Below are 46761 nucleotides of genomic sequence, written 5' to 3'. Positions count from 1 at the left end.
CCCCCTGAGACTGCAAGCGCGTAGACGACGCGCAGACCCGAGTATGCCTTGAACAGCTCCCAAATCGGCAGCAAGCGCGCATCGAGCTGTCGCGCCCGGGCCGCATCGCCGCTCCTCACAGCGCGGACGATATCCAGGCAAATCCGCGGGCAGATGCCTGCGAGGACGCTGTACCAGGTGTCCCCACCTGCCAACAGCGCCTCGGTGCAATTCCAGTCGGCGCTGTAGCCCAACGCGACGCCCCCCGGAACGACGGCCCGCAATTCCCGGAGATGGCCTGACAGGTTCGCAGCGTCCAGCGCCGGGCTCTTCACCGCGACGATTCCCTCGACACGGCCGAGACGGCCGATCAGAGCCGGCGTGAACCTGAAATGGGTGGTTCCGGGATTATCGTAGATGCAGATCGGCAACCTGCTCTCGCGGGCCACGGTCTGAAAATGCTCGAAGACCTCATCATCAGTCAGGGGCGTATAGGAAACCGCCGCCAAAAGGCCCGCCGCCGCACCGGCATCACGCGCATCTTGCGCCAAACGCACCGCCTCGTCGGTGCGCAGCGCGCCGATGCCGACCAGGATCGGCATCCTGCCCTCGGCCAAAGTGGTCGCCGCCTGCACCGCCCGCCGCCGCTCTTCGCGGCTGAAATACGGATATGAACCGGTGCTTCCGAGCAGCCCGATCGAATCCACCTTCGCCGCAATCAAAGGTTCGAGCAATGCGCGCAGAGCGCCCGTATCGACCTGCCCATCCCGGTTCGAGGGCGTTATCGGGAAGGCAGAGAGTCCCTTCAGACTGATCATCACATTGTCCCTCGTCAGCAACCTGCAGCGCAACCTGTCACGCAATCAATCGACGCGCCGCATTGCACGCAAGGTCCACTTTCACTCAAGCTGGGCACCAAACTGGTCCAGTGTGCTTGCAGCCCCGTCGATCGATAGCGGCTATTGGAGCATCGTGGTCAGCTGCGCGCCTTCGTCGGCCACGAACACTGCGATCAGTTCCGCGGGCTCCGTGGTGCTTGCATTGGCCGAGACCATGTGGGTCGAGCCCGGCGGCTCGAAGAACGACTGGCCGACCTTGAAGGTCTCGACCGGCCCGCCGCCGAGCTGGGAGCGGATCTCGCCCTTCGTGATGTAGGCGGTCACCGAACCCGAATGGCGGTGCGGCGGCGTGAAGCCGCCCGGACCGTAGAACACGCGCACCACCGTGACGCGCTTGCCCGCCACGTTGGGCAGCGCATGCGAGCTGATGACCTCGACCTCGTCGAGCGGCGACGCCGCATTCGCGCTGGCGCAGAGCGGCGCGATCACCGCGGAGATCGCATCCATCGGGGTCGGCAACGCCTTGCCGATCACGAAGGCGCAGGCCAGTCCCGCGACCACGGCCAGCGACACCGGACGCGGCGGCCGTGCGAATGAGAGAGATGGTGTCATCGCCATCGAGCTCATCGGTTGGTCTCCCCTGTCTATTGTCGTTCTGATCCGTCGCGACGCTTACGAAGCCGAGGCGTCCGCGCGCTGCCGGCGCAGCGGCGGCGTCCAGCGATAGGCTGCGCCGAACCGATTCCAGACATTGATCGACGCGATCGCCGAGGTCAGATAGGTCAGTTCCTGTTCGGAGAATTCGGCGGTGGCCTGCGTATAGACCTCGTCGCTGACGCCGTTCGGCATGGTCGTCAGTGCCTCGGCCCAGGCCAGCGCGGCGCGCTCGCGGGCCGAGAACTGCGGCGCCTCGCGCCACACCACGACGAGGTCCAGCTTGTCGACGGGCACGCCGAGGCTCTCGCTCTGCAGGATGTGATACTGCACGCAGAAGGCGCAGCCATTGATCTGCGAGGCGCGGATCTTGACCAGCTCCAGCAGCTGCTTGTCGAGGCCGGCCTTCGCCGCGAACTGGCCGAGCGCACGCACCGCGGCGAACACATCAGGGGCGAGCCTCTCAAAGTCGGTGTATTCCTTGCGGGCATGTGACATCGGCGCGGCCTCATGTTATCAGTGTACTGACATATTATCAGAGCTCTGATATTGAGCAAGACGCCGACATTCGCGAAGGCAACATGGCGGGAATGCAGAAACGAGGGAAATCCGGCGCCACCGGGCGACGTCCAGCCAGGACAACCGCAGGCGACGTCGTCGCCGCCCCGCTCGTCCCGCCACCCGGCGAAGGCAAGCGCGGCGAACAGGGCTACCTCGCCTATCTGCTGCGCCAGGCGCATGCGGCTTCGCGGCTGTCGATGGAACGCGAACTGGGACGCCTCGGCGTCACCTCACCGCAATTCGTCGTGCTCACCATGCTGAAGGCCTATCCCGGACTATCCGGCGCCGATCTGGCGCGCGTGGCGCTGCTGACGCCGCAGACGGTCAGTGTGATCATCCGCAACCTCGAGCGCGACGGCGCGATCCGCAAGACGCCGCACCCGGTTCACGGCCGGGTGCTGCAATGGACGCTGACCGGCCATGGAACCACGGTGCTGGAGAAATGCCGCCATATCGCCCTGGCCCAGGAGCGACGGCTCTCCGCCGGCCTCGACCCGAAGTCGGAACAGGTGGTTCGGCAATGGCTGTCAAAAATCGCCACAGATTTGCAGGATACATAGAGCATGACCCGGAAAAGTGGGAACCGGTTTCCCTCGCGACAAACGCGTAGCGTTTGCGCGGAGGTCATGCTCAAACAACGATCCCTGCGGCGGCGTGGCTTTTGGCTCACCCGATCGGCGCCGCTACACTGGCCGCATGAAACAGCCTGATTCTCCGAAATCCCCCGCCCGCCGCGCCGTCCTCAAGGCGGGGCTCGCCGCAGGCGTGACGCTCGCCAGTCCGCTCGGCGCGCTGGCAGCCGCTCCGCCCGGCTTCGAGCAATGGCGCGATAATTTTCGCGCCCGCGCGCTGGCAAAGGGTATTTCGGAGGCGACCTGGAATCGCTGCATGGGGCGGGTCGAGCCCGACATGAGCGTGTTCAAGCAGATGCGCAACCAGCCTGAATTCCACGAGCAGATCTGGCAGTACATCAATCGCCGCGTCTCCGACTGGCGGGTCATCCACGGCCGCGAGGCGTTGAAGAAGAACGAAGCGCTGTTCGGCCGGATCGAGCGCGACTTCGGCGTCGAGCGCGGCACACTGCTCGCGCTGTGGGGCGTTGAATCGGCCTATGGCGATCCGCTGGTGCAGCAGAACCACATGACGCCGGTGTTCCCCTCCCTCGCCGCGCTCGCCTGGAACGAGCCGCGCCGCAAGGCCTATTGGGAGACCGAGCTGATCAACGCGATGAAGATCGTGCAGCGCGGCTGGAGCACACCCGAAGAGATGAACGGCTCCTGGGCCGGCGCGATGGGCCATTCGCAGTGGATGCCGGAAGTCTGGCTCAATGTCGGCTTCGACTATGACGGCGACGGCAAGGTCTCGCCGTTCGGCCGGCCCGACGATGCACTGGGCTCGACCGCGAAGTACCTCGTCAATCGCGGCAAATGGCACCGCGGCGAGCATTGGGGTTACGAAGTCCGCGCGCCCGGTGGCGGCGCCAGCGGCAGCCGCAGCTACGCAGCCTGGACCAGCGCCGGCGTCGGCAGAGCCGACGGCCAGCCCTTCCCGCAACCGAACGCGTCGGCGCAACTCTGGATCCCCGTCGCGGGCGGCCCCGCCTTCCTGCTCGGCCCGAACTTCAATTCGGTGAAGAGCTACAATCCCTCGATGAACTACGCGCTGGCGATCTGCCATCTCGGCGATCGCTGTCTCGGCGGGCCGCCGTTCATCCAGCCCTTCCCGGGCTCGGAGCGGGCGCTGACGCTTGCCGAGGTCCAGGAGATGCAGACGCGGCTGACCAAGGCCGGCTTCGACACCGGCGGCACTGACGGCCGCGTCGGCAACGACACCATGAAGGCGATCAAGGATTACCAGATCAGGATGGGGCTGCTGCCCGCCGACGGTTACGGCGGCCTCAAGGTATTGGCGCGCCTGCGGCAAGGCGGCTGACGAGCCCGCGTTTTCCTCAAGCCCGTGCAACAGGATACGCCCCGCGGCTGATCGAGTTTTCCACAATCAACCTATAGGCGTGTTGATAACCTCGCACATCCATTGCCAAGACTGCCGTTCTTTGCCTGAATGCAGTCTATTTTAAGTTGTATTTGGGGGCTTACTTTGTTGAGAGCAATCGTTCTGGCGTGCGCCCTGTTTTTGGGCGCCTGCAAATCCGTCGATACGCTGGTATCGACGCCGACACCAACCGAGGTGTCGCAATATGCGGGTGAGATCGGCACCGTGACCGTCGCCGATTCAAATGGTGTCCGACGGATGTATTCATCCGAGTACCTGCTCGCGAGCGTCAACTACACCAACCAGCGCTGCGACGAGTTCTTCGATCTGCTGGCTCGCTTCAATCAGGACTCGTCCTTCATCGACAAGCTCCTCGCAGCATCCATTACGGCAGCAACGCCGTTGATGGCGAGCTATGGCGTGGCCGCGAACGCCGTCGCGGTCACCGGAGCCACCATCGCCTATGGGCAGAACGTCAACAAATTCGCCTCGGAGATCTACGCCTTCTCCCCCTATGCCGGTCAACTCAAGCGCCATGTGAAGCAGCAGATGGCCGACTATCTCAAGGGCATGGGCGCCGACTGGAAAAGGGGGCGTCTGCAGGAAGCCGCCTGTGACTCGACTGGCGGCTGCTACAACGAACTGGAGCGTTTGGTCGTCGTTCGCGGCCGCGCGCAGCAATATGCCAACATCTGCTCGATTTCCAATATGCGGGCAATCATCGACTCGTCGCTCGCGAACACGGACTCGAAGTGCAAAACCCCGACCAGTAGCGACACCACGGAGGCGGCGGCCGAGCTTACCACCTGCAAGGCGCAAGCAGCCAAACCCAATACATAAGCCGCCGCAGCGGAGCGATATCGAGAGGACGCAATCCACGCCCGTCAGCGAGCTTGGATTGCTCCACTCGATCTCGCGATGGGCCTACTGCTGGCGCACCACGCCGCCGGCGTTCATACCGCCGTCGATCACAAGCTCGCTGCCCGTGACATAGCGCGACGCATCCGAGGCGAGATAGAGCACGCCCTGTGCGATCTCGATCGCCTGGCCGGCGCGGCCGAGCGGCGTTGCGAACCTCGCACGCTCCTCCGGATCGATCGGCGCGTTCTGGCCGGCGCCGGTTGCGCCGGTCGGGATCTTGCCCCAGATCGGCGTATCGATGATGCCGGGATGCACGGAATTGACGCGGATGCCGTCGCCGACCTGGGCGCATTCCATCGCGATCGACTTGGCAAACAACCGGACCGCGCCCTTGGTGGCGCTGTAGCCGGAAAGCGTCGCCGCGCCGCGCAGGCCGGCCAGCGACGACATCATGATGATGGAGCCGCCGCCGTGCTTGCGCATCAGCGGCAGAGAATGCTTCACCGACAGGAACACGCCATCGATATTGATGGCGGTCTGCCGGCGCCAATCCGCGAGCGACATCTCGACAATCGACAGCGCTCCGATGCCGATGCCGGCGTTCGAGACCATGATATCGAGGCGGCCATGCCGCTTGCCGATCTCACCGACGATTTCGATCCAGCGCTCCTCGCTTGTGACATCTTGCGGCAGGAAGCTCACCTTGCGCCCGGCTTTCGTGAGCCGCGCCGCGAGCTCCGGTCCCCTCAATTCGTCGATGTCGGTCGCGACAACCGTCGCGCCTTCCTGCGCAAGCAACTCCACGATCGCAGCGCCGATACCCGATGCGCCGCCGGTCACCAGCGCGACCTTGCCTTCAACCTGTCCTGACATGTCCTCTCCAACGTTTCTTATCGGATCACCGTCGGGCCCTGATCCGGCGCCGCGACGTCGAGGACACGGAATTGCACACGTTCGGTGCCTTGCCAACGGTCGACTGCAAGAGAGCCCGCCACGTGCAGTTGCTGGCCGCGATTTTGCGTCAAGGCGCTGCCGAGCTTCTGTCCGACGGAGCGGAATGCGATACCGTTGACGATGGAACCGTCGCCGGACTTGAAGCGCAGCCGCAGATGCGCCTGCCCGACCTCATCGGCATAGACCAGCTGATGCGACGGCAGCGCAATCACCGGCTCCGGATTGGCGCTGCCGAACGGGCCCGCGCGATTGAGCGTCGCGGCGAATTCCGGCGTCACCGCGCGCGCGGTGACCGCACCGTCGATGAACAGCTCGTTCTCGTGGCGAGAGTTGGCGACGTCGGCCGCCAGCGCGCTTTCCATGTAGGCACGGAATTCGGCGAGCTTCTCCTTGCGCAACGTCACGCCGGCCGCCATCGCGTGCCCGCCGCCCTTCATCAGCAGCCCATCGTGCACCGCCTGGCGCACCGCCTTGCCGAGATCGACGCCGCCGATCGAACGGCCTGATCCGGTGCCGATGCCGCCCGGCTCGAGCGCGATCGCAAACGCAGGACGCGCGAACTTCTCCTTCAGCCGCGCGGCGACGAGCCCGACCACGCCGGGATGCCAGCCTTCCGCCGCGGTGACGATGACAGCGCCCTTGTCCTCCAGCCCAAGCGAGGCCAGCGCCTCGGCTTCGGCCTGCGCCTCGGCCGCCTGCTCGATCACGCGCCGCTCGCTGTTGAGGCGGTCGAGTTCGGCCGCGATCCGCGCGGCCTCCGAGACATCGCCTTCGAGCAGCAGCCGCACGCCGAGATCGGCGCGCCCGATGCGGCCGCCGGCATTGATGCGCGGCCCCAGCATGAAGCCGAGATGCCAGGCCTCCGGCGGACCGTTCAGCCGCGCCACATCCATCAGCGCGGTATGGCCGACATGATCGCGCCGGCGCATCGCGATCAGGCCCTTGGCGACGAAGGCCCGGTTGAGCCCGATCAGCGGCGCGACGTCGGCGACGGTGCCGAGCGCGACATGATGCAGCATGCCGAGCAGGTCCGGCTCCGGCATCACGCCGGTCCAGAAGCCGCGCTGGCGCAGCTCGCGGTTGACCGCGACCAATGTCACGAACACGAGGCCAACGGCGGCAAGATGGCCGAGGCCGGAGAGATCGTCGGGCCGGTTCGGATTCACCAGCGCGTCGACCTCGGGCAACTCATCGCCGGTCTGATGATGATCAATCACCACGACCGACATCCCGAGCTTCCTGGCTTCCGCCAGCGGCTCGATGCTGGTGGTGCCGCAATCGACGGTGACGAGCAGCGTCGCACCTTTTGCCGCGAGCGCACGGACGGCGTCGACGTTCGGCCCGTAGCCTTCGAAAATACGGTCGGGAATGTGGATCAGTGGATCCAGCCCGCAATGGCGCAGATGCCATGTCAGCAGTGCCGCCGAGGTCGCACCGTCGACGTCATAGTCTCCGAAGATCGCGACCTTCTCCCCGCGTAGCGCGGCATCCGCGATGCGCTTGGCCGCATGCTCCATCTCGGTGACCGTATGGGGATCCGGCATCAGCTTGCGGATGGTCGGGTCGAGGAAGTCGGCGACATCGTCGATCGCGACATCGCGCCCAGCCAGCACGCGCGCCAGCATTTCCGGCAATTGATAGCGCTGCACGATCGCGAGCGCCCGCGCCGCCCCGCGCGCATCGAGCCGGTCGCGCCAGAGCTTTCCGGTCAGCGACCGCGACACACCAAGAAACGCCAGCGGCGCTTCGATGGGCAATGCGGATGCGTGGAGCGTCATGATTCCTTTCCAATCAGGCAGGAATCGTAGCGCCTCAGTGAATCCCAAGCCAGTTCTAGCAGCCCATCCGGCTGGCGATTTCCCCGAAATCCTTGGCCACGATGTCCCAGTTGCCGGTGGCCTCGAAATCGACCTTCTGCAGCGGGCCGTATTCGGTCGGCCGCGCCACGAACGCGGTCTTCAGGCCGTGCTTCTGGGCATGCTTCAGATCGTAATTGTGCGCGGCGACCATCATCACCTGCTCCGGCGGCAGGCAGAGCAGCTTCGCGGCGCCGAGATAGGTTTCCGGGTCCGGCTTGTAGTGCTCGAACAGTTCGGCCGACATCACGAGGTCCCAGGGCAGGCCTGCGAACTTCGCCATGTTGGTGAGCAGAGCGACGTTGCCGTTGGAGAGCGGCGAGATGACGTATTTGTTCTTCAGCCGGGTCAGGCCGGCAACGCTGTCGGGCCAGGCGTGCAGGCGATGCCAGCCCAGCGTCAGATGGTGCAGGTCGGCTTCGGTAAGGCCCTTCACGTCGAACTGCGCGACCAGCTTCTCCAGCGAGCGGCGATGCAGCACATCGAGGATGACGTAGCCGTTCTGCGGGTTCTTGCGCACCTCGTCCATCGAGGCCACATAGACCGCGCGCCAGCCGTCGACCAGCGCCGTCCAGTCGGCCTTGATCCCGCGCGTCTCTCCCCATGTCGCGAAATCGTTGATCAGGCTGGTGCGCCAATCGACCACTGTGCCGAACACATCGAACACCAGCGCCTTGACCCCGGACAGATCGGACATGCGCGTCTCCCCTTGTTGTTGTTCTTGTTGCTTGGACACGTCGTTCCGGGGCGATGCGGAGCATCGAACCCGGAACCTCGAGATTCCCCGATGCGCAATCTGCGCATCTGTGGTTCGTCCTTCGGACGCCCCGGAATGACAACATTAATCCAGGTGGAACTTCTCCAGCTGGCGGTGCTCGGCCTTGATGTAGCGCACGGTGCCGGTCACCGAGCGCATCACGACCGTCTCGGTCTCGATCACGTCCTTCTTGAACTTCACGCCCGTCAGCAGCGAGCCGGTGGTGACGCCGGTGGCGGCGAACAGGCAGTCGCCCTTGGCCATGTCCTCGATGCCGTAGATCATCTTCGGATCGATGACGCCCATCTTGTGGGCGCGCTCGCGCTTCTCTTCGGTGTCGAGGATCAGGCGGCACTGCATCTGGCCGCCGATGCAACGCAGCGCGACCGCCGCCAGCACGCCCTCGGGCGCGCCGCCGGTGCCGATATACATGTCGACGCCAGTCTCATCGGGCTTGGCGCAGTGAATGACGCCGGCGACGTCGCCATCGGTGATCAGCTGCACGGCAGCGCCCGTCGAGCGCACGCTATTGATGATGTCGGCATGGCGCGGACGGTCGAGCACCAGCACGTTGATGGCGGTGGGGTCGACGCCCTTGGCCTTGGCGAGCCGGCGCACGTTGTCGGCCGGCGGCGCGTCGAGCTCGATCACATTCTTGGCGTAGCCCGGGCCGATCGCGATCTTCTGCATGTAGACGTCCGGCGCGTGCAGCAGCGTGCCGCCATCGGCCATCGCCATGGTGGCGATCGAGCCGGGCATGTTCTTGGCGCACAGCGTGGTGCCTTCGAGCGGGTCGACCGCGATGTCGACCTTGGGACCGGCGTTGAGGCCGACCTTCTCGCCGATGAACAGCATCGGCGCCTCGTCGCGCTCGCCCTCGCCGATCACGACGGTGCCTTCGATCGGCAGCTTGTTGAGCTCTCGCCGCATTGCGTCGACCGCGGCCTTGTCGGCGGCCTTCTCCTGGCCATGGCCGCGCAGCCGCGCGGCCGACACCGCCGCGCGCTCCGTCACGCGCACGATTTCGAGCGTCAGGATGCGCTCGAGCAGCATCTGCGGCGGAACGGAAATATGGGTCGACATCGGCGTACTCCTTAAGCCTCTGGGACAGGCCAGCCTGCCCGCATCAATCGTCTCACGCCCGACCCGTTCAGGCCATGCGCTAGTTCTTCTCGATCCGGATCACCTGCGGCCGGCCGCTGATGACCTTATCGCGCTGCACTGCGGCCAGCGCGCGATGCACGGCATCCTCGCTGGTCGCATAGGTAATCAGAATGACGGGGACCGGTGAAGGTTTTTTGGCCGCGCCATTCACATCGACGCCATCCGGGTGCCGTTGCACGATGGATTCCAGGGATATCTTCTGTTCCGCGAGCCGGGTGGCGATTGTCGCGGCAGTGCCTGCAAGATCGCGCGCCATCAGGCGGATATAGTAACCACCCTCGTGGCGTTCCATCGGCGCCTTGGAGGTGTCGCGCAACCGCTCGACCGGACGGCCGAACGGCTTGGCGCGAATGCCGCGGGCCACGTCGGCGATGTCGGCCACCACGGCCGAGGCCGTCGCGCCGCCGCCGGCGCCGGGCCCGACCAGCGTGATCGGCGGAATTCCCTCGCCGTCGATTGCGACAGCATTGGTGACGCCCATTACCTGCGCGATCGACGATGATTTCGGCACCATGGTCGGGTGCACGCGCTGCTCAATGCCCTTTGCCGTGCGCACGGCGACGCCGAGCAGCTTGACGCGGTAGCCGAGTTCCGCGGCGGCCTTGAGGTCTTCCGGCGTGATCGAGGAGATGCCTTCGACATAAACAGCGCTTTCGGCGACCTTGGTTCCGAAGGCGAGGCTCGCCAGGATCGCAAGCTTCTGCGCGGTGTCGTGACCATCGACGTCGAATGACGGGTCGGCTTCGGCGTAGCCGAGACGCTGGGCGTCTTTCAGGCATTCTTCAAACGACAGACCCTCCTGCTCCATCCGGGTCAGGATGTAATTGCAGGTGCCGTTGAGGATGCCGTAGACGCGGTTGACGCTGGTGCCGGCGAGGCCCTCGCGCAGGGTCTTGATGACCGGGATCGCCGCACCGACCGCCGCCTCGAAGTTCAGCGCGCCACCGTGCTTCTCGGCAGCCGCCGCGAGCCGCAGGCCATGCTTGGCGATCAGCGCCTTGTTGGCTGTCACGACCGACTTGCCGGCCTTCAGCGCGGTCTCGATCGCGGAGAGCGCCGGATCGCCGGCGCCGCCCATCAGCTCGACGAAGCAGTCGATGTTGGGATCTTCGGCCAGCGCCTCGGGGCTCTTCGCCCAGGCGATGCCGCGCAGGTCGAGGCCACGCTTCTTGGCTTTCGAGCGCGCCGTGACGGCGACGACGCGAACGACGCGGCCGCTGCGCTCGGCGAGCGCCCGGCCTTGCGTTTCGATGAGGCGGACGACATCGGCACCGACGGTGCCGAGCCCCGCTATGCCCACGTTCAGGGGTGCGACCATGGATTTAAAGGACCTGGAGATTAAGCAACCTGGAAGGATTAGCGTCGGTTGGCGAGAGGAACGACGTTGTGCAACGTTTCGATGCCGCTTTCAAGGAAGCGGCGCACGCCGCGCGCGGCCTGCCGGATGCGCTGCTCGTTCTCCACCATCGCGATGCGGACATAGCCTTCGCCATGTTCACCGAACGCAACGCCGGGCGACACTACGACGCCGGATTTCTCCACCATCAGGGTCGCGAACTGCATGCTGCCGACCGCCTCGAATTCCTTGGGCAGCGGCGCCCAGGCAAACATCGAGGCCTGCGGCGGCGGAATGTCCCAGCCGGCGCGGCCAAATGACTCAACCAGCGCATCGCGGCGCTTGCGGTAGGTGTCGCGCATCTCGCGGATGCAGTCGTCGGGACCGTTCAGCGCCGCGGTCGCCGCCACCTGGACCGGCGTGAAGGCGCCGTAATCGAGATAGGATTTGACCCGCGCCAGGGCGGCGATGATGCGCTCATTGCCGACCGCAAAGCCCATGCGCCAGCCGGCCATCGAGAAGGTCTTCGACATCGAGGTGAACTCGACGGTGACGTCGATCGCGCCGGGCACCTGCAGCACCGACGGCGGCGGCTTGTCCTCGTCGAAATAGACCTCGGCATAGGCCAGATCGGACAGGATGAAGATGTCGTGCTTCTTCGCAAACGCGACCAGATCCCTGTAGAAGTCGAGGTCCGCGACATAGGCGGTCGGGTTCGACGGATAGCAGACGATCAGCGCGATCGGCTTCGGGATCGAATGGATGATCGCCCGCTCGACCGCCTCGAAGAACTGCGGCGTCGGCTCCGACGGCACCGAGCGGATCACGCCGCCCGCCATCAGGAAGCCGAACGCATGGATCGGGTAGCTCGGGTTCGGGCACAGCACGACGTCGCCGGGCGCGGTGATCGCCTGCGCGACGTTGGCAAACCCCTCCTTCGAGCCGAGCGTCGCAACCACCTGCGTATCGGGGTTCAGCTTGACGCCGAAGCGGCGCGCATAATAGGCGGCCTGGGCCTTGCGCAGGCCGTTGATGCCGCGCGAGGCCGAGTAGCGGTCGGTCCGCGGCTTGCCCAGGGTCTCCTTGAGCTTCTCGATCACATGCGACGGGGTCGGCAGGTCCGGGTTGCCCATGCCCATGTCGATGATGTCGGCCCCGGCATTGCGCGCGGCCGCCTTGGCCTGGTTGACCTTTTCAAAGACGTAAGGCGGCAGACGGCGAATGCGGTAAAAATCTTCCATGGGACCCTTGCTCCGACAACCGCGACGCCAGAATCGCCCCCTTGGTAAGCTTGCGGAAGCCGTCACGGCCTCTTACAGAAATCGCGCTGAATCAATGATTTAGAGCGAATTCAGGCGCACGATCTGGGGGCTGCGGCCGGATCTGCGGTTGAACTGGGTTTCTTTTAGCACGGACGCCGGGCGGCGCCAGCGCTGATCGGCCACTGGCGCGGCTCACTTGCCGGCCTGGGCTGACGCCTGGGTCTGGCGCTCGCGTGCGGCAACCAGCTCCTGCTCGATCTTGGCCTGATCCGCCGGCTTGATCGTCGGATCGGCGCGGTCAGGCGGAAGGTCGTGGACCGGGAGGTAGCCGCCGGCATCCTTTTGCCGCGCCGGCGCGTCGGCCGGCATGCCCATATCGGCAATCGTGCTCGAGCAACCGCTCAGCGCCAGCAACGACGCGAGCAGCACTGCGGCCGCGGGCCCTCTGTTCATTCTATCGATCGGCATGCGCCGAATTGTCCCCAACAAGCTAGCGCGTAGGTCGCACGTTGCCGACACGGGTCGCACTGGTACGAGCCTTGCAGCGTCCCCGCTGCGTTAATCCTGGCTTTAATCGTTTCAAACGATTGTCGCTCGAAACGCTTAAGCCGTGAACAGCAAAAGCGACCCCTGAGGCTTCAATATGACGGAACAAAGATTTTTTGTCGCACCGCAACACAGCGAAACATCGGATTTTCACTGATTTTCGTTGCCGCACCGCGCGATGACGCCCCCCCAACGACGCGATATTGTCCTTCAAATGAGCAACGTCAGTACCGACACCCAAGCCGCCCCGAAATTCAACGCCGAAGCCTTCGCCATGAACATCGCGCGGGCGATGGAGAGCAGTGGCCAGGCGCTGGCCGCCTATCTCAAGCCGCGCCAGACCGGCGAAGTCCGCGACAAGCCGCCGAACGAGCTCGGAGAGGTCATCAAGACCTTCAGCGTGATCGCCGAATACTGGCTGTCCGACAAGGAGCGCGCCTCGTCGCTGCAGATGCAGCTCGGCAAGGATTACCTCGATCTCTGGGGCGCGGCGGTGCGCCGCATGGCCGGCGAAGCCGATGCCAAACCCGCGATCGCGCCGGCTCCGCGTGACAAGCGCTTCCAGGATCCGGAGTGGAAATCGAATCAGTTCTTCGACTTCATCCTCCAGCTCTATCTGTTGACCGCGAAATGGGCGCAGCAGCTGGTCCACGACGCCGACGGGATCGATCCGCATACCCGCAAGAAGGCCGAATTCTACGTCCAGCAGATCGCCAACGCGCTGGCGCCGTCGAACTTCGTGCTGACCAACCCGGAAGTGCTGCGCGCCACCGTCGAGACCAACGGCGACAACCTGGTGCGCGGCATGAAGATGCTGGCCGAGGATATCGAGGCCGGCCACGGCACGCTGCGGATCCGCCAGTCCGATTCGAGCAACCTCGAGGTCGGCGTCAACATGGCGACGACGCCGGGCAAGGTGATCTACCAGAACGAGCTGATGCAGCTGATCCAGTATTCGCCGGCGACGGAGAACGTGCTGCGCACGCCACTGCTGATCGTGCCGCCATGGATCAACAAGTTCTACATCCTCGATCTGCGCCCTGAGAAATCCTACGTCAAATGGTGCGTCGACCAGGGCATCACGGTGTTTGTGATCTCCTGGGTCAATCCGGACAAGGAGCTCGGCAAGAAGACCTGGGCCGACTACATGGCCGAAGGCCCGCTCACGGCGATGGACGTGATCGAGAAGGTCACCGGCGAGATGAAGGTGCACACCGCCGGCTATTGCGTCGGCGGCACCATGCTCGCCTCGACGCTCGCCTATCTCGCCGAGAAGCGCCGCCAGCGCGTGAAGTCGGCGACGTTCTTTGCCGCGCAGGTCGACTTCACCCACGCCGGCGACCTTCTGGTGTTCGTCGACGAGGACCAGATCTCGGCGCTGGAACGCGATATGCAGGAATCCGGCGTCCTCGAAGGCAGCAAGATGGCGATGGCCTTCAACATGCTGCGCTCGAACGACCTGATCTGGTCGTATGTCGTGAACAATTACCTGAAGGGCCAGTCGCCCTCCTCATTCGACCTCCTGCACTGGAATTCGGACGCGACGAGGATGCCCTCGTCGAACCACTCCTACTATCTGCGCAACTGCTATCTGGAGAACCGGCTGTCGACCGGCACGATGGTGCTCGACAACACGCTGCTCGATCTGTCGAAGGTGAAGGTGCCGGTCTACAATCTCGCCGCACGCGAGGATCACATCGCGCCGGCGGAATCGGTGCTCTACGGTTCGCAGTTCTTCGGCGGCCCCGTGAGATATGTGCTGTCCGGCTCCGGCCATATCGCCGGTGTGGTCAATCCGCCGGCCTCGAAGAAGTACCAGTACTGGACCAACGACAACATCAAGGACATCAAGCTCGCCGACTGGCTGAAGGGCGCCGAGGAGCACAAGGGTTCGTGGTGGCCCGACTGGCGCGGCTGGCTGGAAAGCCATGATCCGGAGACCGTCCCGGCGCGCGTGGTCGGCGCGAACGGAACGCCGGTGCTCGAGGACGCGCCGGGCAGCTATGTCCGGGTCCGCGCGTAGCGCCAAGCCTTCTCGTAGCACCAAGGCTTCACGTAACGCCAAGTCTATGCGTAGCGCCAAGGCTTCGCGTAGCGCTAAGTCTTCCGCTCAGCTATAAGCAGACGATCCCGAGGTCGGGAATCGAATTCACGTGAGGGGGAGACGATGACGCGCGAACTGTTCTGGCTGTCACTGACGGTGATCCTGACCGGCCTGCTGTGGGTTCCCTACATCATCAACCGCTGCCAGGTGCGCGGCCTCTCCGGCGCCATGGGCAACCCCTCGCGCAACGACAAGCCGCACGCGGAATGGGCCAACCGGCTGATGTTCGCCCACGACAATGCGGTCGAGAATCTCGTGATCTTCGCGCCGCTGGTGCTGATCCTCAACGCCGCCGACTACTCCACCAAATGGACCGTGCTCGCCTGCGCCGTCTATTTCTGGGCCCGCGTCGCGCATCTCGTCGTCTACACGCTCGGCCTGCCGGTGTTCCGTACACTGGCCTTCACGGTCGGCTTCCTCGCGCAGGCGGTGCTGGCGCTGGCGATCTTCAAGGCGCTCTGAGCGGCAAATTCCCGCCGGTCGCGGCGCAGCCGCGCCGGCGCTATCCCTCGTTCCTTCGCACCACGATATGCAGCATCGTCGCGGGCGCCTCGTCGAAACTCTTGATCTCGCTGGTGTCGGATGAGACTTGCAGCCACGCCCCTGACCCGGCGTAGGTCGCGGCCAGCCATTCAGCTGCGGGATAATTGTAGTAGCGGCCGATGCTGTCGCGGCCGTCGTCATGGCCGATCTTGTAGCTCGCGTAGAAGATGCCGCCAGGCTTCAGCGCCCGATGGATGCGGCTGAGGATGCCGGCCAATTCGTCGCGCGGAACATGCAGCAGGCACGCGCTGGCCCAGACGCCGTCATAGGCTTCGAGGTCGTCGAGCTCATCGAACAGCATCGCCTCGACCGGATGATTGATGCGGCGCGCCGCGACTTCAGCCATTTCAGGTGAACCGTCGGTCGCGCGCAGCACAAAACCTTCGGCGAGCATGACGGCGGCATGATTGCCGGCGCCACAGCCGAGCTCGAGGATCGCGCCGCCCGGCGGCAACAGCTTGAGAAAGCCGATCAGCCGGGCGGACGGAGCCTTCGCCCACCCGGCATAAGCCTCGGCATTGCGCCGATAGAATTGCAGTGTGGCGTCGTCCACGACGCGCCTCGTCGTCAGCTATCGGCCAGCCCGAGCATCAGCCGCATGTTCTGGACCGCCGCACCCGAGGCGCCCTTGCCCAGATTGTCGAGCCGCGCGACCAGCACGGCCTGGCGGTGCTTGTCGCTGGCAAAGACATAGAGTTCGAGCTGGTTGGTCTCGTTGAGTGCTTCCGGCTCGATCTTGCCGCCCGTGCTGGCCTCGTTCTGGAGCGGCATCGCCGAGACGTATTTGCTGCCGGCGTACCACTTCGCCAGCACAGCCTGCAGATCGGCTCCATCAGGCTTGCCCGGCAGCGCGTCGAGTTGCAGCGGCACCGAGACCAGCATGCCCTGCCGGTAGTTGCCGACCGACGGGATGAAGAGCGGCCGCCGCGTCAGATGCGAGTAGAGCTGCATCTCCGGCACGTGCTTGTGCTCGAAGCCGAGCCCGTAGAGATGGAACGCCGGCGCCGAGCCGTCTTCGAAGCTTGCGATCATCGACTTGCCGCCGCCCGAATAGCCGCTCACCGCATTGATGGTGACGGGATAGTCGGCCGGCAGCAGGCCACCGTCGACGAGCGGCCGCAGCAGCGCGATTGCGCCGGTCGGATAGCAGCCCGGATTGGAGACCTTTTTCGCGTTGCGGATCTTGTCGGCCTGGTCGGGCGCGAGCTCCGCGAAACCATAGGCCCAGTCGGGCGCGACCCGATAGGCCGTCGACGCGTCCAGCACCTTTGGCGCTGAGTTGCCCATCGTGTCGATCAGCGCGACGGTTTCCTTGGCGGCATCATCGGGCAGGCAGAGGATCACGAGATCCACCTCCTCCATCAGCGCGCGCTTGGCACCGGCGTCCTTCCGCTTGTCCTCTGCGATATGCTTCACCGCGACGTCGCCGATCGCGTGCAGCCGTTCCTGGATGCCGAGCCCGGTGGTGCCTGAGCCGCCATCGACGAACACGGTGGCCTTGGTCGCACCGCTCTTGGTCTTTGGATTGGTATCGGTGAGGGTCATGGCACGTTCCTTTCGAGCTCATTCGTTTCGTTTGCTAGCACATTGGCCGCGCCTGCGCCGCCAATCCGGTGATGGGCAGTTATCCTTGGATCGAACGCATCCTCGTCCACGTTAACAAGCCCCGCTCACGGAAACAGCGCGATCTGCTCCAGTCCGGTGGTTTCGGGCAAGCCGAACATCAGGTTCATGTTCTGGATCGCCTGTCCGGCCGAACCCTTCACAAGATTATCGAGCGTCGAGAGCACGATGGCGCGGTTCTCGATCCGGTCGGCGACGACGCCGATCTGAACGTAATTCGAGCCACGCACGTTCTGCGTCTGTGGCAACACGCCCTTCTTCGTCACATATACGAACGGCTCGTCGGCGTAGGCCTTTTCCAGCTCGGCGCGCAAATCGTCCGGCGTAGCCCCGTTCAGCTTGACATAAGATGTGCAGAACTCACCCCGCGCCATCGGAATGAGATGCGGGGTGAAGTTCACTGTCACGGTCGAGCCAGCGGCTGCGCCGATCTCCTGCTCGATCTCCGCCGAGTGTCGATGGCTTCCGATCGAATAGGGCGACAACCCTTCGCCGGCCTCGCTGAACAGCGTGTTCTGCTTCAGTCCCCGTCCGGCGCCGGTGACACCCGACTTGGCGTCGATGACGATGTCGTCGACGTCAATCAGCTTTGCCTTGGCCAGCGGAACAAGCGCCAGCAGCACCGCCGTCGGATAGCAGCCGGGACAGGCCACCAGCCGCGCGGCCGTAACCTTCTCCCGGTAGAGCTCGGTCAGCCCATAGACGGCCTCGTCCTGCAATTCGAGCGCCCTGTGCTCATGGCCATACCATTGCGCGTAGCTGTCTTTGTTGCGCAGCCGGAAGTCCGCGGACATATCGAGGATCTTGATTCCGGGATTGGCTTTCAGCACCGCAGCGATGATCTCTTGCGTCGTCCCGTGCGGGAGTCCGCAGAACACGGCATCGAGCCGCGTCCAGTCGACCTTTTCCCATTCCACGAGTTTTGGCAGGTCAAGCATGAAGAAGTGAGGAAACACCTCGCTCATCGCTTTGCCGGCATGGGTGTTGGCGGTAAGCGCGGTGATTTCGGCATTCGGGTGCCGCGCCAACAGGCGCACCGCGTCGGCGCCGGTGTAGCCGGACGCGCCCAGAATTCCGATTTTCTTCTTCGTCATTGCTCGCTCCTCGGAAGCGTAGTCATCTCGGTCTGTATCATCGCGAAAGCCTGCGGGCGCACCTCGCGCATTAAAGCCGCGATGTCCCGGGCACCGAAATCGGCCTGCAAAGCGAGCGCGTTGCCGACCGCCGCGAAATCGGCTTCGGATTTGTGCTGGTTCAGCTTGAAGCTGCCCTCCACCTCTTCCACCGTCATCTCAAAGCCCACGATCGCCTTCTTCATGGCATCGAGCCGCGGGGCTGTCATCTTGCCTGACGTCCACGGGGGTTTCGGCAGCAGCCGGTCCTCGAACTTGGCGCTCAGCGTGTCGATCTGAACCGCGAGTTCCTCATCCGACAGGGTCCGCACCGACCCGGTCAGATGCACGGCCTGATAGAGCCAGGTCGGCACCTGGTCGGGCGACACGTACCAGTCCGCCGACACATAGGCATCCGCGCCGTTGACGGCCAACAACCAGGGAGCCCCGCCCGCCAGCTTTACCAGCGGATTGTGACGGGCAACATGAAACAGCGCCCGCGGCGTGCCGTCGGCGGCGTAGGTCAAATAGAACGGCAGCACCGAGGCGATCGGCTTGCCACCGTCCCACGCGCAGGCCATGCCGAAACCGCGCGCTTCCGCGAAGGCAAGGCTCGCGGCTCGGTCAGGCTTGAATACCGGTGGCGTGTACATGGTCGAAACTCCTGCGTGACGAAGGAGCCGCCAGATCGAACCGCGTGTCTTTTTGAGGAGAGCGCCGCGGGATCAGGTCCGGCGGCAGAGGCGATGGTCTTAAACGCGAGCGACCGCCCATACCGCGATAATGCGGCGGCGGCGGGCAATGATGATGGTCGCGGCGTTGATCATGGGCGCGGCTATAGGGCCGCACCCCTTTGACGTCAAGGTTTGCTTTCGTCATTCCGGGGCGATGCAAAGCATCGAACCCGGAATCTCGCGCCATAACCTCTGGATTCCCTTATGCGCGATCGCGCATCTGAGGTTCGCGCTCCGCCCACCCTCAGGTGCGCAATTGCGCACCGGGGAATGACCGGCTAGATCGCCGGATTCCACGGCGCCGGTACGACGCGGTAGCCGCTGCCGTCCTTGACCACATTGCCGAGCCCCGGGAACGGGTAATGATAGCCCTGCACCTGGAGCCGCTCCGCGACGATGATGTCGTAGATGCGGCGGCGGGTCTTCTCCGCCATGTCGCCGTCCTGGTCGAAGAACGCATGCCAGCCGGGATTGGTCGCGAACAGATACGGATTGTTGGTGACGTCAGACTGGATGAAGACCTTGTCCGGGCCTGAGGCCAGCACGTAGGAGGTGTGGCCCGGTGTATGGCCGACGGTCTCGACCGAGGTCAGGCCCGGCGCGATCTCCTTGCCCCATTCGTAGGGCGTGACCTTCTTCTTCAGGCCGGCATCGAAGATGTTTCGGTTGTTCTTGAACAGGCCCGCCATGCGGCCGGCCGGCGCCCGGCTCATCTCGCCGTCGTCCATCCAGAACTTCCACTCGGTCGCCGGCACCAGCACCTCGGCGTTCGGGAACGCCGGCGTACCCTCGGCCGTCAGCAGGCCGTTCACATGGTCGCTATGGAAATGCGAGATCACGACCATGTCGACATTCTTGGGGTCGAAGCCGGCCGCGACGAAATTGTCGGCGAACTGGCCACTGACGCCCTTGCTGCTGACCTTCGCCAGCGCGCCATTGCCGGTATCGATCACGATCAGCTTGCCGCCGGTGTTGAGCACGAGTGGCGCATACCAGATCGACACCGTGTCGCGCGGCATGAACGCCTTCTCCAGCGCCGCGTTGATATCGTCCCGCTTCGCATTCGGGATGAAGGAGTCTTCCAGCTTGAACACGCCCTTGCCGTCGGACACCGCGGTGACGAGGATATCGCCGACCTTGTAGCGATAGAAGCTCGGCGCCTGCTTGTCGGCGACCGGCGCCGCGGCGGCCACGGGAGCGGCAGGCAACAACGGTGCGGCGGCGATGCCGGCAGCGCCAGCGAGAGCGTGACGTCGTGTCAATTCCATGTGTGTCCTCCCAGTGAAACGATGATGCGCCCGATGGAAGCTGCGCCTTCTGACGTGAGATTCTATCCGCGTTCTAGACGGTCGAGCGATGACGACAATGCGAGCCGTTTGCCCTCCCGCCTAACCCCCGCAGGTTGGCCTTATTCCGGGACTCGCTACACCACCCGCCACATCCACTCGATACCTTGGGCAATGACGTCGCCGAACAGCAGCAGCGCCGCGGACCAGACCAGCGCGGAGACGAAATTGGCGACCTGGAACTGCCAATACGACATCTCGAAAATGCCGGCCGCCAGCGGCACCGAGGCGCGCAGCGGACCGAAGAAGCGGCCGATGAAGATGCTCGGCACGCCCCATGTCTTCACGAACGCCTCGCCGCGCGGCAGGATTTCGGGATAGCGCGACAGCGGCCACATCTGCGCGACCTGTTCCTTGTAGCGATAGCCGAACCAGTAGGAGACCCAGTCGCCGAGCGCGGCGCCAATGCCGCCCGCAATCCAGATCGGCCAGAAGCTGATCCCGCTGACGCCGATCAGCGCGCCGATCGCAACCAGCGCGCCCCAGGCCGGCACCAGCAGCGAGATGAAGGCGAGCGATTCAGCGAACGCCAGCAACAGGACGATCGGGGCGGCCCAGGCCTGGTGATGGCGCACGAATTCGGCCAGGGCCCGCGCAAGGTCTTCCATTTCGTCGTGTGCCTTCCGCTCCGTTGAACCTCGAATGAACCTTTCTACCGGCACGCAGCCTAAGAACAGGTAAGCCAGCCCATTGCGTGACATCAAGTCACAAAGGCGGGGATCAAACGTGATTTCCGACAGGCTCCGCGGTCCGGGCCGGCCGACATCTCCCTCATAAGAAAAAGGATTCACTGGATGATCGGGTCACTGATGATGTGCGTGGGCGTTGTCGTTTTGCTGTTCGGAATGCTCGCGGGCATCGCCATGGGTATCCAGCACGACTTCACGTTGGGGCCGGCGCATGCGCATCTCAATCTCGTCGGCGGCGTGCTGCTGTTCCTGTTCGGCCTCTACTACCGGCTGATGCCGGCGGCAGGCACGATGCTGCTCGCCAGGATCCAGGGCTGGCTGCATATCGTCGGCGGCATCCTGTTTCCGGCCGGCGTCGCCGCCGTGCTGCTGAAGGGGCCATCCTTCGAGGCGGCCCCGATCGTCGGCTCGCTGATGGTGGTCGTCGCCATGGCCCTGTTCACGGTCGTTGTATTCCGCACCTCGCGGGCGTAATCGCGGGCGCCTATCTACACAGGCGGCCGGCCCTTCAGGGGGCGGCCGCCCCCATTTGGCAGCCCATCCGTGGCATAGTCAGAGCAACCGATTCGCTGCGCCAAGACCGGCGCGTCACTTGAAGAACCATGGCCAAACCATTGAAGTCGAACGCCAAAAGTAAATCTGCCGACGATCTGTTCGGGGCTCCGGAGCCGAAGGGACGTGCACCGGCCAAGGCCGCCTCGCGGGCTGCAGCCGGCGCCGAAGCCGGCTATACGGCGGCCGATATCGAGGTGCTGGAAGGGCTGGAACCGGTCCGCCGGCGCCCCGGCATGTATATCGGCGGCACCGACGAGAAGGCGCTGCACCACCTGTTCGCCGAGGTGATCGACAACTGCATGGACGAGGCGCTGGCGGGTCACGCCACCTTCATCGACGTGGAGTTGACCACCGACGGCTTCCTGACCGTGACCGACAATGGCCGCGGCATTCCGGTCGACCCGCATCCGAAATTCCCGAAGAAGTCGGCGCTCGAAGTCATCATGTGCACGCTGCACTCGGGCGGCAAGTTCGACTCCAAGGTGTACGAGACTTCGGGCGGTCTGCACGGCGTCGGCGTCTCCGTGGTCAACGCCCTCTCCTCGCGGCTCGAGGTCGAGGTTGCACGCAGCGGGCAGTTGCATCGCATGACCTTCGAGCGCGGCCATCCCAAGGGCAAGCTCGAAGACCTCGGCAAGGTCAACAACCGCCGCGGCACGCGGATCCGCTTCAAGCCGGACACCGACATTTTCGGCGCCAAGGCGGCCTTCAAGCCGCAGCGTCTGTTCAAGATGACGCGCTCGAAGGCCTATCTGTTCGGCGGCGTCGAGATTCGCTGGCACTGCGATCAGGAACTGCTGAAGGGCGTCGAGGACGTTCCGGCAGAAGCCAAGTTTCACTTCCCCGGCGGCCTGAAGGACTATCTCGCCGCGGCGATCCATGCCGACACGCTGGTGCATCAGGATATCTTCTCCGGCAAGTCCGGCCGCAGCGGCGCGCATGGCGCCTGCGAATGGGCTGTCGCCTGGACTGCCGATGCCGACGGCTTCCTGTCGTCCTACACCAACACGGTGCCGACGCCCGACGGCGGCACGCATGAATCGGGCCTGCGCAGCGCGCTGCTGCGCGGCCTGAAGGACCATGCCGAGCGCGCCGGTCAGGGCAAGCGCGCGGCCTCCATCACTTCGGAAGACGTGATGGTGGGCGCGGCCGTGATGCTTTCGGTGTTCGTGCGCGAGCCTGAATTCCAGGGCCAAACGAAGGACCGCCTCGCCACCGCCGAAGCGCAGCGCATCGTCGAACAGGCGATGAAGGACCCGTTCGACCATTGGCTGTCAGGCAATCCGAACCAGGCCAACCGGCTGCTCGATTTCGTGATCGATCGCGCCGAGGACCGGCTGCGCCGCCGCCAGGAAAAGGAAACCGCGCGCAAGACCGCCGGCAAGAAGCTGCGCCTTCCCGGCAAGCTCGCCGATTGCTCCGACGCAGGCACCGAAGGCTCCGAACTCTTCATCGTCGAAGGTGACTCGGCCGGCGGCAGCGCCAAGCAGGCGCGCGATCGCAAGACGCAGGCGGTGCTGCCGCTGCGCGGCAAGATCCTCAACGTCGCCTCTGCCGGCAAGGACAAGCTGACCGCCAACGCGCAGCTCTCCGACCTCGTGCAGGCGATCGGCTGCGGCACGCTCGCGCACTACCGCGAAGAGGATCTGCGCTATCAGCGCATCATCATCATGACCGACGCCGATGTCGACGGCGCGCACATCGCATCGCTCCTGATCACCTTCTTCTACCGGCAGATGCCGCGGCTGATCGACGAGGGCCATCTCTATCTGGCGGTGCCGCCGCTCTACAAACTGAAGCACGGCACCAAGTCGATCTACGCGCGCGACGACGCGCACAAGGAAGAGCTGCTGAAGAGCGAGTTCAACGCCAACGCCAAGGTCGAGGTCAATCGCTTCAAAGGCCTCGGCGAGATGATGCCGGCCCAGCTCAAGGAGACCACGATGGATCCCGCCAAGCGCACGCTGCTGCGCGTGGTGCTGCTGGCCGATGATCGCGAGGGCACAGCCGACTCGGTCGAGCGGTTGATGGGAACCAAGGCGGAAGCCCGCTTTGCCTTCATCTCCGACAAGGCCGAATTCGCCAGCGACGACCTGCTCGACGTCTAGGATCAACCGACTGATCTGAAACGATTTTCCGGCCGCCCTCCTGATCGGGGGCGGCCGTTTTCATTGGCCTTTTCGGAGCGCCCAAGCGCTTCGTTTTCGGGTGGTTGTGTCTCACCCGCAACAGCATTTCCGACGGAACCACGTATAGTCCTGACATGAGTTTCGGGAATCGGTGCCAGCGCACCCCCGTCAGCGACCCGATCGAACGCTAGTCGAGGATTTGGAAATGAAGAAGATTTTGCTCGCTCTGACCGCGGTTGCTGCGATGACGGCTTCGGCGTCGGCTGCCGATCTGGCCGCCCGCCCCTACACCAAGGCACCTGCCCCGATCGCGGTGGCGCCGAGCTGGACCGGCTTCTACATCTTCGGCGGTGGCGGCGGCGGCATCTGGGATGCTGACACCGGCGTTCAGTCGACCACCACGGGCGCACCGATCCTCGGCTTCAACCAGCGCCAGGGCGGCGATGGCTGGTACGGCACCGTCGGTGCCGGTTACGACTGGCAGACCGCCAACAGCTGGGTCATCGGCGTGTTCGCTGACGGCCAGTTCGGCAGCCTGAAGGGCACCATCCAGGATCAGGGTCTGGGCATCGCCGGCAACATCAAGAACGACTACAGCTGGGCCGCCGGTGCGCGCCTGGGCTATCTGGTCGCTCCGAACGTTCTGTCCTACGTCAACGCCGGTTACTCCAACTCGCATTGGAAGGGCACCACGCTGTTCAACACCGCGACCGCTCTTCCGGTCGGCGGACACACCAACGGCTTCGATCGCAGCGGCTGGTTCGTCGGCGGCGGCGTCGAGAACAACCTGAACATCTTCGGCATCACCGCGCCGGGCTGGTTCATGAAGACCGAGTATCGCGCCGCTTACTACGACAGCAAGAACATCTCGGAGCTGGCGGACGTCACCAACATCTCGAACGGCCGCGACATCACCTTCAAGCCGTTCGTCCAGACCATCAGCACCTCGCTGGTCTACCGCTTCAACTGGACCGGCCCGGTTGTTGCGAAGTACTGATCTCTTCTGAGATAGAAGACCAAAAGCCCCGGCATCGTCCGGGGCTTTTTTGTTGCCCTGATGGCTTCGGAACTATCCCGCCCACTGCAGAGCCGGCCGGCTGCGCCTGATCTGGTCAGCACGGGTACGATCGGGCACTCTCGCGGCCAGATTCAAACCACAGCGGACAACAACAATGAAAAACGGACAGTTTGATCTCTCGGGCCGGGTCGCGATCGTCACCGGCGGCAATGGCGGCATCGGCCTCGGCATGGCGCGCGGTCTGGCGGATGCCGGTGCGGCGGTGGCTGTGGTCGGCCGCAACGAGGCGAAATCGAAAGCCGCCGTCGAGGATCTCGGCAAGCGCGGCGTCAAGGCGATCGCGGTTGCAACCGACGTGACCGATAAGGCCGCGGTCGCGGCGATGGTCGAGCGGGTCGCCGGCGAGTTCGGCCGGATCGACATCCTCGTCAACAACGCCGGCATGAGCATCCGCAAGCCCCCGCACGAGCTCGAGCTCGACGAGTGGAGCAAGGTGATCGACACCAATCTCACCAGCGCGTTCCTGTGCTCCAAGGCGGCCTATCCGGCGCTCAAGGCATCGGGCCACGGCAAGATCATCAATATCGGCTCGATGATGTCGATCTTCGGCGCGAGCTTCGCGGCGGCCTATGCCGCGAGCAAGGGCGGCATCGTCCAGTACACACGCGCCTGCGCCAACGCCTGGGCACCGGACAACATCCAGGTCAACGCCATCCTTCCCGGCTGGATCGACACCGATCTGACCAAAGGCGCTCGCCAGCAGGTTTCCGGGCTGCATGAGCGCGTGCTCGCGCGCACACCGGCCGCACGCTGGGGTGCCATCGACGACTTCGCAGGCATCGCCGTATTCCTGGCGTCGCCGGCGTCGGACTTCGTCACCGGCACCGCGATTCCCGTCGACGGCGGCTATTCGGTCATGGCCTGAGCTTCAGGAGCCCAGAAACACAAGAGCCCCGGCGCACGCGCCGGGGCTCCTGCATCCTGTTCGCCTCAGTGTAAACTCAGTAGCGCGCGATCGCCGGCGCGTCGAACTTGTAGTTCATGCGCACCACCGCCCATTGAATGTCGCGCGGCTTGGCGTCGAACGTGTAGGTCCCCGCCGAAGTGCCGGCGAGCTGATAGGTCTGACGCTCGAAGGCCGCGTAATTGTATTCGACGCCGATGGTCCAGTTGCGGGTGATGCCGTATTCCCAGCCGGCACCGACCGTCCAGCCGCTGGCCCAGTGGGTCTGGCTGCCGGAGCCGGTTGCCGGCGGAACGTTGTCGACAACGGACAGACGGTTGTTCACGCCGGCATAACCGCCCTTGAAGTAAAGCAGGTTATTCTGAATCGCGTAGCCGGCACGACCAACGATCGTCGCCATCGCATTCGCGCGCCAGCTGAACTGATCATCGCGGCTAAGGCCGAATACCGTGTTGGTGACGCGACCGGAATTGTCGAGCCCGGAAATCGTGCCCTCGATGCCGAATACGAAATCGTTGGCCTGCCAGTTGTAGCCGATCTGGCCACCGCCCATGAAACCCGAGCCGCGCTGACGAAAGCCCTGGCCGGGAGCGAGATCACCGAACGCCGTCGTGTTTGCGCTGTTGACCCACTGCTCGTTGGCCCAGGCGCCACCGAGATGGCCGCCGACGTAGAAGCCTGCCCAGTTGTAGATCGCCTCCACATAGGCCGGCGCCTTGGTGTACGGACGTGCCGCGAGATCGGCGGCCGACGCAGCGCTGACGCCAAGCGCCGTGGTCACGGTCAGCGCGGCAATGAATCTGGCATGAAACACGATGGCACCCCCAGGTTGTCTGATGGGGATGAGCTTTCCCAGAGAGCCCCTTACCAAAAGAAAACCTCGGGAACCGGCAACGCAGAATCCGTGTCCGCCGGTTTCGAATCATGTCTCTCTGTTGCAATCGCGCAACTTCTAACGACCAATTTAAGCGACTGTTATCCCTAATAAATTCCGTTGCGAGCGTTCGACGCGCATCAACTCGCAGCCGGCGAATGCACGTGCTCCGGCCGCACCCCGACGGCGACAAGACGTGCCGTGAGGCCCTGCAGCCAGGGCATTGCCGTGATCAACCGCACCGCGAACGGCATCGGCTGATCGCCAGCCTTCAGCGCGGCGCTGATGATGTTGTTCTGCGCGATCACCTGCATGCGCTGGGTCAGGCGCACCGGAAATTCGCGGCGGCGCCTCACCGCGTCGAGTTCGTCCTCCGACGGGCAGCCTTGTGCGAGCTTCGCCGCCAGGATGTTTGCGGTCGCGACCGCGTCCTGCACCGCGAGGTTGACGCCGACGCCGCCGATCGGCGACATCGCATGCGCGGCATCGCCGATGCAGAGCAGGCCGGGACGGGTCCAGCGCGTCAGGCGATTGATCGCGACCGTGAGCAGCTTGACGTCGTCGAAGCTCTTCACGTCGCCGATGCCGGGCTTGAGGATCGGCGCGAGGCGCAGCACGTCGTCGAGCAATGCCGGCAATCCCCTCGCCTTCACCGCCTCGTATTGTCCCTTGGCGATCACATAGGCGCATTGCCAATAGTCGCCGCGATCGAACGTCACCATCATCTTGCCGTTGTCGACGCGGGCGAACAAATTCTCGGTCTCGTCCGGACGCCGCCCGACGCGAAACCACAACACATCCATCGGCGCGCCGATCTCCTCGACCGCGAGGCCGGCACGCTCGCGCACAATGGAATGGCGGCCGTCGCAGCCGATCGTCAGATCCGCCTCGATGTCGATGGGGCCGTCAGGCGTGTTCGCGCGCACGCCCGCAACAGCGTCGCCACGCCGGATCAGGTCGGTCGCCTCCGCGCTCATCAGCACCTTCAGCGCGGTGAAACGCTTGCCGCTCTCGCGCAGGAAATTGAGGAAGTCCCACTGCGGCATCATCGCGATGAAGGGATATTTGACGCTGAGGCGGCTCAGGTCGGCGATCCGCACCGAGGTGCCGCCGAACATGCCGTCGAGCTTCTGGATGTCCTGGTGCGGCAGCTTCAGGAAACCGTGGATCAGACCGAGCTCGTCCATCACCTGCAGGGTCGAGGGATGCACGGTGTCGCCGCGGAAGTCGCGGAAGAAGTCGGCATGCTTCTCCAGCACGACGACATCGACCCCCGCGCGTCCGAGCAGGTAGCCGAGCATCATGCCGGCCGGTCCGCCACCGACAACGCAGCAGCGCACCTTCATCTGACGCGTCTTCGGTCCCGCCGGATTGCCTGCATCCATGATGCCGTCCTTGCCGCTGTCTCGCCTCTCAGGCTCCGACTGTAACGCGGTTCGGACGACAAGGATGCAATGCTATCGCCTGCAAAACTATCGCCGGAACGTCTTGATTTCCGACACGCTGCCGTCGCGATAGGTCAGCTCCACCGAGACCGATTTGGTCTGCGGTGCGAGCTTCAGATAGGGCTGCGCGTCGGACGGGATCGCGCTCGGATCGCGCGAGTTGCAGGCCGGCATCTTCAGGACCTTGTCCGGCACGGCGCTATCGATGCCGATCCGCACCTCACGGATCGCGCAGCGATACGACATCAGATGCGTATAGTAGACCAAGAGCCCGTTGAACTCGCGGAACGCCAGCCAGCTGGTCGCGGTCATGTCGAGAATCTTGCGCTGGTCGCGGATCAGCGCGGCGTCGGGATCGAACTTGATCGGGAACGGCCCCTGCATCTCACCCTGCGTATCGACATAGCGGATCTCGATGGTGGCCGCCGGCGCGTCGGCGGGCAGCTCGATCGACGGGTTGGGCATCCGCTTGCGCGTGCGCGGATCGAGCGTGTCCATGAAGCCGGTTTCGCGGAAATCGCCGCTGTTGCCGATTCGCCAGGAAATGCCGAGCGTCGGATCGGCGATCGAGAACACGACGGTCCAGCCGCCATTGTGCCGCGAGAAGCTCGCGATCGGCGCGTTGATGGAGTCCTCCTTCGGCAGCTTCGGCACCGATACCGGCGGCAGCGCGGCCACCTGCTGCGGTGGAGCGGACGTCTTGGCAGCCTCGGCCTGCGCCTTCGCCTGCTCCTTGGCGATCCCGTTCAGGAAGACGTCGTCGACCATCTGGTCGAAATAGACCGGGATCTGCTTGTGCTTCACGGTCTCGGCCATCTCGCTGACCAGACGCCGCGTGCGCTGCGCGACCTGCACGAGGTTTTCGCCGGGCTGCAGCAACTCCCTGGCGAAGGTTCGCGTGAACACCGAATTGGGATTGGCGTCGTCGTTCGAGAGACGGTCGAGCGCGGTCTGGCGCGGCCCCGCCGAGAACACCGAGAACACGCCTTCGGGCAGTTGCGTCATCGGCGCCAGGCCACCGCCGCCGGCGACGGCGCGCGTACCGGCCCGCTCGAACGGATTGTTGCGGCAGGCGTCGAACACCAGGATCGAGGTGCGCGCCCTCTTGTTCTGCAACCGCTCGATGATGCGGTCGGCGAGAACAGAGGCGTCGCGCACCAGTTCCTCCTGCCCCTCGGTCGCTGCCGGCACATCGGTCGGCAGCAGGAAATTCTGGCCGGCGATCTCGAAGCCATGACCGGCATAGAAGAAGAACGCGGTATCGCCCGGTTCCACGGCGCGGTCGAAGGCGAGCAGCGTCTCGGAAAACGCCTGCCGGTTCAAATTCTCGGCCACCATCACGTTGAAGCCGAGCTGCTTCAGCGTGTCGCCCATGGTGCGGGCGTCGTTGACCGCCTTCTGCAGCTTGGGCACGTTCCTGTAGTCATTGTTGCCGATCACCAGCGCGACGCGCTTTTCGGCCTGGGCGGGCGCGGCCAATGCGGCAAATGCAATGGCCAAAAAGATCGCCGAAAGTCTCGAAAACCAGCTCATCATCCCGTTTCTCGCCTGCACGAGCAGTGTGCCGCCCATGCGACCGCCGCCTAATAGTCGGATCAGCCGTTTGGCCGGTTCAAGGCCGACCACACCGGGTCACTGTCCCGACCGCCGCCACCGGGCCACCATGGGCGCCCCGTCCGTCTCAGGTCAAGTTTCTTTTTACGGCCGGCATGATAGATTCGGGCCTTCACTCCGGCGCGAGCTCTCCACGGGTCCCAAGGGCTTTTCCGTGCACACATGGTCCACCGATCAAGTCGATCCCCGGGATCGCTTCGACTATTGGCGCGAGGTCCGCGCCAAGGGGCTGTTCGGCGTCACCGCGGAGCTCGAGCCCGACCGGCGCCAGGACTTCTTCGGTGAGTTTACGCTGCGCCAGCTCGGCGATGCCCGGCTGGTCGAGCTGCGTGCCTCGCCCTACCGGGTCGAACGGCGCACCGGCGATATCGCCGATGCCGCGAGCGACAGCCTGTGCATCTACCAGCAGCTCGGCGGCGGCGGCTGGTTCGGCGGCGCGCTGCTCGACGAGTTTGCGGTTCGCGACGGCATGTTCGCGACCAGCTATTCGGACCTGCCCTATCGCACCGTCCCGCTGCACGACGACGGCTTCCAGCTGCGCATCATCAAGATCCCCGTGGCGAACGTCGTGCCGCCGGGCGCCGAGCTCGGCGAGCTTGTCCCAAGGCCCGTGCAGGATGAGACCGCGCTGCAGATGCTGCTGGAATCCTGCTTCCGCGACCTGATCGAAGGCAAGGACGCCGCGGCGGCGGATACCGCTCCGATGGTGCAGGCGCTTGCCCATATCGCACTGATCGAGCGCGGTATCATGCGGCCGAAGAGCAGGCTCGCGCAGCAGGCCCTGCGCAGTGCCCATCTGTCGCTGGCCCGCCGCCTGATCCGGCGGCATCTCTCGAGTGCGGCGCTGACGCCGACCCTGATCGCCGGCCTGCTCGGCATCTCGGTCCGTCACCTGCACATCCTGTTCGAGGAAACCGGGAACAGCTTCTCGGAGACCGTCACCATGCTCCGGCTCGCGCAAAGCCGCCGCCTGCTCCGCGAGCAGCCCAGGCAGACCATCGCCGAGGTCGCTTATGCCTGCGGCTTCGAGAGCCTCGCGACGTTCTACCGCCTCTTCAATGCGTCCGAATCGATGACGCCGGGCGATTACCGGGCGCGACCGGCCTGAGCCTCCGGCCGGCACATCGGGCTGTTGCGGGTTGCTAAAGCGCTTTGATGCCCGTAATCGGGATTCCCGGCCTCACGCGCCGCCCCCTCGTCGTCCTCGGAATCCTGATGTCGAAGAAGATGATCAAGCCCGGACCAGACCTGCTGTTGCAGGTCGACCGGGCTTTTCTCGACTACGGCTATAGCGGGCTGTCGATGGTCGGGCTGGCCAAGGCCTGCGGCTTCACGCAGCGCGCGCTCTACTACTACTTCAGCAACAAGGAAGAGGCATTTCGGGCGGTCATCTCGTGGCGCCACGTCGACGACGTCGGGCTCGCGCTGGAGGCCGGCCGGTCGGTGCGGGCGAAGGGCGGCGGCGCGCTGGACATCTTTGCGAGGATTCTCGACGTCCGATACGGCGAAACGCGGCGCCGCCTCACGCATTCGCCGCACACCGTCGAGCTCAACGCCGAGGCCTTCAAACGCTGCCGCGACTTGATGATCAAATCCGCCGTCTCATTCCAGGCCGACCTGGAAAGTCTGGTGATCGAATTGCAGGCCGCCAAACTGCTGAAGCTGAACGGCGCGTTCACGCCGGCGCAGATCGCCCAGGCGCTTGCGGACGGCGGACGTGCCGTCAACCAATCGCTGCCGCCGATCGCCCACGACGACTTCTCGGCCCGCTATCGCCAGATGTGCGCGATGGTGCTGTACGGCTGCGCCGTGATGCCGAAGCGCAAGTAATCAGCGCTCTGCCCGGCCGCGCCGCAGGCGTCGCCTCACGTAACCCCTCGGACCATCGCTGCGGTCAGGGCCCGGCCGACCATGTCGCCGGGCCGTGGATATCTTCTGCCACATGTTACCTATTTCATATTTTACATGGTTATGTGAAATATAGGATATTGCATCGCAAGACTTTTTGGAGACGTCTCGAATGGTTGACATGGGACAAGCGGACGACCCGGCCCGTCGGCGCGCGATCGGGCGTTCTCTCGACCGAAATGATCAGCCTGCGCGCATTGAGAAGATAATTTCCGTCGATTTCGCCAGAACCGCGCTGGCGCTTCGTCCGGGCCCGGCACAGCCGATTTCCTTACCGGCGACGCGCGCTCTCACGCAGAGCGAGGGATCAAGCACGATGCGCGGCAAGCTTGGGGATCACAGCCCGGAATCGCTATCCACCGGTGCGGCACGCATTTCCGTCCAGGATGCCCCGGACATGCAGGCGGATCAAATCTCGGCAATTGAGCCTGCCCATCAAAGCTCTCCGACCACCGGCAATCGCGGCTGGGCGCCGCTGCTCGAAGCCTGTCTTGCCGACTTCAAGGAAGCCACGGAGACCGGTGATACCGCGCGCATTCCTGCGCTGGTCAAGATCGTCGCCGACCTTGCGCTGATCGAGCGCGGCGCGATCAGGCCGGGCAGCCGACGCGCCCAGCAGGCGCTGCGCGTCGGCCGGCTCAGCCTCGCGCGCCGCCTGATCACGCGCCATCTCGCAAAGCCGGCGCTGTCGCCAGGGATGGTCGCCGACCTGCTCGGCGTCTCGGTCCGCTACCTGCACGTCCTGTTCGAAGCGACGGGGGCGAGCTTTTCGCAGACCGTCACCGCCGAACGCTTGAGCGAGAGCCGCAGGCTGCTTTGTGAAAAGCCGCCGCGGCCGATCGCCGATGTCGCCCTCTCCTGCGGGTTCGGCAGCCTCGCCACCTTCTACCGGATCTTCAGCGCATCCGAAGGCCTGACGCCCGGCGAGTACCGGGCTGCGGGGCACTAGCCAAGACGGCGACCTGCTGCGGCCCTACGGCCACACTTGGCTGCATTTTCGCGGCAGGTGCGCCTCGGATCGACGGTATGCGCGCACTGAGAAGACAGCGCACGACAGTTGCGCCAGAAACAGACAGATACATTGGGGCTTGGCGGCAAGGTCATGATCGGCATCAGCGGCAGGCTGACGATGTGGCGCGGCGCGCTGCTCGGATCGGTGTCATTGATCGCGCTGGCCTCCGCGACCGAGGCGCAGGCCGCCTGCCAGGGCATGAGCGGCACTGTGGCCACGTCAAGCAGCATCCTGTGCGATGCCGCCAACCCGGCCGGCGGACGCCTTGATGCGACGGGTTTCTCAGGCGATCTCACGGTCACGGTCAACGCCGGCGCCGGCATTACCGGCGGCGCGACCGCGAACAGCTCCGGCAACCTCACTTTCAATCACAACGACCCCGCCGGCATCACGGCATCATCCTTTTACGACGGCATCGGCCTCTTAGCCCAAGGTACGATCACCTACACGGGATCGGCCGACGTCACCGCCAACGGGTACGCGATCAATGCCCGGGCGGGCAGCGGTCCGGCCTACATTACACAGACCGCCGGCACGATCACGGGCGGCACCGGCATCGACGTTGTGGGCAGCGGACCGAACGCCAGCGTCAACATCAACACGGTCGGAAGCCGGGTCGTGGCGGCTGGTATCGGAATCTACGTTCTGACCGACGGCAGCCAATCCGACGTCACGATCGCGACAGGCGCAGTCAGCGGGGACGCAACCAATAGCAACAGCGCAATCTTCGTCCGGATGGGACAGAGCCTTGATACTGCGCGCAATCTTTCCGTCACGACCAATGGCGCAGTCGTCGGCGGCATCTATCTCCAGAACGGGGGCGTCGGTACCGTCGACCTCACCACCAATGCGAGCGTTGCGGGGGGCATCAACCTCGAGGCCAACAATCTGGCCAACGCCAGCGCTTTCACGGTGAAGCTCAATCAGGATGTCAGTGGCAACGTCAGCTTGCAGAACACCGGCTCCGGCACCACGACGGTCCGAACGCACGGCATCACGGGCGGGACGCTGTCCGTTTACGCCACCGGCGGCGTCAACAACAGCCTCGTTGTGGACGGCAATATTGCCAGAGGAAACGGTCCCGATGCGTACTTTTTCGGCGCGCTGGCATCCGTCGGTTTCTCCGCCGCCGGCGGCAGCAACACCGCGACCTTCAATGGCGATCTTTCCGGAACCTTCGACACCAGGACTTCCACCTTTCATACGCGAGGTGGCAGTGTCTCCGGCCTTTACGCCGGGCTGGGAAGCACATCCAGTGACGGCTCGGCGGCACTGAACGCCAACGGATCGATTACGGTCACTGGCATGTCACGGCCCGGCGACGCCGCAAACGTGGCTGGAGCGAGCCTGTCAGCCTCCGGCGTGGCTCCGGTCGATTTCAATCTGCACGGCGCGGTGGCGGCAACGTCGATCAGCGACACCGCGTCGAAGGTCGTCGGCATCAGCGCGGTACAAAACAATCTGGGCACGATGCGGTTGACGGCCGACGGCGCCGTGACGGCCACCGCGGTCGGCACCGGCAGCACCGCCACCGGAATCAGCGCCTCAGGCACCAGCTTTACTCCGACCTTCATCAACACCGGCTCGCTCACCGTTCGCGCCAATGGCGACGTGACCGCGGCCTCGGACGGCGCCGCGACCGGCATCACGCTGAGCCGCGGCGACACCAGATACTCCGTCTTGACCGCGGGGCTCGGCGGCATCGATCTCGTCAGCAAGGGGACCGTGAGCGCCACCTCGACCAGCGCAGCGGCGATCGGCATCAGCGGCGTCATCGCCAACGGCGCCGACAATTCCGTAACGCTGGCGCTGCGCGCCGAAGGCAATGTCATTGCGAACGGCACGGCCGCCGGAAGCTACGGTATCTTCGCCCAGCGCGACGGTCTCGGCGACATCAGGATCGACGCGCTCGCCGGCGTGCAGAGCTCAGGCGTCGGCATTGCCGCATCGCGCTCGACACCGGGCAACATCTTCATCACGACCGGGACATCAGTCACCGGCACCACCGGCATCACGACATCGGGCGGCACCACGACGCTGGTCGCCAACGGCACCATCACCGGCACCGGCGGCACCGCGGTCCAGTTCGGCGGCACCAACGACGTGCTGCAAATGCAGTCCGGCGCCGCGTTCATCGGCAACGTCGTCGGCACCGGGACCAGCATCCTGCAATTCGGCGGGACGACCGCGACGAGCTTCGACCCGTCGAAGCTCGGTAGCGGCGCACAATTCTCGGGCTTCGCCAGTCTTGCGTTCCTGGCCGGTTCGAGCTGGAGCTTCACCGGCAACTCGAACTTTGCCGGGTCCGTCAACGTCGACAGCGTGTTCATCCTCAACGGCGCGATGCCGAACGCCAACGTCACCGTCGGCCCCTCCGGCACACTCGGCGGCAACGGCACCATCGGCAACACCATCATCAGCGGCACGCTGTCGCCCGGCAATTCGCCCGGCACCATCACGATGGCGAGCCTGACCATGACCGCGGCGGCGACCTATCTGGTGCAGGTCACCAACACGATCAGCGACAAGGTGAACGTGACCGGCGCGGCCAACATCGCCGGCAATGTCATTGTGCAGCCGCTCGAACGGATCACGAAGAAGACCACCTACACGATCGTCAACGCGGGAACGCTGAGCGGCACCTTCGGCTCGGCAAGCCTGTTGCTCGCGAACAACCTCGCGCGCAATCCGGTGCTGAGCTATATCGGCAACGACGTGCTGCTGTCGGTCGATCCGGGCCTGCTCTCGCCGATCCTGCCGGCCAACGCCGGCGTCAATCACAGGAGCGTCGCGGGTGCGATCGACAACGGCCTGCTCGGCAGTGCCAATCTCTCCAACGCGTTCAGCGCGATCTTCAACCTGTCGGGCGACAATCTCCTGAACGGCCTGACCCAGCTCTCCGGCGAGAGCGCCGCCGGTTCGCAGCAGACCACGTTCAACGCCATGAACCAGTTCATGGGCACGATGCTCGATCCCTTCCTCGACGGTCGCGGCGCGACGGCGATGCCGGCCGGCACTAGGGCTTACGCTGACGACAATTCGCTGGCCTACGCCGGCCGTCATCCGACCAGCGATGCCTATGCCGCGATTGCCCACAAGGCGCCGATTGCGCAGGGCTACGGTCCGCGCTGGAGCGTGTGGGCCGCGGCGTATGGCGGCTCACAGACCACTGACGGCAACGGCGCGCTGGGCTCGAACAACACGACAAGCCAGGTGGTCGGCACCGCCATCGGCGCCGACTACCGCTTCTCTCCGAACACGATCGCAGGCTTCGCGCTCGCTGGCGGCGGCACCAATTTCGGCGTCGCCAATAGCGGCGGCGGCCGCTCCGACCTGTTCCAGGCCGGCGCCTTCGCTCGCCACGATGTCGGCGCAGCCTACCTTGCCGGCGCACTCGCCTATGGCTGGCAAGACGTCACCACCGATCGCACCGTGATGGTCGGGAGCGTCGACCACCTCCGCGCCGAGTTCAACGCCAACGCCTGGTCGGGCCGCGGCGAAGGTGGCTATCGCTTCGTCACGCCATGGATCGGCGTCGTCGGCCTGACGCCCTATGTCGCCGGTCAGTTCACGACGTTCCAGCTGCCGGGCTATGCTGAACAGGCCGTCGTCGGCGCCAACACCTTCGCGCTCGCCTACAACGCGAAGAGCGTCACCGACAGCCGCAGCGAGCTCGGCCTGCGCGCCGACAAATCCTTCGCGCTCTCCAGCGCTATTCTGACGCTGCGCGGCCGCGCCGCCTGGGCGCATGATTTCAACCCCGACCGCACGGTCGCCGCGACATTCCAGACCCTGCCCGGTGCGAGCTTCGTCGTGAGCGGCGCGGCCCAGGCCGCCGACTCAGCCCTCACTACGGCCTCCGCCGAGCTGAAATGGAGCAACGGCTGGTCGGCGCTCGCAAGCTTCGAGGGCGAGTTCTCCAAGGTGACCCGCTCCTACGCCGGCAAGGGCGCCGTCCGTTACGCGTGGTAGAGCCATCCCGACCCGTGGCCGGGCCTGCTGCGAGCGCGCGTCTGCGTGATTTCGGAATATTAGAAGAATGTCCGTGAGTTGCCCGACGTGTCAACCAGCCCGGTCGAACGCCGGCCACCGCCGCCAGCTACTTTGCATGGGGTTGTTTTCGATATTTTGGCAACGCGCCTCCCCCGAAAAGGCGGCGCAGGCCTCCGCCGGCGCCTCGTCATCGGATCCGTGAGTGGCGATTCATTTGACCGCCAAATGACGGAAATGACGGTTATTTTGGCGAAAACGTTAAGCTTTTTCGGCCATCCGGCTGGTTCCAAGATTGACTTTACCGCTTTCGCCCCTATGTTGCGGGCAACGCGGCCCTCGGATCGAAACGCGATTCGTCAGGTTTGCCGTCCGTCAGCGTTAGTCAGAGCCCCCGAGCTTTATCAAAAAGCGAGCCGTTTCGGGGCCGAACGCGACAGCCTTTTACCTGCGATGCCGAACGGCGGTTTCGACCAGAGGCTCAATGTCTTTTTCCAATCTAGGCCTGTCCGATAAGGTCCTCGCCGCAGTTGCGGCCACCGGTTACACCACCCCCACTCCCATCCAGGAACAGGCAATACCGCACGTCCTCGCCCGGCGCGACGTCCTCGGCATTGCCCAGACCGGCACCGGCAAGACCGCTGCCTTCGTTCTCCCGATGCTCACCCTCCTCGAGAAGGGCCGCGCGCGGGCACGGATGCCGCGCACGCTGATCCTCGAGCCGACCCGCGAGCTTGCCGCGCAGGTCAAGGAGCAGTTCGATAAATACGGCGCCGGTCAGAAATTGAACGTGGCGCTGCTGATCGGCGGCGTCTCGTTCGGCGACCAGGACTCCAAGCTGATGCGCGGCGTCGACGTCCTGATCGCAACGCCCGGCCGGTTGCTCGACCACACCGAACGCGGCGGATTGCTGCTCACCGGGGTGGAGCTGCTGGTGATCGACGAAGCCGACCGCATGCTCGACATGGGCTTCATCCCCGACATCGAGCGCATCTGCAAGCTCGTCCCGTTCACGCGGCAGACCCTGTTCTTCACCGCGACGATGCCCCCGGAGATCAGCCGCATCACCGAGGCCTTCCTGCACAATCCTGCCCGGATCGAAGTCTCCAAACCCGCAACGACCGCCGTCACCGTGACGCAATTGCAGGTCCCCGCCGGTCGCGAAGCGCATGACAAGCGCGAGATCCTCCGCCGCCTGCTGCGCGATGCCAAGGATCTCAACAACGCGATTATCTTCTGCAATCGCAAGCGTGAAGTCGCAGTTCTTCACAAGTCGCTGCAGAAGCACGGCTTCAGTGTCGGCGCCCTGCACGGCGATATGGATCAATCCGCCCGCACGGCCGCGCTGGATCAATTCCGCAAGGGCGAGATTCCGCTGCTGGTCGCCTCCGACGTCGCCGCCCGCGGCCTCGATATTCCCGCGGTGAGCCACGTCTTCAATTTCGACGTGCCGCACCATCCCGATGACTACGTCCACCGCATCGGCCGTACCGGCCGCGCCGGGCGCACCGGGACTGCGATCTCCATCGTCACCTCGCTCGATAGCAAGTCGATGACTGCGATCGAGAAGCTGATCGGCCAGCCGATCCCGCGCGCCGAGGGCGACTACACCGTTCACAGCGAGGCCTCCGACGAGGACGCCTCGCCGCGCCGCTCGCGTGGCCGCGAAGGTTCGCGCGATGGCGCCCGCGGCGGCCGCAAGCCGCGGCGTGAACGCGAGCCGCGTCACGGTGAACGCGAAACGCGTCACGGTGAACGCGAAGCGGGTCATGGCGAGCGCGAGCCCCGTCACGACCAAGAGCCCCGCCGGGAGCGTGCAGCCAAGCCGGAGCGCGAGCCGCGCCAGGGCCGCAACACGTCGCCGCAGGCCGCCCCGTCGCATGTGCCGTCGATCGGGCGTGCCGAGCCGCGGCGGACGCAGCGCGAAGTGGATCACGAGCCCGCCGATCACTCGCACCTGCCCGCCTTCCTGCTGCGGCCTGTGCGCGCACGCGCGTAAGGCTTGCTCTGATGCCGCCGCGCCAGCGGCGGTCGTCCGGGAAATCTGTGTTGTCGCCGACGACCGACGCACGCGCCGGTCCGCCGCGTTTAAAGCAAATGCACGCAGTTTCCGCATCGCAATGGCAAGCCAGCGAAAGGCGTCCGAAAGCCGCGCTCGATCCGCGACGGAATCGGGCTCGTACGACGATAGTCGCGGCCAAATTCCCGTAGTTCCACTGTTTACCTTGCCTTCACTCTCGTCCCGTACCCTCGCGCCAATAATTTAGTCATTGCTGCCGGGCATGACCGGCATTGCGTGCATTGAGGACGTAACAGTGGTCAAGCTGCTGGACGAACACGAACGTACGTTGGCTTTTGCCGAAGTCGCGCTTGGTCAGATCCGCTCACTTCGCCAGACCGCAGTCCCCCGCAACTATGAAATCTGGTACGTCTACGCGACCGGATACAACGCACCGCTCAACAAGGTCGTCAACGAGACGCTGGCGCGGAGCGGCAAGCTCAGCGAATCCGATCTCGAGCAGATCTACGAAACCTATCTCTCGCACATTAAGACCTCGGACCGCATCGACAAGGTCGGCGCACGGGTCATCGGCGAGATCGATGCCGTCATGAAGCTGATCACCGACGCGCTCGGTGTGTCGGCCACATACGATGCAAGCCTTGTCGGTGCCACCAGCAAGCTTGCCACCGCGACCACCCGCGATCACATCAAGGTCATCATCGACAGCCTCGCCAAATCGACGCGCGAGATGCGCGAGACCAATCAGGCACTGGAGAACCGGCTCGCGCTGTCGAAGTCGGAAATCAGCGACCTGCAACACAGCCTCGAGGCGATCCGCGCCGAGAGCCTGACCGATCCGCTCACCGGCCTCGGCAACCGCAAATATTTCGACCGCTCGATCGACATGGCGGTGCAGACTGCGCTGGCCAGCGGCGAACCGCTGTCGCTGCTGATGTTCGACATCGATCACTTCAAGTCGTTCAACGATTCCTACGGTCACCTCACCGGCGACCAGGTGCTGCGGCTGGTGGCGCAGTCGCTGAAGCAGAACATCAAGGGCCAGGACATCACCGCCCGCTACGGCGGCGAGGAATTCGCTGTCGTGCTGCCCAACACCGCGCTGCGCCAGGCGCTGACGGTCGCCGACCACATCCGCCGTGCCGTGATGGCCAAGGAGCTGAAGAAGAAGTCGACCGGCGAGATCCTCGGCCGCGTCACGATTTCGGTCGGCGTCTCCATGCTGAAGCCGGCCGACGACACGGACTCCCTGATCGAACGCGCCGACGCCTGCCTCTATGCCGCCAAGCGCGCCGGCCGCAACCGCGTGATCTGCGAGGCCGATCCGGAATACAGCGCCGAGACGCAGACCCGCGTGGCGTGACCTCTTACCGTCCGTTGAGACGCGCGCAATGCGCGCTGTTCAGGATGAGCCCTTCCGCTTTACCCGTCTCTTCTGAGCCTTGGACGGCTTCGCAGCCGCTTTCCTCGCCGCGGCCTTCTTGCCCGCGCTCTTCTTCGCAGCAGCCTTCTTCACCGGCGTCTTCGACTTTCCCGCAGCGGCCCGTTTCCTCGGCCGCTTGCGCAGCGCGGCGCGCTGGGCGGCACTGAGCGCCGAGCGCGCCCAGACCGCAAGCTCCTCGACATCGTCGAACAGCCGCGCCGGCAGCTGCCAGTAGGAGTTCACCGTGACGGTCTTCGAGCTCGTCTGGTACTGGAACGGCTTGGAGCCTTCGGCCTCGAATTGCGGGATGGTCTGCTCGTCGGCACGGAAGTAGAGCCCGGCACGCAAGGCGAGCGCAAAGTTGGTGCCGTCAGCGGAGATGCCGTAGCCGGAGAACATCCGGCGCAGCGTGACCGGGCCGAAATCGACGAACAGGTCGGTGAGAAATTCACGGTCCATGTGCCCATCGCCCCGCTTTGCGCGCTCAGGGAAAGAGCGCGTTTCCATCCACGTCATTGCGAGCGAAGCGAAGCAATCCATCCAACCGCACACGCGGACCCGTGGATTGCTTCGTCGCTATCGCTCCTCGCAATGACGCCGGATGGAATTGGTGGTTGCGCCGCAGAGACCAGCGTTCCCTTGATCGTCTAGACCGTGGCCGGCTTGAGCTGCACCGATTCGCCGCAACCGCAGGCCGAGACCTGGTTCGGGTTGTTGAACACGAACTGGGCCTGCATCCTGTCGGCCACGTAGTCCATCTCGGTGCCGAGCAGGAACAGCACCGCCTTCGGATCGACCAGGATCTTCACACCCTTGTCCTCGACGACTTCGTCGGTCGGACGGATCTCGTGGGCGTATTCGACGGTGTAGGATTGTCCGGCGCAACCGCCGTTCTTGATGCCGACGCGCAGCCCGACGATCTCCGAGTCGGCGCGCTTGGTCAGCTCGGTGATCCGTTCCGCCGCGGCATCGGTCAGCTTCATGACCTGCGGGCGCGGCCGCTTCGGCTTGGCTGGGGTTGGTGAAGCTTGCGTCATGTCACTCATGTGGTCAGTCCCAGCGGCAAATCAATTGCCGGTCTTCTTGAGCCTAAGTCTAATCCCCTAACGCATCACCACATATTGAGGACGAGGCGCGCCTCGTCCGACATCCGGTCCGGCGTCCAGGCCGGATCCCACACCAGATTGACGCTCACGACGCCGACGCCGGGAACGCTGGCAACCGCGTTTTCCACCATCTGCGGCAGCTCGCCGGCAGCCGGGCAGTTCGGCGTGGTCAGCGTCATCAGGATGTCGACCGAGCGGTCATCCTTGAGATCGACCTTGTAGATCAGGCCGAGCTCATAGATATCGGCCGGGATTTCCGGGTCGAACACCGTCTTCAGCGCCGCGACGATCTCGCCGCTCATGCGCTCGGTTTCCTCTGCGGGCAGTGCCGAGGTGGTTTCCATGGAGGCCGTCTTGACTTCGGCTGTATCGGTCATGCGAACAATTCCCGCGCCTTGATCAGCGCCTGCGCCAGCTGGTCGACTTCTTCCCTTGTATTATACATCCCGAAGGATGCGCGGCAGGTGGCCGTCACGTTGAACCGCTCTAAAAGCGGCATCACGCAATGCGTGCCGGCGCGCACCGCAATGCCCTGGCGGTCGATCACGGTCGCGACGTCGTGGGGATGCGCGCCCTTCATCTCGAAGGAGATCACCGGACCCTTGTTGCGGGCGGTTCCGATCATGCGCAGCGAGTTGATCTCGCGCAGGCGGTCCTGCGCATAGGTGAGCAGATCATGCTCGTGCGCGGCGATCCGCTCCTTGCCGATCGAATTGACGTAGTCGATCGCAGCACCGAGCCCGATCGCCTCGACGATCGGCGGTGTGCCGGCCTCGAACTTGTGCGGCGGATCGCCATAGGTGACCCAGTCCTTGGCGACTTCACGGATCATCTCGCCGCCGCCGTTGAACGGCCGCATCGCCACCAGATGCTCGTGCTTGGCATAGAGCGCGCCGATTCCGGTCGGCCCGTACACCTTGTGGCCGGTGAAGGCATAGAAATCGCAATCGAGATCCTGGACGTCGATCGGCAGATGCACCGCGCCCTGCGCGCCGTCGACCAGCACCGGAATGCCGCGGGCATGCGCCAGCCGGATCACGTCCTTGACCGGAACCAGCGTGCCGAGCGCGTTCGACATCTGCGTGATCGCGACGATCTTGGTGCGGGCGGTGAGGAGCTTCTCGAACTCCTCGATCAGGAAGTTGCCTTCGTCGTCGACCGGCGCCCACTTGATCACGGCACCATGGCGCTCCCTGAGGAAATGCCACGGCACGATGTTGGAGTGGTGCTCCATGATCGAGAGGACGATCTCGTCGCCCTCCTTGATGTTCACCCCGCCCCAGGACGACGCCACGAGGTTGATCGCCTCGGTGACGTTGCGGGTGAAGACGATTTCTTCATTGCGGCGGGCATTGATGAACTGCGCGACCTTGCCGCGGGCGCCTTCATAGGCCTCCGTCGCGGCATTGGCGAGGTAATGCAGGCCGCGATGCACGTTGGCGTATTCGCTCTTGTAGGCTTCGGTCATGCGATCGAGCACCGCATTCGGCTTCTGCGCCGAGGCTGCGTTGTCGAGATAGACCAGCGGCTTGCCATAGACCTGCATGGCGAGCGCCGGAAAATCCTGCCGCACCAAAGCGACGTCGTAAGAACCGTTGGCGACCGCCTTGTGCATGCTCACGCCCTCGCCTCCAGCCAGCGCTGCGCGGTGGCAATTGCGACATCGCGTAACGCGTCGCTGACGATGGTCTCGATCGCCTCGCCGACGAAGGCCTGGATCAGCAGCGCCTGCGCTTCCTTCTCGGGCAGTCCGCGAGCGCGCATGTAGAACAGCAGGCTCTCGTCGAGCGCGCCGGTGGTCGCACCGTGGCCGCAGGTGACGTCGTCGGCGAAGATCTCGAGCTCCGGCTTGTTGTCGGCCTCCGCGTCGTCGGACAGCAGCAGCGCACGGGTCATCATCTTGGCGTCGGTCTTTTGCGCATCCGGACGGACGATGATGCGGCCCTGGAACACGCTATGGGCGCGGTCGTCGACGACGGCACGGAAGATCTCGCGGCTCGCGCAATGCGGCACCGCGTGATCCAGGAACAGCGTAGTGTCGGCGTGCTGCTTGCCGTTGATCAGATTGACGCCGTTGGTCTCGACCTTCGAGCCCTCGCCAGCACAGGTCACGGTCAACTGGTAACGGCTGACATGACCGCCCGAGGTCAGACCGAACGTGTTGAAATGGGCGTGCGCGCCGAGCGTCACCGTCGCCGAGGAGATGTTGAAGGCATCGACGCTGTCTTCGACCAGACGCACGTGATCGAGCCGCGCATTGTCGCCGATCGCAACGATCAGCCCGTCATGGGTCTGGTAGGCCTTGGCGCCCTCGCCGGCGAGATAGCTCTCGACCAGCGTCACACCGGTATCGCGGCCGAGCCGCAGCAGCGAGCGCGTGAACATCGCGACCGGCGCCGTGCCCGATGCGACATGGACGATGTGCAGCGGCCGGGTCAGCACCGTGCCGTCGGCGATGTCGATGACGACGCCATCGGTCGCCATCGCGCCGTTCAGCGCGATCATCGGATTGGAGATGTCGGACGCAAAGGCCTGCGCAGAGAGAGCAGCATCGCCGGCGTCGAGCACCTCGCGCAGCGGGCGGACGCTGAGGCCCTTCTCCAGGCTGCCCAGATCGGACAGGTCAGCCGCGAACGCGCCGTCGACCAGCACCAAGCGGCGCACGCCATCGATCGCCCGCAGCTTGATCGCGGCCGTGGCGCGATCCAATGCAGCGGCATCCGGCGCAGGCGCCAGCGGCAGCACCTCGCGCATCAGCGCGCGCAGGTCGGTGTATTTCCAGTCCTCGATCCGGCGATGCGGCAGGCCTGACCGTTCATACGCCTCGAACGCCTGCTGGCGCTGATCGGCGATCTTGCCCTTGCCCGGAAGACGGTCGCGCACGACGGCGAATGCATCGCCCAGCGCGCGCCCGGTCTCGGTCTTTGCGACAACGTTCATCTGAGAACCCGTTCTTATCAGGCAGCGTCTTCGAACTGCGCGTAACCGGACTCTTCCAGCTCCAGCGCCAGTTCCTTGCCGCCGCTCTTCACCACCCGGCCCTTCGACATCACGTGCACGACATCGGGCACGATGTAGTTGAGCAGCCGCTGGTAGTGAGTGATCACGACCATCGCGCGCTCCGGCGAGCGCAACGCGTTGACGCCGTCGGCCGCAATCCGCAGCGCGTCGATGTCGAGGCCGGAATCCATTTCGTCGAGGATGCAGACGGCCGGCTCGAACAGCGCCATCTGCAGAATCTCGTTGCGCTTCTTCTCACCGCCGGAGAAGCCGACATTGACGCCGCGCTTCAGCATGTCCTGCGGAATGTTCAGCGACTTGGCGACCTCGCGGACCTTCTTGAGGAAGGCCGGCGACGAAATCTCGTCCTCGCCGCGCGCCTTGCGCTGGGCGTTGAGCGCCGCGTGCAGGAAGTTCCAGGTGGTCACGCCGGGGATCTCGACCGGATACTGGAACGCCAGGAACACGCCCTTGGCGGCGCGCTCGTTGGGCGCCATCTCCAGCAGGTCTTCACCCTTGAACAGGATCTGGCCGCCGGTGACTTCATAGCCGGGCTTGCCGGCGATGACATGGGAGAGCGTCGATTTGCCGGAGCCGTTCGGCCCCATGATCGCGTGCACCTGGCCCGGGTTCACCGTGAGCGACAGCCCGTGGAGGATCTCACGTTCCTCGACACGAACCTGCAGATCTTTCACTTCAAGTAGAGACATCTGATTTTTCCTGAGCATCACCCGCAAGGCGCGCGTTGGCCGCGCCTCAGCAGGATGGATTAGCCAACCGAACCTTCAAGGCTGATCGAGATCAGCTTCTGCGCTTCCACCGCGAACTCCATCGGCAGTTGCTGCAGCACGTCCTTCACGAAGCCGTTGACGACGAGGCCGACGGCTTCTTCCTGCGAGAGACCGCGCTGGATGCAGTAGAACAGCACGTCCTCGGAAATCTTCGACGTCGTCGCTTCATGCTCGAACGTCGCCGAGGAATTCTTGGCCTCGACATAGGGCACGGTGTGCGCGCCGCATTTGTCGCCGATCAGCAGCGAGTCGCAGGCGGTGTAGTTGCGCGCGCCGGTGGCTTTCCGGTGCGCGCTGACCAGGCCGCGATAGGTGTTCTGCGACTTGCCGGCGGCGATGCCCTTGGAGATGATCCGGCTCGACGTGTTCTTGCCGAGGTGGATCATCTTGGTGCCGCTATCGACCTGCTGGAAGCCGTTCGAGATCGCGATCGAGTAGAACTCGCCGCTCGAATTGTCGCCGCGCAGGATGCAGCTCGGATACTTCCAGGTGATCGCCGAACCGGTCTCGACCTGGGTCCAGGAGATCTTCGAATTCCGGCCGCGGCAATCGCCACGCTTGGTGACGAAATTGTAGATGCCGCCCTTGCCCTCGGAATTGCCGGGATACCAGTTCTGCACCGTCGAATACTTGATCTCGGCGTCGTCGAGCGTGACGAGCTCGACCACGGCGGCATGCAGCTGGTTCTCGTCGCGCTGCGGCGCGGTGCAGCCTTCGAGATAGGAGACGTAGGAGCCCTTGTCGGCGATGATCAGCGTGCGCTCGAACTGGCCGGTGTTGCGCTCGTTGATGCGGAAATAGGTCGACAACTCCATCGGGCAGCGCACGCCCGGCGGCACGTAGACGAACGAGCCGTCAGAGAACACCGCCGAATTCAGCGTCGCGAAATAGTTGTCGGACGTCGGCACCACGGTGCCGAGATATTTCTGCACCAGCTCGGGATGCTCGCGGATCGCTTCCGAGATCGGCATGAAGATTACGCCGGCCGCCTTCAGCTCCTTCTGGAAGGTGGTCGCAACCGACACCGAATCGAACACGGCATCGACCGCAATCTTGCGGCTCGGCGACGGCGGTCCGCCGGGCGGCGGCTCGACGCCCTCGAGGATCGCGACCTCGCGCAGGGGGATGCCGAGCTTCTCGTAGGTCTTGAGGATCTCAGGATCGATCTCGTCGATCGAGGACAGCGTCTTCTTCGGCTTCGGCGCCGCGTAGTAGTAGATGTCCTGATAGTCGATCTTGGGATAGTCGACGCGCGCCCAGGTCGGCTCGGTCATGGTCAGCCAGCGGCGATACGCCTCGAGGCGCCACTCCAGCATCCAGGCCGGTTCATTCTTCTTTGCGGAGATGAAGCGGACGGTGTCTTCCGACAGGCCCTTCGGGGCCTTGTCGGACTCGATCTGCGTCTCAAACCCATATCGATACTGGTCGACGTCGATGCGCCGGACGCGCTCGACCGTCTCTTGTACAGCAGGCATTCAATCCTCCGCTCGCGGTTTCAAGGACCGCGGTGGATCTCAAGTTCAGAAAATCTCTTACGATGCTTTGAACACGAAATCACTGGCTTAGAACAGTTCAAGCTGTGTTTCGTCGTCCCCCCTTAACTAGGGTATCAGCGAGCTTTCGCCAAGCCTTGAGGGTCAAATCCACGTCTGTCTCCGTGGTAGACCAGCCAAGACTGAGCCGCACCGCTCCCTGGGACACCTCCGGACGGTATCCCATTGCCTCCAACACGTGGGATGGCTGGACCTTGCCCGACGAACAGGCGGAACCGGAGGAGACCGCGATTCCCCCGAGGTCGAACCCGATCACCGCCGTTTCGGCCTTCACGCCGGGCGCGGTGAAGAGAACGGTATTCGGCAACCGCTTGACGTCGTCAGAGAACACCAGCACGTCCGGCGTCTGCCGCAAGCCGTGCTCTAGCCGGTCGCGCAGGCCCCTGACGCGGGCGGCGTCGGCCTTCAGCGCCACCATCGCGGCCTTCGCGGCCGCGCCGAAGCCTG

At 64.6% G+C, this 46761-nt stretch carries 42 protein-coding genes; 15 read left to right on the top strand and 27 right to left on the bottom strand.

Annotation, left to right across the window (positions count from 1 at the left end; translation table 11 throughout):
- The 3 genes from H8A95_RS16810 to H8A95_RS16800 all read right to left on the bottom strand — a co-directional run.
- A partial coding sequence (locus H8A95_RS16810; protein WP_229184122.1) for a dihydrodipicolinate synthase family protein occupies positions 1-797 on the bottom strand: 797 nt, incomplete at its 3' end.
- Positions 798-938: 141 nt separating this feature from the next.
- The gene (locus tag H8A95_RS16805; protein WP_229184121.1) at positions 939-1445 is read right to left on the bottom strand and encodes a cupin domain-containing protein; all 507 of its coding nucleotides are present in this window, start codon (positions 1443-1445) and stop codon (positions 939-941) included.
- A 45-nt stretch (positions 1446-1490) separates the two neighbouring features.
- Positions 1491-1970, bottom strand: a complete 480-nt coding sequence (locus tag H8A95_RS16800; RefSeq protein WP_229184120.1) for a carboxymuconolactone decarboxylase family protein — start codon at positions 1968-1970, stop codon at positions 1491-1493.
- A gap of 83 nt (positions 1971-2053) precedes the next feature.
- Between H8A95_RS16800 and H8A95_RS16795 the strand changes: the two genes are divergently transcribed.
- The 3 genes from H8A95_RS16795 to H8A95_RS16785 all read left to right on the top strand — a co-directional run bounded on the left by H8A95_RS16795 (position 2054) and on the right by H8A95_RS16785 (position 4865).
- The gene (locus H8A95_RS16795; RefSeq protein WP_229184124.1) at positions 2054-2593 is read left to right on the top strand and encodes a MarR family winged helix-turn-helix transcriptional regulator; all 540 of its coding nucleotides are present in this window, start codon (positions 2054-2056) and stop codon (positions 2591-2593) included.
- A gap of 136 nt (positions 2594-2729) precedes the next feature.
- Complete coding sequence (locus tag H8A95_RS16790) at positions 2730-3965, top strand: lytic murein transglycosylase (RefSeq protein ID WP_229184119.1); 1236 nt, start codon at positions 2730-2732, stop codon at positions 3963-3965.
- 168 nt (positions 3966-4133) lie between these two features.
- Positions 4134-4865, top strand: coding sequence for a hypothetical protein (locus tag H8A95_RS16785; RefSeq protein WP_229184118.1), 732 nt, complete (start codon positions 4134-4136; stop codon positions 4863-4865).
- An 84-nt stretch (positions 4866-4949) separates the two neighbouring features.
- Here the strand turns inward: H8A95_RS16785 and H8A95_RS16780 are convergent, their stop codons facing one another.
- The 7 genes from H8A95_RS16780 to H8A95_RS16750 all read right to left on the bottom strand — a co-directional run bounded on the left by H8A95_RS16780 (position 4950) and on the right by H8A95_RS16750 (position 12683).
- Positions 4950-5759 carry an SDR family NAD(P)-dependent oxidoreductase gene (locus H8A95_RS16780; protein WP_229184117.1) on the bottom strand — a complete coding sequence of 270 codons (810 nt, stop codon included), beginning with the start codon at positions 5757-5759 and terminating at the stop codon, positions 4950-4952.
- Between the two features lie 17 nt (positions 5760-5776).
- Positions 5777-7618, bottom strand: a complete 1842-nt coding sequence (recJ, locus tag H8A95_RS16775; RefSeq protein ID WP_229184116.1) for a single-stranded-DNA-specific exonuclease RecJ — start codon at positions 7616-7618, stop codon at positions 5777-5779.
- Positions 7619-7673: 55 nt separating this feature from the next.
- Positions 7674-8393 (bottom strand): haloacid dehalogenase type II, encoded by a 720-nt coding sequence (locus H8A95_RS16770; protein WP_229184115.1) that lies wholly within the window; start codon positions 8391-8393, stop codon positions 7674-7676.
- A gap of 144 nt (positions 8394-8537) precedes the next feature.
- Positions 8538-9536 (bottom strand): class II fructose-bisphosphatase, encoded by a 999-nt coding sequence (gene glpX, locus H8A95_RS16765; RefSeq protein ID WP_029083354.1) that lies wholly within the window; start codon positions 9534-9536, stop codon positions 8538-8540.
- Between the two features lie 79 nt (positions 9537-9615).
- Positions 9616-10935: a homoserine dehydrogenase gene (locus H8A95_RS16760; protein WP_229184114.1), complete on the bottom strand. Its 1320-nt coding sequence runs from the start codon at positions 10933-10935 to the stop codon at positions 9616-9618.
- A gap of 38 nt (positions 10936-10973) precedes the next feature.
- Positions 10974-12194, bottom strand: coding sequence for an LL-diaminopimelate aminotransferase (locus tag H8A95_RS16755; protein ID WP_229184113.1), 1221 nt, complete (start codon positions 12192-12194; stop codon positions 10974-10976).
- A gap of 213 nt (positions 12195-12407) precedes the next feature.
- On the bottom strand, positions 12408-12683 hold the full coding sequence (locus H8A95_RS16750) for a hypothetical protein (RefSeq protein WP_163151013.1): 276 nt from the start codon (positions 12681-12683) through the stop codon (positions 12408-12410).
- Positions 12684-12975: 292 nt separating this feature from the next.
- On the opposite strand from H8A95_RS16750, the gene H8A95_RS16745 reads away from it, so the two are divergent.
- Positions 12976-14784, top strand: a complete 1809-nt coding sequence (locus tag H8A95_RS16745) for a PHA/PHB synthase family protein (protein WP_229184112.1) — start codon at positions 12976-12978, stop codon at positions 14782-14784.
- A 144-nt stretch (positions 14785-14928) separates the two neighbouring features.
- The gene (locus tag H8A95_RS16740) at positions 14929-15327 is read left to right on the top strand and encodes an MAPEG family protein (RefSeq protein WP_229184111.1); all 399 of its coding nucleotides are present in this window, start codon (positions 14929-14931) and stop codon (positions 15325-15327) included.
- Positions 15328-15367: 40 nt separating this feature from the next.
- Here the strand turns inward: H8A95_RS16740 and H8A95_RS16735 are convergent, their stop codons facing one another.
- From H8A95_RS16735 to H8A95_RS16710, 6 genes are all read right to left on the bottom strand, one after another.
- The gene (locus H8A95_RS16735; protein WP_229184110.1) at positions 15368-15961 is read right to left on the bottom strand and encodes a class I SAM-dependent methyltransferase; all 594 of its coding nucleotides are present in this window, start codon (positions 15959-15961) and stop codon (positions 15368-15370) included.
- 14 nt (positions 15962-15975) lie between these two features.
- The gene (gene argC / locus H8A95_RS16730; RefSeq protein WP_229184109.1) at positions 15976-16953 is read right to left on the bottom strand and encodes an N-acetyl-gamma-glutamyl-phosphate reductase; all 978 of its coding nucleotides are present in this window, start codon (positions 16951-16953) and stop codon (positions 15976-15978) included.
- 125 nt (positions 16954-17078) lie between these two features.
- Positions 17079-18125, bottom strand: coding sequence for an N-acetyl-gamma-glutamyl-phosphate reductase (argC, locus tag H8A95_RS16725; RefSeq protein ID WP_229184108.1), 1047 nt, complete (start codon positions 18123-18125; stop codon positions 17079-17081).
- Positions 18122-18796: an FMN-binding negative transcriptional regulator gene (locus tag H8A95_RS16720; RefSeq protein WP_229184107.1), complete on the bottom strand. Its 675-nt coding sequence runs from the start codon at positions 18794-18796 to the stop codon at positions 18122-18124. The genes argC (H8A95_RS16725) and H8A95_RS16720 overlap by 4 nt, the downstream gene beginning before the upstream one ends.
- Before the next feature lie 359 nt (positions 18797-19155).
- The gene (locus H8A95_RS16715) at positions 19156-20145 is read right to left on the bottom strand and encodes an MBL fold metallo-hydrolase (RefSeq protein WP_229184106.1); all 990 of its coding nucleotides are present in this window, start codon (positions 20143-20145) and stop codon (positions 19156-19158) included.
- A 155-nt stretch (positions 20146-20300) separates the two neighbouring features.
- A complete protein-coding gene (locus H8A95_RS16710; protein ID WP_163151029.1) occupies positions 20301-20831 on the bottom strand; it encodes a DedA family protein in 531 nt (176 codons plus the stop codon).
- A gap of 186 nt (positions 20832-21017) precedes the next feature.
- Here H8A95_RS16710 and H8A95_RS16705 point away from each other — a divergent pair, with 186 nt between their 5' ends.
- From H8A95_RS16705 to H8A95_RS16690, 4 genes are all read left to right on the top strand, one after another.
- Positions 21018-21386 (top strand): hypothetical protein, encoded by a 369-nt coding sequence (locus tag H8A95_RS16705; protein WP_229184105.1) that lies wholly within the window; start codon positions 21018-21020, stop codon positions 21384-21386.
- A 128-nt stretch (positions 21387-21514) separates the two neighbouring features.
- Positions 21515-23575, top strand: coding sequence for a DNA topoisomerase IV subunit B (gene parE, locus H8A95_RS16700; protein ID WP_229184104.1), 2061 nt, complete (start codon positions 21515-21517; stop codon positions 23573-23575).
- 226 nt (positions 23576-23801) lie between these two features.
- Complete coding sequence (locus tag H8A95_RS16695; RefSeq protein WP_229184103.1) at positions 23802-24593, top strand: outer membrane protein; 792 nt, start codon at positions 23802-23804, stop codon at positions 24591-24593.
- A 175-nt stretch (positions 24594-24768) separates the two neighbouring features.
- Positions 24769-25539 (top strand): glucose 1-dehydrogenase, encoded by a 771-nt coding sequence (locus H8A95_RS16690; RefSeq protein WP_229184102.1) that lies wholly within the window; start codon positions 24769-24771, stop codon positions 25537-25539.
- A 76-nt stretch (positions 25540-25615) separates the two neighbouring features.
- On the opposite strand, the gene H8A95_RS16685 is transcribed toward H8A95_RS16690, so the two are convergent.
- The 3 genes from H8A95_RS16685 to H8A95_RS16675 all read right to left on the bottom strand — a co-directional run bounded on the left by H8A95_RS16685 (position 25616) and on the right by H8A95_RS16675 (position 29430).
- Positions 25616-26392, bottom strand: coding sequence for an outer membrane protein (locus tag H8A95_RS16685; RefSeq protein WP_229184101.1), 777 nt, complete (start codon positions 26390-26392; stop codon positions 25616-25618).
- 200 nt (positions 26393-26592) lie between these two features.
- Positions 26593-27837, bottom strand: coding sequence for an FAD-dependent oxidoreductase (locus H8A95_RS16680; RefSeq protein WP_229184100.1), 1245 nt, complete (start codon positions 27835-27837; stop codon positions 26593-26595).
- 87 nt (positions 27838-27924) lie between these two features.
- Entirely contained in the window at positions 27925-29430 is a 1506-nt protein-coding gene (locus H8A95_RS16675) for a caspase family protein (RefSeq protein WP_420839399.1), read from the bottom strand.
- 235 nt (positions 29431-29665) lie between these two features.
- Here H8A95_RS16675 and H8A95_RS16670 point away from each other — a divergent pair, with 235 nt between their 5' ends.
- The 6 genes from H8A95_RS16670 to H8A95_RS16645 all read left to right on the top strand — a co-directional run bounded on the left by H8A95_RS16670 (position 29666) and on the right by H8A95_RS16645 (position 39804).
- Positions 29666-30619: a helix-turn-helix transcriptional regulator gene (locus tag H8A95_RS16670; RefSeq protein ID WP_229184099.1), complete on the top strand. Its 954-nt coding sequence runs from the start codon at positions 29666-29668 to the stop codon at positions 30617-30619.
- 107 nt (positions 30620-30726) lie between these two features.
- Positions 30727-31341 (top strand): TetR/AcrR family transcriptional regulator, encoded by a 615-nt coding sequence (locus H8A95_RS16665; RefSeq protein ID WP_229184098.1) that lies wholly within the window; start codon positions 30727-30729, stop codon positions 31339-31341.
- Between the two features lie 475 nt (positions 31342-31816).
- Entirely contained in the window at positions 31817-32368 is a 552-nt protein-coding gene (locus H8A95_RS16660) for a helix-turn-helix transcriptional regulator (RefSeq protein WP_338027862.1), read from the top strand.
- A 153-nt stretch (positions 32369-32521) separates the two neighbouring features.
- Entirely contained in the window at positions 32522-36403 is a 3882-nt protein-coding gene (locus tag H8A95_RS16655; RefSeq protein WP_229184097.1) for an autotransporter domain-containing protein, read from the top strand.
- Between the two features lie 502 nt (positions 36404-36905).
- Positions 36906-38420, top strand: coding sequence for a DEAD/DEAH box helicase (locus H8A95_RS16650; RefSeq protein WP_229184096.1), 1515 nt, complete (start codon positions 36906-36908; stop codon positions 38418-38420).
- Positions 38421-38736: 316 nt separating this feature from the next.
- Positions 38737-39804, top strand: a complete 1068-nt coding sequence (locus H8A95_RS16645; protein ID WP_229184095.1) for a GGDEF domain-containing protein — start codon at positions 38737-38739, stop codon at positions 39802-39804.
- 39 nt (positions 39805-39843) lie between these two features.
- On the opposite strand, the gene H8A95_RS16640 is transcribed toward H8A95_RS16645, so the two are convergent.
- The 8 genes from H8A95_RS16640 to H8A95_RS16605 all read right to left on the bottom strand — a co-directional run.
- Positions 39844-40323 carry a TfoX/Sxy family protein gene (locus H8A95_RS16640; protein ID WP_229184094.1) on the bottom strand — a complete coding sequence of 160 codons (480 nt, stop codon included), beginning with the start codon at positions 40321-40323 and terminating at the stop codon, positions 39844-39846.
- Between the two features lie 188 nt (positions 40324-40511).
- On the bottom strand, positions 40512-40901 hold the full coding sequence (locus H8A95_RS16635) for a HesB/IscA family protein (protein WP_194461416.1): 390 nt from the start codon (positions 40899-40901) through the stop codon (positions 40512-40514).
- Positions 40902-40975: 74 nt separating this feature from the next.
- A complete protein-coding gene (locus H8A95_RS16630; RefSeq protein WP_229184093.1) occupies positions 40976-41347 on the bottom strand; it encodes an SUF system Fe-S cluster assembly protein in 372 nt (123 codons plus the stop codon).
- Positions 41344-42591 carry a cysteine desulfurase gene (locus tag H8A95_RS16625; RefSeq protein WP_229184092.1) on the bottom strand — a complete coding sequence of 416 codons (1248 nt, stop codon included), beginning with the start codon at positions 42589-42591 and terminating at the stop codon, positions 41344-41346. Before H8A95_RS16625 ends, H8A95_RS16630 begins: the two co-directional genes overlap by 4 nt.
- A complete protein-coding gene (gene sufD / locus H8A95_RS16620; RefSeq protein ID WP_229184091.1) occupies positions 42588-43910 on the bottom strand; it encodes a Fe-S cluster assembly protein SufD in 1323 nt (440 codons plus the stop codon). The genes H8A95_RS16625 and sufD overlap by 4 nt, the downstream gene beginning before the upstream one ends.
- A 17-nt stretch (positions 43911-43927) precedes the next feature.
- The gene (gene sufC / locus H8A95_RS16615) at positions 43928-44680 is read right to left on the bottom strand and encodes a Fe-S cluster assembly ATPase SufC (RefSeq protein WP_163158648.1); all 753 of its coding nucleotides are present in this window, start codon (positions 44678-44680) and stop codon (positions 43928-43930) included.
- A gap of 59 nt (positions 44681-44739) precedes the next feature.
- Positions 44740-46236 carry a Fe-S cluster assembly protein SufB gene (gene sufB / locus H8A95_RS16610; protein ID WP_163158646.1) on the bottom strand — a complete coding sequence of 499 codons (1497 nt, stop codon included), beginning with the start codon at positions 46234-46236 and terminating at the stop codon, positions 44740-44742.
- 97 nt (positions 46237-46333) lie between these two features.
- On the bottom strand, positions 46334-46761 hold a 428-nt coding region (locus H8A95_RS16605; RefSeq protein WP_229184090.1), incomplete at its 5' end, for an aminotransferase class V-fold PLP-dependent enzyme.

This window comes from Bradyrhizobium oropedii, from assembly GCF_020889685.1.
Lineage (GTDB): Bacteria > Pseudomonadota > Alphaproteobacteria > Rhizobiales > Xanthobacteraceae > Bradyrhizobium > Bradyrhizobium oropedii.
The sequence above is the reverse complement of the archived record's forward strand: the minus strand, read 5'-3'. Positions and strand labels throughout refer to the sequence as shown.

Bases quoted from the DNA above. Each gene is read 5' to 3' on its own strand.
- H8A95_RS16630 (WP_229184093.1), bottom strand. From the start codon at position 41,347: ATGACCGATACAGCCGAAGTCAAGACGGCCTCCATGGAAACCACCTCG.
- H8A95_RS16790 (WP_229184119.1), top strand. From the start codon at position 2,730: ATGAAACAGCCTGATTCTCCGAAATCCCCCGCCCGCCGCGCCGTCCTC.
- H8A95_RS16665 (WP_229184098.1), top strand. From the start codon at position 30,727: ATGTCGAAGAAGATGATCAAGCCCGGACCAGACCTGCTGTTGCAGGTC.
- H8A95_RS16800 (WP_229184120.1), bottom strand. From the start codon at position 1,970: ATGTCACATGCCCGCAAGGAATACACCGACTTTGAGAGGCTCGCCCCT.
- H8A95_RS16680 (WP_229184100.1), bottom strand. From the start codon at position 27,837: ATGGATGCAGGCAATCCGGCGGGACCGAAGACGCGTCAGATGAAGGTG.
- H8A95_RS16750 (WP_163151013.1), bottom strand. From the start codon at position 12,683: ATGCCGATCGATAGAATGAACAGAGGGCCCGCGGCCGCAGTGCTGCTC.
- H8A95_RS16780 (WP_229184117.1), bottom strand. From the start codon at position 5,759: ATGTCAGGACAGGTTGAAGGCAAGGTCGCGCTGGTGACCGGCGGCGCA.
- parE (WP_229184104.1), top strand. From the start codon at position 21,515: ATGGCCAAACCATTGAAGTCGAACGCCAAAAGTAAATCTGCCGACGAT.
- argC (WP_229184108.1), bottom strand. From the start codon at position 18,125: ATGACGAAGAAGAAAATCGGAATTCTGGGCGCGTCCGGCTACACCGGC.
- H8A95_RS16640 (WP_229184094.1), bottom strand. From the start codon at position 40,323: ATGGACCGTGAATTTCTCACCGACCTGTTCGTCGATTTCGGCCCGGTC.
- recJ (WP_229184116.1), bottom strand. From the start codon at position 7,618: ATGACGCTCCACGCATCCGCATTGCCCATCGAAGCGCCGCTGGCGTTT.
- H8A95_RS16675 (WP_420839399.1), bottom strand. From the start codon at position 29,430: ATGAGCTGGTTTTCGAGACTTTCGGCGATCTTTTTGGCCATTGCATTT.
- H8A95_RS16705 (WP_229184105.1), top strand. From the start codon at position 21,018: ATGATCGGGTCACTGATGATGTGCGTGGGCGTTGTCGTTTTGCTGTTC.
- glpX (WP_029083354.1), bottom strand. From the start codon at position 9,536: ATGTCGACCCATATTTCCGTTCCGCCGCAGATGCTGCTCGAGCGCATC.
- H8A95_RS16760 (WP_229184114.1), bottom strand. From the start codon at position 10,935: ATGGTCGCACCCCTGAACGTGGGCATAGCGGGGCTCGGCACCGTCGGT.
- H8A95_RS16720 (WP_229184107.1), bottom strand. From the start codon at position 18,796: ATGTACACGCCACCGGTATTCAAGCCTGACCGAGCCGCGAGCCTTGCC.
- H8A95_RS16655 (WP_229184097.1), top strand. From the start codon at position 32,522: ATGATCGGCATCAGCGGCAGGCTGACGATGTGGCGCGGCGCGCTGCTC.
- H8A95_RS16715 (WP_229184106.1), bottom strand. From the start codon at position 20,145: ATGGAATTGACACGACGTCACGCTCTCGCTGGCGCTGCCGGCATCGCC.
- H8A95_RS16795 (WP_229184124.1), top strand. From the start codon at position 2,054: ATGGCGGGAATGCAGAAACGAGGGAAATCCGGCGCCACCGGGCGACGT.
- sufD (WP_229184091.1), bottom strand. From the start codon at position 43,910: ATGAACGTTGTCGCAAAGACCGAGACCGGGCGCGCGCTGGGCGATGCA.
- sufB (WP_163158646.1), bottom strand. From the start codon at position 46,236: ATGCCTGCTGTACAAGAGACGGTCGAGCGCGTCCGGCGCATCGACGTC.
- H8A95_RS16635 (WP_194461416.1), bottom strand. From the start codon at position 40,901: ATGACGCAAGCTTCACCAACCCCAGCCAAGCCGAAGCGGCCGCGCCCG.
- H8A95_RS16650 (WP_229184096.1), top strand. From the start codon at position 36,906: ATGTCTTTTTCCAATCTAGGCCTGTCCGATAAGGTCCTCGCCGCAGTT.
- H8A95_RS16755 (WP_229184113.1), bottom strand. From the start codon at position 12,194: ATGGAAGATTTTTACCGCATTCGCCGTCTGCCGCCTTACGTCTTTGAA.
- H8A95_RS16660 (WP_338027862.1), top strand. From the start codon at position 31,817: ATGCAGGCGGATCAAATCTCGGCAATTGAGCCTGCCCATCAAAGCTCT.
- argC (WP_229184109.1), bottom strand. From the start codon at position 16,953: ATGACCCTCACCGATACCAATCCAAAGACCAAGAGCGGTGCGACCAAG.
- H8A95_RS16805 (WP_229184121.1), bottom strand. From the start codon at position 1,445: ATGAGCTCGATGGCGATGACACCATCTCTCTCATTCGCACGGCCGCCG.
- H8A95_RS16690 (WP_229184102.1), top strand. From the start codon at position 24,769: ATGAAAAACGGACAGTTTGATCTCTCGGGCCGGGTCGCGATCGTCACC.
- sufC (WP_163158648.1), bottom strand. From the start codon at position 44,680: ATGTCTCTACTTGAAGTGAAAGATCTGCAGGTTCGTGTCGAGGAACGT.
- H8A95_RS16745 (WP_229184112.1), top strand. From the start codon at position 12,976: ATGAGCAACGTCAGTACCGACACCCAAGCCGCCCCGAAATTCAACGCC.
- H8A95_RS16695 (WP_229184103.1), top strand. From the start codon at position 23,802: ATGAAGAAGATTTTGCTCGCTCTGACCGCGGTTGCTGCGATGACGGCT.
- H8A95_RS16710 (WP_163151029.1), bottom strand. From the start codon at position 20,831: ATGGAAGACCTTGCGCGGGCCCTGGCCGAATTCGTGCGCCATCACCAG.
- H8A95_RS16740 (WP_229184111.1), top strand. From the start codon at position 14,929: ATGACGCGCGAACTGTTCTGGCTGTCACTGACGGTGATCCTGACCGGC.
- H8A95_RS16770 (WP_229184115.1), bottom strand. From the start codon at position 8,393: ATGTCCGATCTGTCCGGGGTCAAGGCGCTGGTGTTCGATGTGTTCGGC.